Raw genomic sequence first — 56,834 nt, forward strand, 5'->3', positions numbered from 1 at the left:
CGTCAATTGCTAGACTGTTTCTTCGTGATTGTAACCAATGATTTCGAAGTCAGGGTAGGAGCGCGCACGCTTCTCGAAGCCCCAGGGCAGCACTTGCGTGTGCAACCCGGTGACCGCATCGGGCTTATCGGCCGCAACGGCGCGGGCAAGACGACGACTATGCGCATTTTGGCAGGGGAGACCGAGCCCTATGGCGGCTCAGTTACTCGTTCGGGCCCCATTGGTTATTTGCCCCAGGATTCCCGCGAAGGAAATATTGAACAGACGGCGCGAGAGCGCGTTCTCTCCGCCCGCGGTTTGGATGATCTCAAGCGCCGCATGGCCAAGCAACAAGAGCTTATGGAATCGGCCACTGACGATAAGTTCCGGGATAAGGCCATCCGGAAATACTCCCGCTTGGAGGAGCAATTCGAGTCGCTTGGCGGCTATGAAGCCGACTCCGAGTGCGCGCAAATATGCGATAATTTGGGTCTGCCGCAGCGCGTCCTAGACCAGCAACTCAAAACTCTCTCGGGTGGTCAGCGCCGCCGCGTGGAGCTAGCGCAAATTCTCTTTGCCGCTACCGAGGGGTCCGGAAAATCCCAGACCACCCTGCTCCTCGATGAGCCGACGAACCACTTGGACGCGGATTCTATTACGTGGCTCCGCCAATTCCTGTCCAAGCATGAGGGCGGGCTCATTATGATTTCTCACGACGTCGAGCTGCTTGAGGCCGTGTGTAATAAGGTGTGGTTCCTCGATGCGGTTCGCGGCGAGGCCGATGTATACAACATGGGGTATAAGAAATACCTCGATGCTCGTGCTACCGATGAAGCGCGCCGTCGCCGAGAGCGGGCCAATGCGGAAAAGAAAGCATCCGCACTGCAAAAGCAAGCCGCTAAGTTGGGCGCCAAGGCAACGAAGGCCGCCGCGGCCAAGCAGATGCTCCACCGCGCTGAACGCATGATGAGCCAGCTCGACGAGGTACGGGTGGCCGATAAGGTGGCCAATATCAAGTTCCCCGAGCCGGCTCCGTGCGGTAAGACACCCATGAATGCTAAGGGGCTGACCAAAATGTACGGCTCCCTAGAGGTCTTCGCCGGGGTGGATTTGGCCATCGATAAAGGGTCAAGAGTAGTGGTGCTGGGCTATAACGGCGCGGGTAAGACCACGCTGTTGAAATTGCTGGCCGGAGTGGAGCGCACCGACGGTGAAGGTGGCATCGTCAGCGGCCACGGCTTGCGGATCGGCTATTTTGCGCAGGAACACGACACCATCGATCCGGATAAGTCTGTATGGCAAAACACCATTGACGCCTGCCCAGACGCGGATCAGCAGGAACTGCGTAGTCTGCTTGGTGCCTTCATGTTCTCCGGCGAGAAGTTGGAACAACCCGCGGGCACTCTATCCGGCGGTGAGAAGACGCGCCTAGCCTTGGCCGCGCTGGTCTCTAGCCGCGCGAATGTGCTGCTGCTGGATGAGCCGACGAATAACCTGGATCCGATTTCGCGCGAGCAGGTGCTTGATGCGCTCAAGACCTACACCGGTGCTGTGGTGCTGGTAACACACGACCCGGGTGCGGTTAAGGCCTTGGACCCAGAACGCGTCATCATCATGCCCGATGGTGACGAAGATTTGTGGTCCGATGACTATATGGAAATTGTGGAGCTAGCGTAGGAGCATATGAAGACGCTGCTGGAGAGGATGCCCGCCTGGCGGGAGAAATTTTGGCTTATCCCAGCTGTGGCGGTGGCGATCGCCGCAGTGGGTGCGGAGCTGCTTATTGCGATTGGTAGCAAGTTCGATGTGGCAGCCACGCCTTTTTATGATGGCAGCGCTGATAGCGCGCAGGGCATTTTGAGCGCCGTAGCTACGTCCTCGCTGTCATTGGCCGGCACAGTCTTCTTCATCACGCTGACCGCACTATCTGGTGTGGTCACGGTGATGGGCCCACGCCTTTTACATGAGTTTTTAAAAGACCGCTCCATCCAATCTACTTTGGCGATCTATCTTGCCACTTTCACCTTTGCGCTGCTGTCCCTCCGCGCGGTGCGCACTGGCGGCGATGGGGAAGAAGAGCACGTTCCTTCATTGAACGTGGCGGTGACGGTTCTGCTGGCCCTCGCGTGCGTGGTGTTCCTTATCTACTTCATTGTGCATATTGCGCAATCGATCAGCATGTCCCACGTGGTTCACGTAGTTGCACAAGACGTAGAGGACCACATGCGCCGACTTATCCAGCGCGGCGAGCAGGAAAAGGAGGCTAAGGCGCCGGGGCCGGAATTTTACGAAGCTGCGGAGAAGCGGCGCAGCAGCGAGACTGGTTACCTTAAATTCGTGGATTATGACGCCATCGCGCAGGCGGCGGCGCAGGAGAACTGCGCGGTGCACCTGGGCGTGGCACCGGGAGACTTGGTGCTGGAAGGAGAGGTCATCGCACACGGCGTGCCGCATTTGCCGGAAGATATTGAGCGTCACATCGTGCTCACGCAGCACCGCGAAAATGCCTCGGCCCACGACCCACGATTTACCGCCCGGCACCTCGCGGAAATCGCCGCCCGCGCTTTGAGCACCGGCGTCAATGACCCCTATACGGTCATAGACATCATTGACCGCTTTACCCAGATTCTTACCGTGATTGGGGATAAGCGGTTGCCGCAGGGCATTGTGCACGTGGCTGGGCAATTCCGGCTCGATTATCAAACCTTTAGCTACGAGGAAATTGTTGAGGCGATGTTCGCGCAGATTCGGCGCGATGCGGCAGATAATGCAGAAATCTACCTTAGCCTGCTGGATAACTTGGCCAAGGTCGTTGCCCTGTTGCGTACTGCTGAGCGCCGGGGCGTGCTTGCCGACGCCGCCCGGGCCATCTTCTCCGATGCCCGCCGCCAAGTCGGTGGCGAGGTGGAGCGACACCAGCTGGAGTCTTCTTACCAGCACTTCCAGGCCAACTTAGCCGAATGGGCGGAGTCGGAAAAACCTGGCGAAGAGCACGCCGCGGCCTAGTCCGCGGCGCGGTTGCCGCTCTCCTTAGTTGCGGAATCCATGCACTGGGGCGGGGATGAAGCCGCCGCGGTTAATGAACTGCGCATTACCCACTTTATTGACCGGGATTACCGGTGCGTAGCCCAGGAGGCCGCCGAAGCTCACCTCGTCGCCCACCTGGGCGCCAGGAACCGGGATCACGCGTACCGCCGTGGTCTTATGATTCATCACGCCGATGGCGGCCTCGTCAGCAATCATGCCCGAAATGGTCGCGGCCGAGGTATCGCCCGGCAGCGCAATCATGTCAAAACCCACCGAGCAAATGGCGGTCATGGCCTCCAGCTTGTCCATGGAGATAGAGCCGGACTTAACCGCATCGATCATGCCCTTATCCTCGGAGACTGGGATGAAGGATCCAGACAGACCGCCGACGCGGGAGCAGGCCATCATGCCGCCCTTCTTTACGGCGTCGTTAAGCAGAGCCAAAGCAGCGGTTGTACCGTGCGTGCCTACCTGGTCTAGGCCCATGTGCTCAAGGATGTGGGCCACCGAATCTCCCAATTCGGCAGTAGGGGCAAGCGAAAGGTCGATGATTCCGAAGGGCACGCCAAGGCGCTCGGAAGCCATGGTGCCCACCAGTTGCCCGGCGCGGGTGATCTTGAAAGCGGCCTTCTTCACTTCTTCCGCTACCTGGTCCAGGCTCGCCCCTTCAAGTGATCCCAAGGCGCGGTCGACAACACCTGGGCCAGAAACGCCGACGGAGACTACGCAATCGGGTTCTTCGATGCCGTGGAACGCGCCGGCCATAAATGGGTTGTCACCCACAGAGTTAGCAAAGACCACCAGCTTGGCGCAGGCAATGGCGGAATTGTCCTTGGTCAGCTCGGCGGCTTCCTTGATAACCTCGCCCATCTTCCTTGCCGCATCCATGTTGATACCGGCGCGGGAGCTGGCGATATTGACGGAGGAACACACGACGTCAGTCGTAGCTAGCGCTTCTGGAATGGAACTGATGAGCTTTTGTTCCGCGGTGGTCGCGCCCTTTTCTACCAGAGCGGAATAGCCGCCTACGAAGTTGACTCCTACCTCCTTGGCTGCCTTGTCCAGTGCCTTTGCGGCGTCGACGGGGTTTCCTGCTACACCGGCTACTACCAAGGATATTGGGGTGACGGAGATGCGCTTATTCACGATGGGGATACCCAGCTCGCCCTCGATGCCTTCGCATACCTCCACTAGGCGCCCGGCCTGCTGCGTGACGCGGTCATAGATGGCCTGGCAGGTAGCTTCCATGGTGGATCGGGTACATCCAAGGAGCGAGATGCCCATGGTTACGGTGCGGATATCGAGACGATAGTTCTCAATCATCTCGATGGTGTCCAAGATATTAGTGGTATTAAAACGCGTGTTCATTTAAATCTCATTCATGGCGGTGAAGAGGTCTTCGGACTGAATGCGGATGGACTGGTGCTTTTCTTCCGCCACGGGGCGCATATGCTCCTTGATGGTCTGGATGGAGACCTTCTCCGCATCAAATTCGACGCGCAGAATCATGGTGAAGTAGCCGCCCATGAGCGTTTGGGAGACGTCAATGACGTTGATATCGAGTTGGGCAAGGGTAGTGGTCACCGCGGCGATAATGCCGGTGCTATCGGCTCCGGTGACAGTCATAATGGCATACATGCGTGCAATTCTATCTGCTCGCTGCAGCTACCGCCGCCATTTTGCCACCAGCGATGGCCGAGGCGCTGCGGAAAAGAGGCTGCGTTGTTACGGTGGGGAAGTATGACTGATAAGAAGAAGATTCTGTACATCGGTGGACATGGCAAGGTCGGCCTGTTGGCCGCCCCAAAGCTGGTGGAGGCCGGCCACGAGGTCCACTCCCTTATCCGCAACCCTGAGCAGAAGTCTGAGATTGAAAAGCTCGGCGCGACCCCAGTATTGGCCGATATTACTGAGCAGACCGTTGCGCAGTGGGCGGAGCTTTTCGCCGCTTATGACGCCGTAGTGTGGGGCGCTGGCAACGGCGGCCGCGGTGGGGCAGACCTTACGTGGGCCGTGGATCGCGATGGTGCTCTCGCTACCGTTGACGCGATGGAGAAGTTGCAGCAAGAAGGCGAGAATCTGCCTACCTACCTCATGATTTCCTATGTCGGTTCTCAGGAGGCCACCACGGATCCCGCCGACGAGAAGTGGTATGCCTACGTTGAGTCCAAGAAGGAAGTGGACAATCGCCTTGCTCAGGCAGAGTTTCCACACCTTATCCTCAAGCCAGCGATGCTGACCGAGGAGCCAGCACAGGGGCTGGAGCAGATCGAGGATAAGGCGCTAAAGGAGTCCATGACTTCTTCGCGCGAGCTGGTCGCCGATGTCATTGTCGAGGCCCTCGGCCGCGAAACCCTGCCGGAATCCCCGCTCGCCTTTGTTGATGGCGACAATCCGGTGAGCTCCATCAAGTAAGGCGTTAGACTGGCTGGCACTATGATTGCCACGCCTCCAGCTGTTTTAATTGATTGTGACCCCGGCATAGATGATTGCCTCGCCCTGATGTACTTGGCGGGTCTTCATCATGCCGGGGATATTGAGCTGGTGGGAGTTACCACCACAGCCGGCAACGCCGAGGCCTATGAGACTGCGGCCAATGCCCGCTGGATCCTGGATTTGTGCTCGCTTGCCGATGTCCCCGTAGCCCCCGGCTTGCCCCGTCCCTTGAAGGTAGATCTCACCACAACCCCTGAGACCCATGGTCCGACGGGATTGGGCTATGCCACTGCACCTACTACCACGCTGCACCACCGCGATTGGCAGCGACTATGGAAAGAAGCACTAGCCGCTCATCACGATCTGCAGTTGATTGTTACCGGGCCGGTCACCAATCTTGCAGCATTTGAAAAAGCCCATAGTGAAGCCGTCGCGCAGTTTGGCGCCATTACCATCATGGGCGGCGCGGTTAACTACCGGGGAAATACCACCCCGACCGCGGAATGGAACTTTTGGGTTGATCCGCACGCCGCCGCCCAGCACTTTCATTCATCTGCCCCGCGCGTTCCCACCACACTATGTTCGCTTGAGCTAACAGAGCAGTTTCTCATTACCCCACAGCGCCTAGAAGCGGTCATGGAATTGTTGCACGGACACCCTATGGCACAAATCCTGCCGGATGTGTTGCGCTACTATTTTGAATTCCACCAAGCGCAGGGGGAAGGCTATCAGGCCCAAATCCACGACCTTTTGACGTGCATGATCGCCTTGGGGCAGATCGACTTTGACGTTGTAGAGACTACCGTTGATGTCGAAGCGGAATCGCCGCTATTGCGGGGGACGAGCGTTGCGGACTTGCGAAACCACTGGGGCCGGGCCCACAACGCACGACTGGTTACGAGCGCAGATATGGAAGCCGCGCATCAAGAATGTCTGCGGGGGTTTACACTATTGGCTTCACGCTAGTGGCTTTTAATGAGCAGAACCTCTACTATTATCCGCGGCGCACGTGCCGTGCGGGATCGCTTTCCGAGGTGACATAGGAAAGCAGCACCATCCGCGGTCGGCGTTTTTCTATGCCCTTTTTTCTATTTATGGATTTGGACTTTTATTGTGTCACAGCTTTCTCTCGCCCCCGCCCGCAAGGCCATGGTCATCGCGGGTGCATTAATCGTAGCCGCGACTTGGATTTACCTGGTGCTTTTGCGCCCCACGGACTGGCATTCTGTTGCTGGTTCGACTGAAGCGCTCGTTACCCTGAGCGGCTATCTTATCGGCGCCGCGCTCCTGCTTGCCGGCACCGTGCCGACTTTACCAGCGCGTACCATTGCCATCATCCCGGTGGCGCTGGTCCTTAATATTGTCGTTGGTGAAATCATTGGTTCAATCGGCATCCCTCTCTATATCGATTCCGTGGGAACTATCCTGGTAGCCGCGCTTGCCGGTCCCATTGCTGGCTTGGCTACCGGCACGCTGTCTTCTGTCGTCTGGGGCTTGCTCAACCCCGCGGCTTTGCCTTTCGCTGCAGTGTCCGCCGCCACGGGATTCCTCTCCGGATTCGTCATCAAGAAGGGCGCATTTACCAAGGTATGGTGGGTCATTCTCAGTGGCGCCGTCATTGGCATTGTCTCCGGCATGCTCGCCGCCCCTGTCGCTGCCTTTGTTTATGGCGGTACTGCGGGTCTTGGTACGGGCGCGGTTGTTTCGCTCTTCCGTGAGCTGGGCAATTCCCTTATCGCCTCGGTTACCCTGCAGTCCTTCATCTCAGATCCCCTGGATAAAGCGCTGGTTTTCCTCATCGTCTGGGCAGCGGTAAAAGCTTTGCCGCAACGCACCCGTGAATCGCTGCAGCCACGCTGATGAGTCGCCTTCATCCTGCCACCGTAGTCACCATTGCGGCCTGCGGCTGGATCCTTACCTTGGCGCTGAACACCCCAGTGGCGTCGGCAAGCGTCATGCTCGTTGCCCTTGCCAGCGGCACTGTATCTACCCGCAACGCCTCCGTGATTTTGACTACGGTTGCACTGAGCGTGCCAGCGGCCCTTTCCATGCTGGTCATTCATGCTCCCTACGGGGACACCCCAGTTGCGCCTTTGCTTACTGCCGACGGCCTGATGCTCGCCGGTAGCCTCAGCCTCCGCTTCTGTGCGCTCATGGCCTGCTTCATCGCAGCAATGGCGGCGCTGCGCATCGCGGATATCGCCAAATGGCTGCAAATCTCCCGCGCCGGACACAAGGTGGCGTATGTGGTTGGTTCCTCCCTACAGACCTTGCCCCAAGGTGCGCATGCCTGGCGATGCGTCCGTGAAGCCAACCAATTGGCCGGAATCACCATAACCTGGCGCAATACTATCTCTCGCGTCATTATTCCTGTCATCGCTCGCCTCCTCATCCAAGGAACTCAACGCGGCCAAGCCCTGGCCGCCATCGGGTTCGACCAGGAAGGGCAACGCAGCTTATTGCGGCCCGTTGCCGATTCCAGGTTGTCCCGAGTCTTACGCTTCCTCATCCCGCTAGTGTGCCTTGCGGTGGTGATTGCTAGATGGATCTAGCCCACCTTCGCCCTACCCCTGGGGCCATCATCCAGGTACTCGTCGATCCTGATAAAGCAGTAGAAGATGTTGCGGCGCAGCTAGCGGAATCTTTATCCACCGCAGCAATCATCGGCACGGATGCTTCCGCACAAATTAGTTTCCTGCGCGAGACCTGTATTGAAGAAGTAGTACTAGGCCTGGAAAACGCGGGTGTGCCTGCGGAGGAGATGCAAGTCCGCGGGGAGCATATGCTTAGCGCAGTGGGCCTTTCTGCCTACTGTGAACATGACCCCGCGCAGCTGTCTGGTGGCCAAACTCGCAGATTAGCCGCAGCCTGTGTGGCCATCCGCGAGCCCGCGATCATGATCATTTGTGAACCCGCAGCTGGCCTCGATTCAGAGTCGCGCGCACAAGTGATTAACCTTCTGCAGGCAATGCCGCATACCTGCGTTATTGCCGTATCGAGTACTACCTGGCCAGAGCTAGGCGGAGAAATCATAGGAACAGAACCACTCGTAGCACCCCTCAACCTGCCGCGGGTATATGCGCGCGGGCGGCAGGGGAGCATAGGCCCGCTAATTGCCCAGCGAGGACCAAAGAAGAAAAGGTGGTGGCAATTTTCCCAGCCCACCGGAACAACTTTTAGCGTCGGCCCCGTAGAAATCCCCACCGTGGAAGCCGGGGTGACATGGTTGCGCGGCAATAATGGTAGCGGTAAAACGTCGCTCTTGCGCGCCGCCGCCGGGCTTGATGGCGGGGGAGTTGTACGAAATCTTCCCGCCCTTGCTATGCAGTCGCCGTTTGACCAGGCGGCATTTTCCACGGTGGAGGAATTTGTACCCAATGAAGCTTTGCGCAACCTGCTGGGATTAAATCCTGCTGATCATCCCTTAGATTTGTCATCATCACGCCTGCGGCTTGCGCAAGTGGCCCACGTTATTGGGCAGCACCGCCAGAAGGTGCTGCTCGACGAGCCAGATACCTTGCTTTCCGCCGCGGACCGATGGCTCATGCACCAACTAATCCACTACGGCCTACAGTCCGGCAGTGCCTTAGTGGTTACTTGCCATGATCCGCAGTTTGTGGCGGAAATATCGACCTATGCCCAAGTCACGGAAGAGAAATTACCGTCACCGCGCCGCTGAGCCCATGCAAAAAGCTCCCGGCTATTGCGCGTTTCAAGTAACAAGCAGCCGGGAGCAGGACTGTTCAGACGGGATTAAGACAGATCCGCCTGACCGCCACGGATAGATTGCTCTACTAAGTCAAGGACTTTTTCCAGCTCTGCGGTTTCGCCCAAGGCGAGCCGGTTGATGAACCCATCCATAAACACCTCTAGATAGATAGCCAAGGTGTCGATTTCAACATCATCGCGCAGGCGGCCCTTGTCCGCATTTGACGCCAAGCGTGCGCGCACGGCCTCGCCACGAACCGACTGGTTTTCCTTCCACCTAGCGGCGAAGGAAGGATCAGTGCGGAGGAGGGATGTGATTTCCAAGCGAGTGGCTAGCCAATCGTGACGCTCAGGATGTTGGAGCATCTCACGCATTACTTCAACCAAGCCATTGTGGGCTACGACCTCGGCCTGACGAGCGGCATCTTCTTGCGCCAAGGCAAGAAAGAGAGACTCTTTGTCACCGAAGTGGTGAAAGATTGCGCCGCGGGACTTGCCCGTTGCCTGTTCTAGTAGACGAACTGTAGCTCCCTCGTACCCGTGCTCTGCAAAACACCGGCGAGCGCCTACGAGAATGTCGTGCCGACGGCGGCTGAGTTCAGATTCGCTGACGATTGGCATAGTAGGCAACTCTCCTTCATGGGGAACGTCTAAAGAATAATAAATCAGTAATTTTGAATAAGAATAAAATCTATGCGACGAAACGCGGGGCCGCAGCGCCCTCTACTGGGGAGGGCGGTGCAACCCCGCGTTATCGACCGAACCTAAGCCCTTAGCCCCTTCAGGGGCCTAAGGAGTGTGCGGAAAGCGCCTAGCTCTTGACCATCTGGCGCAGGACGTACTGCAGGATGCCGCCGTGGCGGAAGTAGTCAGCCTCACCCGGGGTGTCAATGCGGACGTCAGCGTCAAACTCGACGGTTTCGCCGGACTCCTTGGTGGCGGTGACGTGGACGGTCTTCGGGATGGAGCCTTCATTGAAGGCGGTGATGCCCTCAATATCGAAGGTTTCAGTGCCATCCAGTCCCAAGGACTCGTGGGACTCGCCCTGTGGGAACTGCAGTGGGATAACGCCCATGCCGATCAGGTTGGAGCGGTGGATGCGCTCGAAGGACTCAGTGATTACAGCCTTTACGCCAAGCAGGTTGGTGCCCTTTGCAGCCCAGTCACGGGAGGAACCAGTGCCGTACTCCTTACCAGCGATGACTACCAGCGGAATGCCGGCTTCCTTATAGTTCTGGCAAGCATCGAAGATGAAGGCCTGTGGGCCGCCTTCCTGGGTAAAGTCACGGGTGTAGCCACCAGTGACATCGACCAGCTGGTTAGCCAGGCGAATATTCGCAAAGGTACCGCGCATCATGACCTCGTGGTTACCACGGCGAGAGCCCAGGGAGTTGTAGTCCTTGCGTGCAACGCCGTTTTCATCAAGGTACTGCGCAGCCGGGGTGCCCGGCTTAATAGCGGAAGCGGGGGAGATGTGGTCGGTAGTGACGGAATCGCCGAGCTTCGCCAGAACGCGCGCCCCCTTGATGTCTTCAAGCGGGTTTGGCTCGGTAGGCATGCCATCGAAGTAAGGAGCCTTGCGGATGTAGGTGGAATCCTCATCCCACTTGAAGGTCTCGCCTTCCGGCACATCCAAGTTGCGCCAGGCATCGTCGCCCTTGAAGACGTCGGCGTAGTCAGCCTCGTACATCTCACGAGAGATGGCAGACTGAATGGTGTCCTCGATCTCCTGCGGGGATGGCCAGATGTCCTTCAGGTAGACATCGTTGCCTTCCTTATCCTGACCCAGGGGCTGTGCATCAAAGTCAAAGTCCATGGTGCCGGCAATGGCGTAGGCAATGACCATGATTGGGGATGCCAAGTAGTTCATCTTGACGTCCGGAGAGATGCGGCCCTCGAAGTTGCGGTTACCGGAAAGTACCGCGGTGGCGGCAAGGTCATTTTCATTGATGGCTGCGGATACCTCATCCGGCAATGGGCCGGAGTTACCGATACAGGTGGTGCAACCGAAACCGGAGAGGTAGAAGCCCATTGCCTCGAGGTCCTTCCAGAGATCTGCACGCTGGAAGTAACCATCAACAACCTGGGAACCAGGGGCACAGATGGTCTTAACCCACGGCTTGGACTGGAGGCCCTTTTCTGCTGCCTTGCGAGCAATAAGACCTGCGCCCACCATCACGGATGGGTTAGAGGTGTTGGTACAGGAAGTGATGGAGGCGATAGCAACCATGCCGTGGTCCAAGGTGAACTCGCCACCATTCTGGGACTCAACGGTAATCGGGTTGGAGTGACGGCCCTTTGCACCAAGAGCGGAGGACTCGCCGTGGCCTTCGCGGGCCTTGTTCAAACCGCCGGTGACGTCTTCCATGGCCGGAGCGCCGCCTTCTGCGGACATGCGCTTTGCCTCAACAGAGGTTTCGTCGACGCAAACCTCGTCGGTGGTGTAGTTAGCCAAATCCTTGCGGAACTGCTCCTTGGCCTCGGTCAGCAGGATACGGTCCTGCGGGCGCTTTGGACCAGCAATGGAAGGAACGACGGTGGACAGGTCCAGCTCGAGGTACTCGGAGTACTTTGACTCCGGGGCATCCTCTTCCAGCCACATTCCCTGCGCCTTGGCGTATGCTTCAACGCGGTCAATCTGCTCCTGTGGGCGTCCGGTGAGCTCGAGGTACTTGGTGGTCTCCTCATCAATTGGGAAGATTGCCGCGGTGGAACCGAACTCAGGGGACATGTTGCCGATGGTGGCGCGGTTAGCCAGCGGAACGGACTTGACGCCGTTGCCGTAGAATTCTACGAACTTCTGGACAACGCCGTGCTCGCGCAGCATCTCAGTGATGGTAAGTACGACGTCGGTTGCGGTAACGCCGGTGGGAATCTCACCGGTCAGCTTGAAGCCGACGACCTTCGGGATGAGCATGGATACCGGCTGTCCAAGCATCGCAGCCTCTGCCTCGATGCCGCCAACGCCCCAGCCAAGAATGCCCAGGCCGTTTTCCATGGTGGTGTGGGAGTCGGTACCGATACAGGTATCAGGGTAAGCAAGGCCCTCGTTGTCGAATACAACGCGGGACAGGTACTCGATATTTACCTGGTGGACGATGCCGGTTCCTGGAGGTACAACGCGGAAGTTGGAGAAGTTCTCAGCACCCCAGCGAAGGAACTGGTAGCGCTCTTCGTTGCGCTGGTACTCAATTTCAACGTTCTTTTCCAGTGCATCGGTGGAGCCGAAGGCCTCAACGATGACGGAGTGGTCAATAACCATCTCAGCTGGGTTGAGCGGGTTGACCTGATCCGGAGTACCACCCAAGGCAGAGACAGCCTCACGCATGGTAGCAAGGTCAACAACGCAAGGAACGCCGGTGAAGTCCTGCATGAGGACGCGTGCTGGGGTGAACTGGATTTCGGTGTCTGGCTCTGCTTCCGGGTCCCAGTTTGCCAGGGCGTTGATGTGGTCCTTGGTTACGTTCTTGCCGTCCTCATGGCGCAGCAGATTCTCTGCTAACACCTTGAGGGAGTAAGGCAACTTCTCCAAGCCGGAGACGGAGTTGATGTCAAAGTAGTCATAAGACTTGCCGTTGACGTCAAGGGTCTTCTTGGCCTCGAAGGAGTTCAAGCTTTCAGTCACAGGGAGCTCCATTCCTTGTTGATAAACAGTGTGTTCTGTTTGGTACTCGTCGTCTGTCGTTACCGCGGGGCGGTGCTCTGCGTCTTCGGTCACTAAAGTGACAGGACGCGACCATGGGGCCCGCAGTGCTGAAGGCGACAAAGAACGCGATGGTTCACCTAGATATTGTAGAGGCTAAAACCTTCGGTCGCTGCCATTGTAACAGTACAAGCGTTCTGTTTCACCTTTTCGGGAAAACCGGCGAGTTGAGGAGTTGGGTCGCTTCTAGCTGCCCGTATCTTGGGGGAGAAGTAGTTTAGGGGCCCTATATATAAGGAAGGGATTCGCATGGTTCCCGCAGGGGTAGATATATCTGACTTGGCGAATCAGCTCAAAGACGATGGCGTGGCCTATACGGCCACGGCGCTTAGCCACGATGCCACACTCAATGCGGATGTGAGCAAGGGGTTGCGGGACGGCGACGGTGTTGCCGTAGTTGATGTGATGAATGTTCGGGCCCCCGACGTCCGCGACATCGCCCAAGAGCTTCAAGATGCCACGGGATTGAACACAGTCATTGTCCAGACCCCACAGCATGTCTCTTCGGTCAGTGATACTTATAGTCGAGCCGATATTGAGTCAGTACAGGCGCAACTGGCGCCCGGGCTTGACCAGGTGGACCTACTGGCTAAGTACTACGGGGGACTAGACCAAATCAGCTTCCCGGTGGCAACAATTGTGGGTGCGGTTGCTGTGATTGCTGTGTTTGTCTTGGTTAGCTCTTTCATGGTGGCAAACCGACGCAAGTCTGAAGGGCTGTAAGCGGACCCCAGGGGCATGAAAGGCAGGGCGCCTCGACATTGAGCGCTGGATCCGAGATTCCAAGTAACGCCTCTTGAACAAGGTGGAGACTGTAGGAAAATAGGTTTGTTCGAAAAAGTTTCAGATAAGTAGCTGAAACTTTTGCGAACCGTTTTAGGAGAAAAGTAATTTACGTAAAGACCGCCAGGGGATGGGCTAGAGGTGCCGGGCGGCGATAAACAAGTTGCTGTCTCGTTTATCCGTAAGGGTGATGAAGGCGTCTAAAAGTTGGGCGCCGAAGCAGGGGCCCGTATCCGATGACAAAACGATTAGGGGTGTCGGTGAAAGGTGCGGGAAGGGCAGGGGAGGGGACAGAGTCAACTCTTAGGGGTTGACTCGGGGTGGGGGAGTGGTCAATTTGCTTCCATACCGTCCACAGGGGGGCGGTTTGACGCGCGTGCCCATCCAGTTCGTGCGTGACTAAAATCACAATAACGGGATGGTAACAAAATCATTGCAGGTTAGGTGCTCATGTTGAGTCATGCGAATTAACTTGACTCACGTGAATTGCGGGAAAATTGTGCGAAGCGGGCGTGTCGTGACGTAAGGTTCGGGTGTCGACTCAGGGGACATTTCTTGCTTCCTGGGTTCATGGGCTTAGCCTTGACTGTCACGAGAGAACTCGCACGGGTATGTGGGGAAGCACGCCTCGAGCGAATGATGGAACATCGAGTGGCCGTCCTTGGAAGTCAATGAACCGGGCTCCATCGAAAGAGATTGGGGATGCAAGTTAAAAACTTGAGCGATTGCAATGTTCGAAAAAATTAAACATCAACCCACCTTCCGTTTATGAGGTGAGACGGGTTCATTAGAACTCCACCGTGTGGAACTTTTGGTGCGAATCTTTCGATAGGGCAGAGCGCGAAGCTCAGAGCCACGAAAGGGGCGCACGGATAGGTCCATAGGGTTTTGGGGCTAGGAACTCCTGTTCACTCCGCCAGGGCCAGCTTCGTGTGGCCTGTTCATGGTTTGTGGCTGCTTGCCCTCGACGGCTCAGGATTGTTTTAAAGGGCTAGACCTTTTAACAAAATCAGCCGGCGCCGCGGCGAGTCATGCCAGAACCCGTAGAGCAGTTCTCACGGCGCTCAGTGCAATAGCACGTGATCGGGGCATGCGGAATCTTGGGTTGTAAAACGCATCCTGGAACGTATGTCGCAAATATCGCGAACGAGTAAGTGGACTTCGCAGTCATGGGAACTTCTGCTGTGAACAAAGGATATGTGTAGACCTTTTGCGCCAGCCTGTTGATTTTGGGCGAGTAGGCTTTTAACAAATTCAGCCGGATCCAAAGGTGTCTGATTTTCGCTGTTGTGGGGAAACAGTAGCGATTTAAGACAGTCGGCTGGAATGCGATAAAGGTCAGGTTTTCCAGTTACAGCACGAAAAGTCCCTGGACTGTTGGGTGGTCCATAGAAACAACACGCCCGGAGTGAAGTCTTAGCCAATTGAGGCAGTCCATAACCATTTACCCCTCTAGTGTCTACGGGCGCTTGAGAATAGCTTCGCGTACCTATCTTTATTATCTCGAGGCGATTTTCCAGTTACCCCGGTTAGGCATGCGATAACGCCTGCGTTTGTGCGAAAGAGGCAGGCGGGGAGCCCGGGCATTCCTATGCCCGTAAGCGGTCATGGGCACTTCTTAAAGGAACTGTGTGGGTCCAATCTAGGAGTATTTCAGTGGCCACCATTCGCCTTCCGCGCATTCGACATGTTCGCGCTTTCTTTGCTGCAGTAGTAGGTACCGCAGCCGTATCAACTCTTTCTACCGTAGCGCCAGCAGGCGCTGATGATTCACCGGCGGACAATGCTGGTGTAATCCAAGCACACGACTCAGAGCGTGCGGCAATTGACCGCGCGGTTAACAACGCAGACTCTTTGCAGGGGGCTGTTGAGGCTTCGCGTGCAGAGCTAAGTCGAGCGGAAGCTGATGTCGCTGAAGCCGAGGATCGTATCGCTCGGATCCAGAACCAAATGGAACAAGTTAGCGACGATCCAGGTGCGAATGAAGAGTACCTTGCTAGCCTGCAGGGCGAGTTGGATCAGGCAGACAAAGACAAGCGAGACGCCGAGAATCGTGTGGTCCAAGAGCGCCGAGGGTTAGCACAAAATGAGGCTCGACTGAACGCTACCCAACGGTTTGCGGAGGCAACTTTTGCTCGCCAGCAGGGAGCGGAATCCCAGGAGGTAAACAGCGGTCTTCAGCTCTCTCAGCAGGACGCGCTTGATACCGGCCTAAATCCAGTTAATGAGCTTGACAATCAAAAGACTTCCGACGCCGTCACAGTCAAACCTGAAAACTTGACCGGGGAAATCAAGTCAGAGACCTTTACTGATGAGGTTGTTGGGGAGGGTGCCCCGCAGGTTTCTGCTGACCCGAACGTGTCCAATAATTCGGCAGAGCTAGGTGCTATCAACCAGGGCGGTACCGCTCCGGAAGCTGAATTTGGAAACGCCCTCAATCAGGCTGCTACACCAACGTTCCAGAACGTTGACTTCGCAACTGGGTCCTCTGTAAATGATGCGCTCGGACTTGCGAATGATATCGCTGCTGCAGTTGATGAGGACGATGTGCGCACCCTCATGCAAGGCTCATCTGACTTGCTTGGATTGGGAAGCCCGAACACTGCACCCGCTGCTAGCGCTGATGCGGCTGAGGTGGACGAGGTGCCGGAGTCTGACGATGCTATTGCGGGCGCAGATGCTGGGCGTGATGCTCAGATTGAGGCCGTCATTTCCCGTGCTGAATCTCAGGTTGGTGTGCCTTATGTTTGGGGCGGCGGCGATAACAATGGTCCTACCGGTGGGCTCCGAGATGGCGGAGTGGCTGACTCTTTCGGTGATTTCAACCAGTCGGGCTTCGATTGCTCTGGCCTCGTAAAGTACGCCTACGCGGCAGCTGGCCTGGACCTGCCTCACTACACTGGCGCACAGTACCAGCAGGGCAAGAAGGTTCCTCGCGACAACGCGAAGCGCGGTGACCTTATCTTCTACGGTCCTGGTGGCAACCAGCACGTAGCTATCTACCTAGGTGATGGGCAAATGATTGAGGCGCCACAGTCTGGTCAGACTGTTTCAGTAGTTCCAGTTCGCTGGGGTGGTGCTACTCCCGACGTCGTGCGCCTTCTCTAATCCCCAACTTTTGGTTGGTATTGTTTAGGGCATGACTGACGCACAACAGAATGCCCAAAACTTCGACGCCCTCCTCGTCCTTTCTTTCGGTGGCCCGGAAGGAAACGAGGAGGTCGTTCCGTTTTTGGAGAACGTTACCCGTGGTCGAGGCATTCCCCGCGAACGGCTTGAAGTGGTGGGTGAGCACTATTATCACTTTGGAGGCGTAAGTCCGCTCAATGCGCTCAACCGTGAAATTATCGACCATGTCCACGGTGAGCTGAAAAAACGCGGACATAATCTACCGGTTTATTTCGGCAACCGGAATTGGCATCCCTTTGCCGACGAGACCGCAGAACAGATGTCTCGGGACGGTATCCGTAAAGTAGCTGTATTTGCCACCTCCGCATGGGGTGGGTACTCCGCGTGCCGGCAATATGACGAAGATATTCAGCGCATGCGCGAGCATCTGGCGCAGCAAGGCCTGCCGGAGATTGAATTCACGAAGATTCGTCAATTCTTTGATCATCCGAAATTTGTGGCCGAAATGGCCACTGCCGTAACGGAGGTCTGGGAACAAGTTTCAGCTGATAAGAAGGGGACTACCCGGCTTTTGTTCACCGCGCATTCTGTCCCCGTTGCGCACGATAACGTTGGCGGCGCGGAAGGCGATAAAAACCTCTACTCCCGCCAGGTGGCTGAGGCGGCGCGGTTGGTGGCGTTGCAGGCTGGCATTTCCGATTATGACCTTGTATGGCAGTCACGCTCAGGCAATCCACGCACTCCGTGGCTAGAGCCCGACATTGTTGATCACACCACTGAGATTCACCAGAACGAAGGTGTCGACACGGTTGTGGTTTGCCCAATTGGTTTCATCTCCGACCATATGGAGGTTATTTGGGATCTCGATTCCGAGCTGCAGAAGGCGGCCGAGGATATGGGGGTCAGGGTCGTGCGTACCCGTACTGTAGGCCCGACCCCTCGGTTTGCAGAAATGGTGGTTGACCTTATAGAAGAGCTGGAGCATGGCCGCGAGCAGGAAACCAGTGGGCAGGTGACCGTGCAAGGGTGCACGATCAATGGTGCGCCGTGTGCGGCGGGATGTTGCGATATTTGGTCTCTTTAACGCGCGAACTCTCCGAGTGCATAGGCAACGCCCGTCATGCGGGCCTGCCGGATGTGGCGCCACAAGCGAAGTAATTGCGGGTCAAGGCTGTGATCGTTGATGCGGTCGGTAACCGTTTCGATGATCGCGGCCACTCGGTCGGCGCGGGCGAAGAGTTTGGCTGCTCGGGCCGGCGTTGATTGGGGAAGGCCGGGGGTGTCATAAAAGTCGCTTAAAGTTCCCACGGTGAGGCGGGGGTTGGGCAGTGCTTCAGTGCTATACCCAGTTGCGGCGATAAGGTCAGCGGATTCACTGGTTGCTTGAGCAAGCAGTGCGTCGGCTTCCCCAGGGCTCAGCCAGGCGGGGGCAGGGAGCTGCTGCTTTTCGACGATCACCTGCCACGCGGTGTGGCTGCTATGGATATGAGGTATGAGGACTAAGTTGCGCGTGGGATTATTGGTGCGAACTATGATTGCTCCGGCTGAACTTTGGATAGCTGCGTGATAGGACTCCGATCCTGCGGGTAGGGCAGGGGGCTCTCCCGGCCCGGAAAGCGCGAGGCGTACAACGGGTTCCGCGCGCTCACCGCGCTTCGCGGTAAGTTCAGCGGTCTCTGCGCGCAGCATCGCCAGCACATCGACGAACGGTGCTTCATCCACACTCTCCGGACGCCCGCCTAGTTCCGTAAGAGCATCTAGCAAATCATCGGTGGTTTCGTGTCCCCACAGCCACGAGCCCAGCCAGACAGCGGTGTTTTGTAAAGGTGACCATACTTCGGCGCGCATATCCATGACGAGCCAGTCTAATAGATAGACTAACGGGCCATGAGTTTTGATCCTTATGGCGGAGACATATTTGCTGGCCACTCGCGGTCGAAGCCGCGTCAATATCCTGAGGTGCCAGCTGAGCCCGGAATGGTAGTGGAAGTACGTGGTGACGACTTTGTGGGTGCTGTCATGGGGGTGGATAAGACCGTTTTCGGTGAGGTAGTTCGCCTTGAGGATCGCCACGGTGTGGAACGCGTTTTTAATTTGGTCAAAGGGGGGTTCCTAGTGGAGGGTAAGCCGGTTACGCTTACCCGGTACGTCGAAAAGCAGGCCCCCCGCAAGTCCAACTCCGGTTCCCGCCGCGTAGAAAACGTGGAGGCTAAGGTCGCCGCGCCCTCGCGCATTTGGGTGGAAGGTGTCCACGACGCCGCTATTGTGGAAAAGGTGTGGGGCCACGACCTACGCGTGGAAGGCGTAGTGGTGGAATACCTTGAAGGCCTGGACAATTTGGAAGACCGCTTGGCGGAATTTCAGCCCGGACCCGGCCGCAGGGTAGGTGTGTTGGCTGACCATCTCGTCCAAGGTTCCAAGGAAACCCGGTTAACGGAAACCGTGGGAGAGCATGTCCTAGTCACTGGTCATCCATTCATCGATATTTGGGCAGCGGTGAAGCCGCAGCGCGTGGGATTGCGTGCATGGCCAGAAGTACCTTATGGCGAGGACTGGAAGACCGGAATTTGCAGGCGCGTGGGTTGGAGCGACCCTAAGGACGGCTGGCGTCATGTGTATAACGCCGTGCATTCTTTCCGTGACTTAGATTCCAGTCTGATTGGCGCGGTAGAGCGGCTCGTGGACTTCGTTACGACGCCCGAACTGAGCAAGTCTGATTTGCTCTAAGGCTGGGTAAGATTGGCGCGCTCAATCAGGTTGACGGCCAACTGCCATCCAGCCAATTCCGCGCTCCAGCCGGCCGCCTGGAGGCGCTGCGACATGGCTTGTTTAGAAATCCCTAGCTCTTCGGCGGCCTCATTTTGGTTCAGCCCAGCACGCACGAGTGAGGTAGCCTCGCGCCCCTCGATGGTGCGCTTGTGCAAAACATATCCCAGCAGGGCAAAGGTGGCCGCGATATCGCTTGCCTCGGAAGCGCGGCCACGCTTGTTGATCTTGGCGTAGACCTGGCCCATACGGGCGGACTTCCGCAACGCGGCGGTAGCTATTTGGCGTGCCCCCTCCTCATCTTCTTGGTTGCCGGGGCTTATACCGATGCCGATGGCCCAGTCGCCGTCGGCAAGCAAGGCCATGACGACGTCGCAGACGGCCGTTGCTGAATCAACTACGGCGCAAATATCTTCCACGCCAAGCACATGGAACTCTCCAACGCCAGAAAGAGTTGATAGGGCCGACGCAGAACGCTGGACCAACTCTGCGCGACGCACGGAACGGCCACGGTAGCGGGCGTGGACAGCAAGCATGGAAAACCTCCCTTTAAGAACCTAATGCGAAATAGTCTACCGCTCGAACTTGACTTAAGGGCGAGTGGGAAGTCGCGAATCCATATACAGCCCGCTCGCTCCAATCGCAGCGAAAACCACCATAGCGAGGACGATGCCGGGAGAGGTATGTCCGGTGAGGGTATCGCCGAAGAACACGCCCAAAGCCGTAGTAGGAATAGATCCGACAAGGGTGGCCAAGGTGAAGTGGCTGAGCTTTACCGGAGTAAGGGCAGCAACGTAATTCAGGAGGCTAAACGGGACGCCGGCTACCATCCGGAGGGAAGCTATGGCCAGCCACCCGCGCCGCTCGAGATGCGCGTTGATTGTGAACACTGCGGGATGGGTCAGGTGCGGGCGGATCCAGGCTCCGAGGAGCTTGCGGACGATAAGAAAGGACAACGCCGCTGATACCGTCAAGGCGCACAGGGAAAGCGCGAGTCCCTTCCACGGGCCAAATAATAGTCCTGCGGCTACCGTCCAGAAGGTTCGAGGAAAGGGAAACTGGGTAAATATGACATAACCTAGGGTGAAGATGAAGGGGAACCATGCGCCAAATCGGGTGGAGGCATTACGCAGACGAGCCACATCCGGCAGATCGTAGAAATAAAGCACGGCGAGGAGGGCGATTACTGCAGCGAGAACGGCTATCCACCGCTGCACGGTCCACCGCTGGATTGAGCGCCAAGCGGACCGAGCGAGCGAAAGCAGGAAGTGGCCGAAATTGCGCACCCAACCCAGAAATGTGGTCATGGGGAAATCGTAGTCCTTGAGGGAGTGCAGGATAGAAAAATCCGGCGGCTACCTCGTGGTAACCGCCGGAAGTCTGTGCCCGAGGGGGGACTTGAACCCCCACGTCCGTTAATAGGACACTAGCACCTCAAGCTAGCGCGTCTGCCATTCCGCCACCCGGGCAGGGTGTTTGTCAGCCTCTCGGCTGGGCACTCCGATACTGTATCTTGCGTGGGGTGTGCTTTACAAATCGCCAGCGTAGGGCGCCGAAAAGTCCATGCGTGAAGGGCGGTGAAATACATGGGTGTAATCCGGCCTAAGCGTCGTACTGGGGTACGACTGTAGTGTGACCATGGCGTGCGGTTACACCACATCGACATCGCCTTGTGAGGTGGGGTACAAATGGGTCTATGACTTCTTATGCAGATGACTCCCGCTTCCTTGGACCAGATCCCTACGCACCGCTGCGTGATGTTCCTTCCTTTGTTCTTTCTTCCACCGACGTGGTCGAAGGCGATGAGCTGCAAGAAAAGCTTCGCGCTCCGGAAAGCGTTTCCCCTCAGCTTGCGTGGTCCGGTTTGCCTGAAGGCACTAAGTCCCTGGCTGTGACCTGTTTCGACCCGGATGCACCCACCGCTTCTGGTTTCTGGCACTGGGCGGCCTTCAATATCCCCGTTGAGGTATGCGAGTTGCCTACCAATGCTGGTGCTGCAGAAGACCTGGGCATTGACGGTGTTATTAGCTTGCGCAACGATTCGGGCGAGCGCACCTACTATGGCGCCAACCCGCCTGCCGGTCACGCACCTCACCGCTATCTGTACGCAGTCCATGCAGTAGACGTGGAAAAGCTCGATATCAACCCAGACGCAACCCCGACTGTGCTCGGTTTCAACCTGCATTTCCACGCGCTCGGCCGTGCCATTTTGTGGGGCTGGTACGAGGCAAAGTAATGGCAAGTAGCTCTAGTGCATCGCAGGCTAGCCGTCCGGCGACCCTGCGTGTCGGCGGCGCCTTCATGGTGGTCGCATTCGTGCTGGCTCTCTTCGCGCTAATCTCTGTCTTTTCGGATGGCTGGGGAGCCGACTTCGCATGGACGTATTCGAAGGTGGCTATTGTTGCCGCCGCGTTCCTCGTCGGGACCTTTAGTACCATGAGTAGAAGCCAGGCGGGAAGCCGCGCCCAGGTTGTGGCATTAGTGGTTGCGATCGTAGTCATTGCGGCGAGCCGCTTCTTACCCGGCGGGATTTTATTCACCCAAGCGCAGTTTTGGGTGGTGTTCTACGCCGGCTTCGCAGTCCTGTGCGCACTTATTCTCAGGCGCAGCGCTATGGCGCAAGCCTAGCCAGTACCGTGTTTAATCAATGAAAGTCCGCCCCCAGCTGCTTAGGGTAGAGCAGGTGGGGGCGGACTTTCTTGTTCAACCAAGAGTCTCTATAGGGATTAATCCACGGGTTTCCATGGCAGGCCAGAGCCAACCGCTTGGGAAATATTGCGCAAGCCGTGGGCGCGGATTTGGGCGGCAATGCCACGGTGGATATCGCGGATCCAATCCGGACCGCCATAGATGAGGCCGGTGTAGCCCTGCAACAAGGAAGCGCCGGAAGTGATGCGTTCCCACGCCTGCTCCGGCGTGGAGATGCCCCCGACGGAGATGAGGGTGAGCTGGCCTCCGACACGCTCATTGAGACGGCGCAGCACCTCCAGAGAGCGCTCGGCTACCGGGGGACCAGATAGGCCACCGGCCCCCATTTCCGCTACCTCGGCAGGAGGGGTCTTGAGCCCCTCGCGGGAAATGGTGGTATTGGTCGCTACGATACCGTCGAGACCGAGTTCAAGGGCTAGGTCTGCCACTGCATCTACGTCGGCATCAGAAAGATCGGGAGCGATTTTCACCAACACTGGAACGGCGGTGCACTCTTGCACGGCAGAAAGAATGGGGCGCAGCGACTCCACTGCTTGTAGGTCGCGCAGGCCCGGGGTATTCGGCGAGGAAACGTTGACTACAAGGAAGTCAGCCAAGTCGCCCAATACGGAAGCAGAGCGGCGGTAATCTTCCACAGCGTGCTCGGCAGGGGTGACTTTAGTCTTGCCAATATTAATGCCAATAACATCGCTGTAGCGGCGCTTGCGGAGGTTTTCTGCAGCGGCCGCTGCACCCTCATTGTTAAACCCCATGCGGTTCAAGATGGCCTCATCGGCCTTTAGGCGAAAAAGTCGCGGCGCAGGATTTCCCGGCTGTGCTTGGGCGGTGACGGTGCCCAACTCCGCGAAGCCGAAGCCAATCGGGGACCAGGTATCAGCAGCGGCGGCATTTTTATCAAACCCTGCAGCTAGTCCCAGTGGGCGGGGAAACTCTACGCCAAAGACCTCTTGGCGGAGCACCGGATCGTTGACCGGCAGCACCTTTGCCAAGGCCCGGTTGGCCGGACCAGCCGCCTGGAGTCCACTCAGTGCGGTGTTGATAATTCCGTGGATTCGCTCCGGGCTAAGCTGAAACATGCCACGCAATGCCACTTGGTAGGCCTGCGCGCGCAGTCGATCGATAGTGCTGGTCATGGTGTTAAGACTCCTTCTTCAGGTGCGGGGTGTCCACGAACTGGAGGCCGTGGCCGGTGGCAGAGGCGGCGACGAAGGTGCCATTGTTAAGTACGGCAATGTTTTGTGCATCTGGCACGGTAGAGATATCTCCGCGCAGTTCCGGAACACCTTTATTTATCTCATAGGCATGAGCCTTGTTCGTATCCGTGGCGCTGACCCACGCCAGGTTGTGCTCCTTGTCCCAAGCTACGCCCCATGGGATGCCATTGACGTTGCCGTATTGGTGCAGGCGAACGACATCATCGGAAGTGTAGATAGCCAAGCGCCCGCCCTCAGTATCGGAGGCAAGAACAACGCCATTGTCGCCCACCGCGATGCTTCCTACACCCTGGCCAACGCGCAGTCGACCGCCCGCGCGATCATTAGTCCAATCCACGTTTTGAATGGTGGAATCCTCGCGGTGAATGCGTACCACTCCATCATCACCCGCGGAATTGGGCGCGGCTAATAGCTGGTCCGAGCCGGCTTCGACCTCGATGTCACCTTCGCGTTTGCCGTCTTTATAAATGCCAACGGTGCTGGAATCGGCTGAGGTAGCAAAGATCTCGCCGCTGGAAAGCTGGGTGGCAGCAGTAACAGGAGTCTCCTCCTCCATACGGACCTCCTCGGGAGAATCCGGGGAAGAGGGATCGATGAGCAGGACCTTTTCCGGGCAGGCCAGTACGAAGCCCGACGACGATGAACTTAGATCGCCGCACTCCGCAGAAATGTCTAAAGCAGTTGCCTTATGGCCCGCAAACTCATTCTGGCTGCCGATAAGGAGCTGGTCCTTAGTGCGCACCGCAAGCGAGTTATCGACAGCAGCAAGGTCTGTGATGTCTTCCTTAAGGTCTACGACGGTGCCTTCCGGGTCTGCCTTGGCGGGCGAGGCCGCCGGGGTGGCATTGCCCTTGACCACGGTTTCCGGATCGGCGCCCACGCCCACATCGGGCTGGCAGGCGGCCAGTGCGGTGGCGCTAAGCGCCAGCAAACTAGAAAAGATCAGTGCGGAGCCGGATTGAGATTTCACGACTCCTAATCCTAACAGCGCGCGTTATAAAAACCCGAAGCCGAGTTCCGCTGTAGTGTGAAGCGGGTGATTTCAAATACCGCAACAGACGCCGTCTCTTGGGCACAGGTCATTGTTTTGTCCATCGTGCAAGGTCTGACCGAGTTCCTTCCGGTTAGTTCCTCAGGTCACCTGCGCATTGTTTCCGAACTTTTTTGGGGCAAGGACGCCGGCGCATCTTTTACCGCAGTCATTCAGCTTGGCACTGAGCTAGCGGTGCTGGTTTATTTTGCTCCCATGATTTGGCAGATACTTACCGGTTGGTTCCGCGGCTGGACCGATAAGTCCTCTCGTGGCCAGGACTGGCGCATGGGTTGGATGGTTATCGTTGGCTCTATTCCCATTGGAATCATCGGCTACGCCTTCGAAGATGCAATCCGCGGAGCCCTGCGCAACCTGTGGATCACCGCCGCCATGCTGATTGTTTTCTCTTTTGTATTTATCGCCGCAGAAAAGTTGGGGAAAAAAGAGCGTGGCTTTGAGCAGTTGACTATGAAAGACGCCATCGTGATGGGCCTGTGCCAGTGCCTGGCGCTCATACCAGGTGTTTCTCGCTCTGGCGGCACCATCTCTGGTGGTTTGTTCTTGGGGTTGGACCGCGAGGTGGCCACGCGCTTTAGCTTTTTGCTTGCCATTCCAGCAGTCCTAGCTTCGGGGCTTTTCTCGCTTCCCGACGCCTTTTCCCCCGCAGCCGGCCAATCCGCTACCGGTCTGCAGCTCTTGGTTGGCACTGGCATCGCCTTTGCCTTGGGCTACGCCTCCATTGCATGGTTGCTGAAGTTCGTGGGTAACCACTCCTTCTCGTGGTTTGCCGCATACCGCATACCCGTTGGTGTACTAGTAATGCTTCTCTTGGCATTGGGAGTCCTACAGCCGCTTTAACAAGCACCGCGTTAGTATGGTGGCTATGCAATCTTGGCCAATACCTTCCTTCCGCCCTGTGCCCGGTGAAGCGGCGCAGCTGCGCTTGTACGATTCCGCGAATCAAACCATCGCTCCCGTAGAGGTCGCAGGGGATACGGCCACCATGTACGTGTGTGGCATTACGCCCTATGACTCCACCCACCTGGGCCATGCCGCGACATACTTGACGTTTGACCTTATCTACCGCGCCTTTTTGGACGCCGGAAAGAAGGTCCACTACGTCCAAAACATCACCGATGTCGATGATCCACTGTTTGAGCGCGCAGAACGCGATGGGGTGGACTGGCGCGAGCTCGGTACGTCTCAGATTGAGCTTTTCCGCTCCGATATGGAGTTGCTTTCCGTCTTTCCGCCGCAAGACTATGTCGGTGCCATGGAGGCCGTCGATGAAATCGTGGAGATGGTCCAGAAACTTCTAGACGCCGGTGCGGCCTACGTCGTAGATGATCCCGAACACCCAGATATCTACGCCTCCATCGAGGCCACTGAGCAATTTGGATACGAGTCCAATTATTCTGCGGCAGAGATGCAGACCTTCTTTGCAGAACGCGGCGGTGATCCAGACCGCCCAGGAAAGAAGAACCCGCTTGATGCACTCATCTGGCGCGCTCACCGCGAGGGAGAGCCCGCTTGGGAGTCGCCCTTTGGTCCTGGCCGTCCGGGCTGGCATATTGAATGCTCCGCTATCGCCACCAATCGTTTAGGGTCCACCTTTGATATCCAAGGTGGCGGCAGTGACTTGAAGTTCCCGCACCACGAATTTTCCGCCGCCCACGCCGAGGCGGCCCTGGGCGTGGACCGCATGGCAAAGTTTTATGTACACACAGGCATGATCGGCCTCGACGGGGTCAAGATGTCTAAGTCCTTGGGCAACCTTGTCTTCGTCCACAAGCTAGTAGGAGCAGGCGAGGAGCCCTCCGCTATCCGCCTGGGCGTCTTCGCTGGGCATTACCGCGATGAGCGGGATTGGTCGGATGAAGTGCTCAAAGAGGCAAAGCACCGGTTGTCCGCGTGGCGAGAAGCAGTGGCTACGCCAGGAAGCATGGCGGGGGCGCAAGGGGTCGTCGCCAAGCTGCGCGCGGCGATTGCCAATGACCTCGATACCCCTGCGGCGCTGGCTGCTGTGGATGAGTGGTCGCAGGCTGACCGTGGCACAGACGAAGAAGGAGCGGCAGATTTGGTTCGCACTGCCCTAAATTCACTCCTCGGCGTGCAGGTTTAGCCAAGATAGGGCAGTATCTACAGCATGAGCATTCGCGCCGATTTCCAGCCCACCGTAGATGAGTTCATAAGTGATCTGAAGTCCTTCGCCACCGGCGATTACCTCAAAGAGGAGGAAAAGGAGTTCTGGGAGGCTCCGTTTGATGCCAGCGTGCTTCCGGAGCTACGCGGTCACCTTGAGAATATGCTCGATGGGCTGGATGCCCTTCCGGATGATCCAGATGGCCCGCAGCTGGTAACCGTGTTGTCCAAGACCGTTCGTGCGTTGGCCGATTTTAATCGTGCCCAGCACGACGCTGTTCTCGAGCCGGAAGAGAAGGAAGAGCTATCTGAGCTTATCTACAATGCCTGCGCGGCAACTGGAGCAGATGACGAAGCTCTATCGCACATTCCAGAACTAGACTTTTAGTTCTTGTCCTCCCGCTTTTTGAGCGCCGGCCCGCGGCATATTCGCAGCCTGGCGCTTACTTCTGTGCCCTTAGCGCATGGTCGGTTTCACCCCACAGCCTTTTTAAAGAGAAAGTTAGTTTTATTCTCGTGCAGCACCCCGATGCCGTTTCTGGTCTGACAAAGCCCGCCGCCATTTTCTGGGACATGGATGGCACGCTCACCAATTCGGAGCCGCTTTGGGCGGAGGCAACGTTCTATCTCTCGGAGCTCCTAGGGAAGCGTTTAACTCCCACCCAGCGCCTTGCCACTGTAGGGGCGACTTTTGAGACGACCTTGGGGATTTGCGCAGATAATGCGGGGGTGACACTGCGGCCCGGTGACAGCGATCGATACCGCGCTCGGATGTTTGACTATGTCAAAGGTCTTTTCGCTCGCAAGCTGGAGATTTTTCCCGGCATTCCTGCGTTGCTGCATGAGCTGAAGGCGGATGGCGTGCCAATGATGGTGACGACTAATACCGAGCGCAACGTCGCCGATGCCGCCATTAGCGCGTTGGGGCGGCAGTACTTTGTCGATACCATTTGCGGGGATGAAGTACCTTCCGGGAAACCTGCACCGGATATGTACCGCGAAGCGGCCCGCCGCATCGGAGCAAAACCTGCGGATTGCTTGGTATTTGAAGATTCCGCGACGGGAATGCGCGCCGCAGTTGATGCTGGCTGTGTAGTCATCGGCTTGCCCGAAGATGACGAGGTGGAGGTTCCGCCGGAGGTCACCGAGGTCTCCCAGCTCCGCAACTCGCGGCACCTCGCCGGTGCTCGGGCCTCCGAGGTCTATGAGTGGTTTAGCCAGATTTCGAAATAGCAGTAGAACTTTAAGGTTTTACTACATTCTCTAACTACCTGTGGAACAATAGGTAGGCGTGAAGAACTTTGATTCCCTTTTTGCTGAATTATCCGAGAAGGCTGCCCAGCGCCCCGCTGGTTCTGGCACCGTTACCGCTTTGGATAAAGGCGAGCATCACATAGGCAAAAAGATCATCGAAGAAGCCGGGGAAGTGTGGATCGCCGCAGAGTATCAGTCTGATGCTGAGCTAGCAGAAGAAGTGTCTCAGTTGCTCTATTGGACTCAGGTCATGATGCTCAAGCGGGGGCTTACCCCAGAAGACATCTACAACTACCTTTAAACAGCGCCCCACGGGACGGAAGGATCCGCATGATAAAAATTGCTGTACCGAACAAAGGCTCACTGTCAGAATCCGCCGTGGACATTCTTGCAGAGGCCGGCTACAAGGGGCGTGGACATTCCAAAACACTCAACGTGGTTGATGCGGATAACGGGGTTGAGTTTTTCTTCTTAAGGCCCAAAGATATCGCCATCTATGTTGCCCGCGGTGTTTTGGATCTGGGTATTACCGGTCGCGATTTAGCTCTCGACTCAAAGGCGAGCTTTGATGAGGTTCTGCCATTAGGGTTTGGAGGATCTACTTTTCGCTATGCAGCCCCGCAGGGGGAGGAGTGGGATATCTCTCAACTGGATGGTCGCCGGATCGCGACCTCTTACCCCAATCTTGTCCGTGCGAACCTTGCCGAGCATGGAATTGAGGCCGATGTTATTCGGCTAGACGGCGCGGTAGAGATCTCCATCCGGTTAGGCGTTGCCGATGTCATTGCTGATGTCGTGTCAACTGGTACTACCTTGCGCCAACAAGGGTTGGCGCCGTTCGGCGAGCCGATCATTGAGTCCGAGGCCGTAGTAATCAAGCGCACAGGGGTAGAAGTTAGCGAAGAAGAGCAGGTGGTGCTCGACCGCATGCAGGGAATTTTGCACGCTCGCACCTATTTGATGATCGATTACAACATCGCGCAATCCAATCTCGATGCGGCTGCTGGTACTACTCCCGGGTTAACCGGTCCTACGGTCTCACCTTTGGCGCGTGAGGGCTGGGTGGCGGTGCGCGCGATGGTTCCCAAGAAAAACGCCAACCAAGTCATGGACCGGCTTTCCCAACTCGGCGCAGAGGCGATCTTGGCTTCTGATTTACGCATCGCCCGCTTTTAGGGGGAGCGAATTTTCTGGGTCGGCACAAATAGATTCAGTCGTGGCTAACATTAGCGCTTGAGGTTACTCATCCGAATATAAGTCTCGACAGGCAAAGGAGCCGAGCCATCATGGCAAAGTCCTCTAAGAAAGAAGAAAAGGACACCAAGTCTGCAGCAAAGGACGTGAAGAAGAAGGAAGCTGATACTTCCACTCACGCTGCACAGCAGAAGGTGGCCGAACAGAAGGCACCTAAGAACTCCAGCAAGAAGACTCGTACCGAGACCGACCTTCTTGGCTCTTTGGAAGTTCCAGCGGACGCTTACTACGGTGTGCACACCGTTCGCGCTATGGAAAACTTCCAGATTTCTTACGTAACCATCAACACTATCCCGCACTTCATTCGCGGCATGGTCCAGGTCAAGAAGGCGGCTGCCATGGCAAACCGTCGCCTTCACGTGTTGCCTAAGAAGAAGGCCGAAGCCATCATCTGGGCTTGTGACCAGATCCTGGAAGAGGGCCGCTGCATGGACCAGTTCCCACTGGACGTTTTCCAGGGTGGTGCTGGTACCTCGCTGAACATGAATACCAACGAGGTCGTTGCCAACCTCGCTCTGGAATACCTTGGTGAGGAGAAGGGCTCTTATGACATCATCAACCCCAATGATGATGTGAACATGTCCCAGTCCACCAACGATGCTTACCCGACCGGTTTCCGCCTGGGTCTGCATGCAGCGGTTGACCACCTCATTGAGCGCATGGATGGCCTGCGCGCCGCGTTCCAGGACAAGGGCAATGACTTCCAGGACATCCTGAAGATGGGCCGTACCCAGCTCCAGGACGCTGTTCCGATGACCTTGGGCGATGAGTTCAAGGGCTTTGCCAATAACCTGAACGAGGAACAAGCATTGCTGCGCGATGCTCAGCGCCGCCTGCTGGAGATCAACCTGGGTGCAACCGCAATCGGCACCGGCGTAAACACTCCTGCCGGCTACCGCCACCAGGTCACAGCAGCCTTGTCTGAGGTTACGGGCTTGGAAATGAAGACCGCACGCGATCTCATTGAAGCAACCTCTGACTGTGGTGCTTACGTGCTGCTGCACGCAACCATTAAGCGCGCAGCGATGAAGCTCGCCAAGATTTGTAATGACCTGCGCCTGCTGTCCTCCGGCCCTCGCGCTGGCCTGGCTGAGATTAATCTGCCAGCCCGCCAGGCTGGCTCCTCCATCATGCCGGGTAAGGTAAACCCGGTTATCCCGGAGGTTGTCAACCAGACCTGCTTCAAGATCTTCGGCAATGACCACGTAGTCACCATGGCCGCTGAGGCAGGCCAGCTGCAGCTAAACGTCATGGAGCCGGTCATCGGCGAAGCACTGTTCCAGTCCATTCGTATCATGGGCAACGCCGTCGATGCGCTGCACGAAAAGTGCGTCACGGGCATCACCGCCAACGCGGATGTGTGCCGCGCCTACGTAGAAAATTCCATTGGTATCGTCACCTACCTGAATCCGTTCATCGGCCACCACAATGGTGATTTGATCGCTAAGGAGTCCTTGGAGACCGGCAAGGGCGTCAAGGAACTCGTCCTGGAGAAGGGCCTGCTGGATGAAGCAACCTTGAACAAGGTTCTGTCCGTAGAAAACCTCATGCACCCAGAGTTCCGAGGCCAGCTCTTCATTGACGAAGACTAAGCCCACAGCGCTTTAGGAGCAGCAGGGTATAGTGCCCGCGGAGTAGGCCCCCGCAGTTGCCGCCACTTTTACTTCACATGGAAGTAAAGCAGGCGGAGGCTGCGGGGGTTTGTGCATGGTGAAGGGGCACTATTCACATTCACCTTTTATTCTCCTGTACAGGGACGATGCGTCTTAGAATACCGGTCATCTTATAGCGGAATCCTTATTTTATGTGGGAATCAACACAAACAGGCACTTTGAATGAATAAATCACCACAGCGGGTGCAAAATAGAAGATGTTGAGGACGGCATGCACTCTTTATGGAGATGCGTGCCCATAGTTTGCATAGAGAGCGTATGGAGTACGTCCATGGTTATTGTTCATATAGTCATCGTTCTCGCGGCCATCGTTTTGGGTGCGAGAATTGGATCAATTGGTATCGGTATGGCCGGCGGCCTCGGCGTGTTGGCGCTTGGTCTCACCGGTGTTCCCATTACTAGGGAAGATATCCCCTTCGATGTTATCGGCATCATCATGACCGTCATTGCTGCTATCGCAGCAATGCAGCGAGCTGGCGGTATGGACTATTTGGTGCACATTGCAGAGAAGTTCCTGCGCAAAAACCCAAAGCGGATCACGTTCTACGCGCCAATTGTTACGTGGCTAATGACGGTTCTCGCTGGCACCGGGCACACTGCGTTTTCTACTTTGCCGGTTATCGTCGAGGTAGCTAAAGAGGGTAAGGTTCGTCCTTCACGCCCGCTATCCATCGCGGTAGTTGCCTCTCAGATGGCAATCTGTGCTTCGCCCATTTCGGCAGCCGTGGTGTTGCTCGCTAGCCTGCTAGAGCCGACTGGGGTGGGCTATTTGCAGGTACTGGCGGTCGTTATTCCGGCGACATTCCTGTCTATCTTCCCAGCTGCCTGGGTAGCTAATAAGTTTGGCAAAGAGCTTGAAGATGATCCGGTTTACTTGGAGCGCAAGGCACAAGGCCTGGTCAAGGAACCACTCGGCGCAGGGAACTACTCTCCGCAGAAGGGTGCCAAGGCTTCTGTTCTCGTGTTCTTGGTAGCCATCATCATCGTGATGGCGTGGGCCACCCTGACCTCGGAGCAGGTGGGGCTTATCGCCGACCCGACCCTTCCACGTAATGAAGCCATTATGACGGTCATGCTCACCGCTGCCACCATCATCGTTATGATGACCAAGGTCCCGGCTGGAGATGTTTTGAATACCCCGGTCTTTAAATCCGGAATGTCCGCATGTATTTGTGTGCTGGGCGTGGCTTGGCTGGGCACCAGCCTTATCAACCACTACATGGACGATATTCAGTCTATGGCCGGCAGCATTATTGAGTCTTCGCCGTGGCTCCTCGCAGTGGTGCTATTCTTCGCTGCAGCGTTGCTGTATTCGCAGGCAGCCACGACCAAGGCCCTTATGCCAGCAGCCCTTGCTCTGGGAGTAAGCCCCATTACCGCAGTCGCTGCCTTCCCGGCGGTTTCTGCTCTGTTTATCCTGCCGACCTACCCAACCTTGTTGGCAGCAGTGGAGATGGACGATACCGGCTCGACTCGTATCGGCAAGGCCGTATTCAACCACCCGTTCCTGATCCCAGGTACGGTCAGCATCGTGCTCTCGGTTCTCTTGGGCTATGCATTCAGTTTCGTCCTCCTATAACTAGAGGAGGTTAAAACCATCCCCAAGGCGCCCTTCAGGGCGCCTTTTTGGTTGCCGCATCAGCGGGCAACTTAATCCATTTCACTTTCTTGTCTAAATGAGCCCTATTTAACTCAAGCGCTCGGTAGGCTTAGGTCATGACTACTCAGCCATCCGATGTTGAAATTGCCCAAGCCCACCAACTGCAGCCGATTGCAGAGATAGCAGCCAAGGCGGGCATCCCTGCTGCCGCCGTGATTCCCTACGGCACCACCAAAGCCAAGGTAGATATCACCAAGGTTGACTATTCCAAGGAAAACCGGGGCCAGCTGGTGCTTGTCACCGGCGTATCACCTACCCCTGCCGGGGAGGGAAAATCCACCGTTCTCATCGGCTTGACCGATGCCCTAGACCAATTGGGCAAGAAAGCGATAGTTGCCCTGCGAGAGCCCTCCCAAGGGCCAGTGATGGGCATTAAGGGCGGTGCGGCTGGCGGCGGCTATGCACAGATTGTGCCCATGGAAGACATCAATCTGCACTTCACCGGGGATTTTCACGCGATTACCTCCGCAACCAACACCTTGGCCGCCATCATTGATAACCACATACATCAAGGAAACGCGTTGGGTATCGACCCACGACGAGTAACGTGGCAGCGGTGCATGGACGTCAACGACCGTGCCTTGCGCAACGTGGTCACTGGACTGGGCGGCCCAGCCCACGGCGTGCCCGCTGAAACCGGTTTCACCATTACTGCCGCTTCTGAAATCATGGCCATTTTGTGCTTGTCCACGAATCTTGAAGACCTGAAGAAGCGTCTTGGCGATATCACCATCGGGTTCACCTACGATCAACGCCCTGTTACTGCGCGTGACTTGAACGCAGAAGGCGCGCTCACGGCACTGATGCGTGATGCCCTTAATCCGAACCTCGTACAGACCCTCGGCGGGGTGCCGGCCTTGGTACACGGTGGACCATTCGCCAATATTGCACACGGTTGCAACTCCCTATTAGCAACCCAAACCGCTCTGCAATTTGGCGATATTGTCTTGAGTGAAGCCGGCTTCGGCTCCGATTTGGGCGGAGAAAAGTTTGTCGACATCAAGGCACGCTTTGGTGATCTGGATGTTGCCGGTGCCGTTGTTGTTGCCACCATCCGTTCGCAAAAATACAACGGCGGCGTAGCCAAAGATAAGCTCACCGAAGAAAACGTAGATGCGCTCAAGGCAGGCATTGTCAATCTTGAGCGCCACGTAGAAAATCTGCGCAAATTCGGCATTAAGCCGGTGGTAGCGCTCAACCTCTTCTGGTCGGATACTGAGGCGGAACGCGAGTTCATGCGGCAATGGGCCGATGACTTTGGAGTGGCTTTGGAGGAAGCCAACGTCTGGTCCGAGGGCGGTGCAGGTGCGACTAAGCTGGCAGAGACCTTGCTGGAGAACCTGCAGGGCGGTGCCAAGCAGCTCTACGATCCGCAGCAGGGAATTGAAGCCTCCATCGAGACCATTGCTCGCGAGATTTATCGCGCCGATCGCGTGGAGTATGGAGCAAAGGCGCTTAAAGATCTGAAGTACATCCAGGACAACGGCTGGGACAAGCTACCCGTGGTCATTTCCAAGACGCAGTATTCCTTCAGCGATGATGCATCTGAATTGGGTGCGCCGGAAGGCCATACGCTGCATGTCCGCGAATTGCTGCCGCGCACCGGCTCAGGCTTTATCGTTGTGCTCACCGGCAATGTCATGACGATGCCGGGATTGCCAAAGAACCCGGCGGCCAACAACATAGACGTCGATAAGGACGGCCCTATCTCGGGCCTTTTCTAAGGCCGCGTGGAGTTAGGCCTTGTTATCCGCCGCGGAACCTGGCCACCCTGGGTACTGCGGCGGCGTGCCGCCGAATTCGGGGCAGAGATCCTGGTGGGCACACCAGCCACATAGCTTGGAGGGCTTGGGGCGGAAATCCCCGGCGCGCCCATCGGCTTCAATTTTGGCCCACAACTCGCCGAGATCGCGCTCGAAGTACTCCAGCTCCTCTCGGTTTGGGCTAAGAAACATCGAGTCCAAGACCTTGAGGTACATAAGCCGCAACTGGTGGGGGATAGTGCCTAGAATGCGCCAGTAGACTAGCGCGTAGAAACGCATTTGGAATTGGGCATCTTGTGAATAGCGGGGTAGTGGTTTCTTGCCGGTTTTATAGTCAACGACGCGGACCTCGCCGGTGGGAGCGCGGTCCACTCGGTCGATGAAGCCACGAACGGGAACTCCATTAGGAAGGATTGTATTCACGTACATCTCGGTTTCTTGGCAATCAAAGCCTTGCGGATTTTCCATCTGGAAATAGCCTTTGAGCAATTCCCTGGCGGAAACGAAGAAGTCATAGGTGTCTTCTTTTGGCACGAGCTCGAGCAGTTCCGCGTCCTTTGCGGTCATGTCTGCCCACGAGGGCTTAATCATCTTTACTGCGGCAGGATAGGTACGCTCTGCGCGCGGTAGCTTATGCATTTCTTCCAGTACGGCATGCACTAAGGTTCCTTTGACCTGCGCAATGGTTTTGGGTTCGGGCAGCTTGTCAATGGCTCGGAAGCGATAGAGCAGTGGGCACTGCTTGTAATCGGAAGCGCGCGAGGGTGACAGGGCAAGCGGGCGGGGTGTCGATGAAGTAGCCATGGTGTATCTAGCCTATCGTCGTGCGTTTCGTGGCAAGCTAGGAGGTATGAGTTATACCGAAGATTTCCTCGATTTCATCGCCGCTTCTCCTTCCTCTTATCACGCTGCGGAGGAGGTATCCCGCCAATTGCGCGAGGTGGGATTTGATCTACAGGATGAGAGCGAGGAATGGTCGGCCGCACCAGGTGGCCACGTGATGGTGCGCGGTGGCGCGGTAGCGGCCTGGTATGTACCACAGGGGGCGGATAAGAATTCTGGTTTCCGCATCGTGGGGTCACATACGGACTCGCCGGGCCTGGTGCTCAAACCCACGCCGGACTTTTCGGCGGCGGACTGGCAGCAAGTAGCAGTAGAGGTCTACGGCGGGGCTCTACTGCATACCTGGTTTGACCGAGAGTTGACCGTCGCTGGCCAGATTGTGACTAAGGACGGCACGCGGCATGTGGTAAATACTGGCCCTGTCCTGCGCCTGCCGTCTTTGGCCATCCACCTGTACCGCAAGGATGAGTTCAAACCAGACCGACAGCACAATATGCAGCCTGTCTTAAGCGTCGGTGACCCAGAGGCATCGATCTTGCAGGTAGTGGGGGAGAAGGCGGGCGTCGGCAAGCAGGATATTGCATCCTTCAACCTGATTACGGCCGATGCCGCCCGCGGTGAGGTCTTTGGGGCAGGAGAGCAGTTCATTGCAGCCGGGCGCATGGATAATCTTTCTTCTGTACATGCCTCCTTGGCGGCGATGAAGAATGCTGCCAAGGACTATCAGGGCAAGGATATTTTGGTCATGATGGCCTTTGACCACGAAGAGGTAGGTTCCAGCTCCCGCTACGGTGCGGGCGGGCCTATTCTGGCGGACGTCATTACTCGAACGGCCCGGGCACTGGGAGCTAACGAGGAGGAACGCTTCCAGATGTTTTCCCGCTCGAGTTGTGTCTCGGCCGATGCGGCACATTCGGTGCATCCCAATTACGTGGGCAAGCACGATCCCACGCACCACCCGATAATCGGCAAGGGACCAGTGACCAAGATCAACGGCAACCAGCGCTATGCCTCCGATGCCACCACAGTGGCGTTGTGGGAAGCAGCGTGCGACAAGGCTGGCGTGCCGGTGCAGCGCTTTGTGGGCAATAATGACGTGCCGTGCGGATCGACCATCGGTCCCATCACCGCAACCCGTTTGGGCATCGACACCGTGGATGTGGGCGTGCCCATGCTGTCGATGCACTCGGCGCGTGAAATGGTGGGCGAGCGGGACCAAGTATGGCTTGCACAAGCGCTTGAGGCATACTTGGTGGGATAGTAATCGCAACCTCGAGGAGTCTTGAGACATGGCTTATTCCGGCCCCTTTGCCTATGGCGACCGCGTGCAGCTTACCGACGCCAAGCGGCGCCACTACACGGTCATCCTTGAAGAGGGAGGCCAGTTCCACTCCCACAAGGGCATAATTAACCACGATGACATCGTGGGTATGGATGAGGGTTCGGTTATTGAGTCCACCCTTGGCTCCTCCTTCCTTCTATTCCGTCACCTGATGGTGGACCATGTGCTGTCCATGCCGCGCGGTGCCGCGGTGATTTACCCCAAGGATGCGGCACAGATCTTGGTAGAAGGCGATATTTTCATGGGCGCGCGCGTGCTCGAGGCCGGTGCCGGTTCCGGTGCGCTATCCATGTCTTTGCTGCGTGCCGTCGGCCCAGAAGGCCATGTGTATTCCTATGAGGTGCGCGATGATCACCTTGAGTATGCGGTGGATAACGTGAAGGAATACTTTGGCGAGCAGCCGGAGTGGTGGTCGCCGCGCCTTGGTGATCTGGCAGACGTTACCACTGCAGACCTGGGTGGGCCGGTAGACCGCGTTATCCTCGACATGCTCGAACCATGGGAACACTTGGAGACCGTGCGCGATCTCCTCATCCCAGGTGGCGTGTTTATGACCTACGTGGCAACGGTGCCACAGCTAATGAAGGTCATGGAAGGCATTCGTGAACTCAAGTGCTTCACTGAGCCCAAGGCATGGGAATCGCTGGTGCGTGAATGGAAGGTCGAAGGCCTAGCTACCCGCCCAGAGCACCGCATGAATGCGCACACCGCCTTCCTCATCTGGACTCGCCGCCTGGCCGATGGTGTCACCCCACCACGCCCGCAGCGCCGTGCCCGGAAGTAGGGCCGCTTTAACGCCCAGAATTTAAAGCGGAAGTGCCCTCTCTCGCTGCCCGCGCCGCGTTAGAGTAGTGGGCATGGATGAAGCCACGGACTATAAGCGGCAGGTCAGCCAGCTTGCCGCCCGCAATCAGAAGTTGGCGGGCTTATTAAAAGAATCGCGCGTGAAGCTGGAGCAGCTTTTTGCCGAGCTCAACGCGCTGGCTGAGCCGGCATCGACCTACGGTGTTTTTCTAGGTTATTCGCCGAACCACAGCGAGGTGGGAACCACCGCGGAGGTCTATACCAATGGCCGCATTATGCAGCTTAAGGTCTCGCCTAACGTGGAACCAGGCAGTCTCTCGGCCGGCCAGCAGGTTCGCTTGGGCGATGGCTTCGTGGTCGTGGAAGGGTGCCCGCCTGAGCGTACAGGCGAGCTAGCAACGGTGGTGGAGCGCCTCAGCCAAGACCGCCTGATAGTGGCAAATTCCTCTGGTGAGGAAAAGGTAGTGCTGCTAGCCCAAGCACTGCGCGAGGATACCCGGGTGTCTGCAGGCGAGGTAGTACTCGTGGATCCCAAAGCTGCAATCGCGCTGGAAAAGGTGGAGAAAACGGAGGTCTCCCAGCTTTCTTTGGAAGAGGTCCCGGATGTGCGCTATGAGGATATCGGCGGCCTAGACGAGCAGATTTCCCAGATCCGCGATTCCGTAGAGCTACCGTTTATCCATCCCGACCTCTATCACCAATTCGAGCTACAGCCGCCTAAGGGCGTGCTCCTGTATGGCCCGCCAGGGTGCGGTAAGACGCTTATTGCCAAGGCAGTAGCCCACTCTTTAGCCCAGCAATTAGGCAGCGAGGGCACGAGCTACTTCCTCAACATCAAGGGCCCAGAGCTGCTCAATAAGTATGTGGGGGAGACGGAACGCCGCATCCGCCTCATTTTTGAGCGGGCCCGCGAATTGGCCCAGCTCAGCGCTGACCGGCCAGTGGTCATCTTCTTCGATGAGATGGAATCGATCTTCCGCACTCGTGGCTCGGGTGTGTCCTCCGATATGGAAATCACGGTTGTTCCCCAGCTGCTCACGGAACTCGATGGAGTTGAGAGCCTGTCCAATGTGATCGTCATTGGCGCTACCAACCGCGAAGAACTCATCGATCCCGCCATCATGCGCCCCGGCCGGCTTGATATCAAGATCCGGGTCAACCGGCCGAATAAACAGGGGGCCCGAGAGATTTTCGCTCGGCACTTCACCGAATCCGTCCCGCACCAGGGCGCGTTGGACGAACTCATTAGCGCCGCGGTGGATGAGCTTTATGCCGATCGCCCCTTCGTACAGCTGCACTTTTCCAGCGGGGAACGCGAAATATTGCATTACCGCGACTTTGTCTCCGGCGCAATGATTGCCAATATCCTCTCGCGGGCCAAAAAGCTGGCTATCAAGGACGCTCTCCGGTTGCGCGCAGGCAGCGAGCAGGCGGCAGGCGGAGACCACGAGGGCATCGCCAAGCAGCACTTGCTCGATGCCATCGCTGCCGAGCGCGCCGAATCAGAATATGTTCCTACCTCCACCAACCCGGAGGAATGGACCAAGATCATTTCCCAAGACCATTCGGGTGCCCGCGTGGAACGGGTGGAGTTATTGACCACAAGGAGGAGCGCATGAGCCGCATTGTAGGTACCGAAACCGAGTACGGAATTGCAACCCCGGAGCTACCGGAGTACTCGCCTATTATTTCTTCCACTCACGCGGTAGTAGCCTATGCCGCGATGCACACAGGGGCGCGCTCACGCTGGGATTTTGCCGAGGAACACCCGCTGCGCGATTCCCGCGGTTTTGATCTCAAGCGCTACCAGACGGTGCCCGTAGTCGACCCCAACGCCATTGGAGTAGCCAATGTGGTCACGGCTAATGGCGCGCGCTTTTATGTCGACCATGCGCACCCAGAGTATTCCGCGCCGGAATGCACTAATGCCTGCGACGCCACGCTTTATGACGCCGCAGGGGATGCCACGCTCCTGCAAGCAGCCGCGGCCGTAGCGGAGCTCAGCGCGCAAGGAAAGTCCGTCCTTGCCAACCATGAGCCCTGTCCGGCCCTGCGTTTCTATAAAAATAACGTAGATGGAAAAGGCGCATCTTATGGCTCTCATGAGAACTATCAGTACTCCCGTGAAACGGACTTCGACACCATGGCGCAGGCCCTCATCCCTTTCTTCGTTGCTCGCCAGGTAGTCATCGGCGCCGGGCGCATGGGACGCGGCGAGTTTGGTGAAGAGCCAGGTTTCCAGATCTCCCAACGCGCTGACTACATTGAGCAAGAAATCTCGCTGGAGACCACCCTCAATCGCGGCATTGTCAATACCCGCGATGAGCCGCATGCAGTCCATGCTGACTTCGGCCGCCTCCACGTCATCATTGGGGACGCGAATATGTCGCAGACGTCTACATTGCTCAAACTGGGGATGACCTCTCTGGTGCTCGATGCCATCGAAGAGGGCGTGGACTTCAGCGACCTACGCCTGCAGGATGCTGTGGCGGAAGTCCCACGCGTAAGCCGCGATCTTAGGCTTCAGCATCGGCTCACGCTTGCCGACGCCCGCCAACTCACCGCCTTAGAGCTCCTTGCCGAATATCGCGCCCGCCTAACCCCACGCACACCCACCGATCACAAGGTCCTCGCGGCCTGGGACGAAGTAGTTTCGCTACTGGAGAAAGACCCGATGCAGGCCTCACACCTGCTGGACTGGGTGGCAAAGTATCGCCTGATTAAGGGCTATCTCGACCGCGGCATCAATCCAGACGACCCCAAGCTGCGGCTCATAGACCTGCAATACGCGGAGATTGACCCGGCCAAATCGCTTCACCACGCTCTAGTGCGCAAAGGCCAGATGCGGCAGCTTTTTAGCGCCGCCGAAATTGAGCGTGTTTCCAGCTGTCCGCCGGAGGACACCCGCGCTTATTTCCGCGGCCGAGTAACGCAGAAATTCGGCGAGGATATCATTGCCGCAAGCTGGCAAAGCCTCACCGTACAAGTAGGGGAGGGCACCGCCGCACCGTGGGCCACAGTCCCCATGGATATCGCCACTGGTCTCACTCAGGCTGAATGTGGAGAGATGATTGACGCCGCCGACACGGTCGAGGATCTTCTCCAAGGACTCACTGACAGCGGGATCCACCCCGAGTACCGTAATTAACAACCACGAATTAAAGCAGGATCCAGCAGGATCCACAGAAAGGATTTCCCACCTATGTCCACTCACCAGTCTCAGGTCACCGGCGGTAATGGCGGCGATGACTCCGCTGGCGACGAGGAGTTTACCTCCACGCAGCTCAGCATCAATACCACCGGCACCGATGAACTCCTCGATGAGATCGACGGGCTACTAGAAAATAACGCCGAGGAATTCGTGCGCTCCTATGTCCAAAAGGGCGGGCAGTAAGGGTGACTGACCAGCGCCCTATCTTTGCCCGACGCATCATGGGCATTGAAACAGAATATGGCCTAACTACCAGCGCGGGCTCGAAGGAACGGACTCTGAGCCCCGATGAGGTAGCGCGCGTGCTTTTCCGGCCCATCGTCCAGGAGCATTCCTCCTCCAATATTTTTTCAACCAATGCCAGCCGCCTCTACCTCGATGTCGGTTCCCACCCCGAGGTAGCCACCGCCGAGTGTGATAGCTTGAGCCAGCTTTTAGCCTATGAATGCGCGGGCGATGCCATTGTCAACCGGCTCGGCGAGCAAGCAGAGCAAGCCTTCGCCGCCACGGGCCACCCGCGTGCGGTGTACCTTTTTAAAAACAACGTGGACTCGGCTGGCAACTCCTTCGGCTGCCATGAAAACTATCTCATTGGCCGCCACATGGTGCTCAAGGATTTGGGGCTCGCGCTTTTGCCGTTTCTTATCACCCGCCAGCTCATTTGTGGCGCTGGCATGATCCAACCCGCTAAGGGCGATAAGCCCGCCCAGTTTCTGCTTTCGCAGCGTGCGGACCAGGTGTGGGAAGGCGTATCTTCTGCCACCACCCGTTCGCGTCCCATCATTAATACCCGCGATGAGCCGCATGGCGATTCCAAACGTTTCCGCCGCATGCACGTCATTGTAGGAGATTCCAATATGGCCGAGCCCACTATGGCGCTGAAAGTAGGCTCAACGCTGCTTATCTTGGAAATGCTGGAAGCGGGTTTTGAGCTGCCGGAATTTGATATCGAAAAGCCGATTCACCATATCCGCGCCATCGCGCGCGATATGACGGGTTTGACCGAACTGCCGCTTGCCGGAGGTGGCTCCGTTACCGCGCTGGAGGTGCAACAGCAGCTCTGTATGCGCGCAAGCCAATGGCTGGAAGAAAGGGAAGACGCTGGTACCCCTACCTCCGAAATGCGACGCGTGGTTGATCTCTGGCAGCGCACCTTGCGTGCCATTGAGACCCAAGATTTTTCCGAAGTGGACAGGGAAATCGACTGGGTCATTAAACTCGCCCTGCTTGAGCGCTACCGTGCGCGGCTCGGTGGGCAGTGGGACCACCCTAAGCTGGCCCAGATTGATATGACGTATCACGATATCCGTCCTGGACGCGGGCTCTACCATGTACTGCTGCGCAAAGGTCTTATCGATCGCTGGATTGAGGATTCTGATATTGAACGCGCGATGGACACAGCGCCGGCGACCACGCGCGCTGCGCTGCGCGGCCAGTTCTTGGCTACCGCGCGTAACTGTGGCGCCAATGTCACCGTTGATTGGACGCGGCTGAAAGTCAATCGGCCCGAACCGCGAACCGAGGAACTTTTGGATCCCTTCATTGCCCACGATGAACGAGTCGATGCATTGCTAGACTATATGCGTTCACACCACAGCTAGACCCACCATAGAGTCATATCAGGGAGACAACACAGCACGTGGCAGCACACAACCCCACGCCCAAACGACATGATGAGGCGGTAGAACGGCTCACCAACCTCTCCTTCGCGCTACAAGGCGCGGCAAACTCCGGCGGTAGCCCTGATCGCAGCGCTGCATGGATTCGTCGCCACGTTGCCGGGTACGGCGATAAGTCGGGCGAGGCTTTTGCCAAGTCCTTGGCGCGCGATATAGCGACCCTCCAACGTGCTGGGGTGCCCATTGTGCATTCCGGTGGTGAGGATGGCGCGCGCTACCGTCTTGACGCGAGTAGTTACCAGCTACCGTCGGTGGAATTTTCTCCGGAAGAGGCCATGGTTTTAGGCATAGCAGGGGGAATGGGTACCACGGGAGGCTTAAGCGATTTCTCTTTATCTGGGTGGACCAAGATTGCCGCCAGCGGCGCCTCGCGCAACCTTTCCGGCGCGCCGGTGTACACAGCGGTCAATGACATCACCCGCCTTGCCCCGGAAGTTATTACCTCTGTCCTCGCTGCGGTGCGCAACCGACTGCGCATTACTTTTTCCTACCGCGCAAACCCGGCCGCTAAGCCAGTACGCCGCGTGATGGATCCTTGGGGAGTGGTCAACCGTGATAGCCACATTTACATCGTGGGTTTCGATGTGGACCGCGGCGCCCCACGTGTCTTTCGTGCGCTTCGCGTCTCCGATATCAAACGCTCACATCATCCTGCAGAACACACCGTGCCAACAGAGACCTTGCAGGTCTTGGTAGAGCGCGCATTGCAGCGCGGAGAAAAGGTAGACGCGCGGCTTATTATTCCGGTGGGAAAGGCACAGGAGTTAATGGATGCGGGCGAGAAGCAGCCTGATGGCACGGTAATGCTGCGCAACGTGGATAAGGATTGGCTCGTGCGCACAGCGGCCGGGTACGCGCCAGAGGTACAGGTGGTCGAACCTGCCGGGGTGCGCCAGGAGGTCATTTCTCTTCTGCGCGCCGCCGCGCAACGGCAGGAAGGACGCTAGATATGGCCGATGCATCGCAAAAGCTCCAGGCGCTCGTGCGCTCTTTGAACCTGATTCCTTACTTTAAAAATCACCCCGACAAGACGCCGATGGAAGCGGCTACGGATTTGGGAATGGAGCCCGGTGAGCTGAAGGAGGCCCTCGATCGTCTATTTTGTTCCGGCACGGGCCGCAATACTGAAGATCTCATTGATCTCAGCTTCAGCTACCGCGACGGGGTAACCATTCACAATGATCAAGGCCTAAGCCAAGCGTTGCGTCTTACTCCCACCGAGGCCGGCGCCTTGCTCCTTACCTTGGAGTCACTGCAGGCAATGCCGGGGCTCATTGACGCCCAGGCTGTCGAATCCGCCGCTGCTAAACTACGCGGCATCATGGATGAAAAGACGGCAGCAATCTATGATTCGCTGTCTACTCCGGCCCCTGAAGAGACGGATATCCAAGCGCTTTTGACTCAAGCGGTCAATGAACGAAAGCGAGTGAGGCTGCGCTACTGGAGTGCTTCATCTAATGCAGAATCCGAGAGGCTGGTGGACCCAGCCCGCATCTTCATCGTTGATTCTGAGCCTTATCTAGCGGCATGGGAAGAAGCTAAGCAAGCCCATCGCACCTTCCGGATCGACCGTATAAGGACCGCTCACATGGAAGAAGAGCAGTCGCAGCCGCACTTAAAAGACCTCGATTTCGATGCCGTTTCACCCTTTAATTTGGGCAATGGGGACACCGTGAAACTAGCAATTAACCAAGAATTCATGTGGCTGGCTGAGTATTACGATATGCGGCTGGGCGAAGACCTAGGAAATGGGGAAGTAGCTGCGACGATGCCTGTGGGATCAGTGGACTGGCTGATTCGTTTTGCCTTGGGTCAAGCTGATAGGTTGCGAGTAGTTGCTCCTCAATCCGTGGTTAAGCTCATTGCGGAGCGAGGAAATGCCGCTTTGAGCGGCTATACTCAATAGCCAGTTACTTGCCCGTTAACTGCGCCCGCCCGCTGGAAGATTTTCCGGCAGTACCGCTGCTCGGCATGCTGGCGCACTAGTTGAAAGAGGTTTCTCCATGAGCCTAGGACCTATGGAAATCGGCCTAATCGTTCTCGTTATCGTCTTGCTATTCGGTGCAAAGAAGCTGCCGGATCTGGCACGTTCCATGGGCCGTTCCATGCGCATCTTCAAATCTGAGGTTAATGAGATGCAGTCCGAGGATACCCAGCGTTCCCAGGCGCAGGCACAGCTGAACCAGAAGCAGCAGTCCGACGAGGAATTCTGGAATCGACCGGACATGCAGCCGGGCCAGCAGAGCAACACCAACCCTCAGCAGTAAACGCCCCCAGCCCGTCGTTGCGCGAACACCTCTGCAGCGCGTGGATACACTCTCGTAATCCGCGCAGCAGGGAAGTGTTCGCTTCTTTGCGTTTGAAAGAGCCATACTGATGTCGCCACAGTCACAACCTGTTTCTGCCCCGAAGGCAAGCAAGAACGTGAAGGGGAAGCTGCGTTTTTCGCGCAAGCAGAAGAACCCTACCGGGGAGATGACCTTGGTGGAGCACCTGCAGGAGCTTCGCCGCCGCGTCATCATCGCCGTTTTAGCGGTGGTCGTCGGCGCCATCATTGGCTTTATCTGGTACCAACGCGCACCGTTCGGTATCTCCCCGCTGGGTGAGATCCTCCGCGAGCCCTATTGTGCGCTGCCAGCAGACAAGCGCGCCTCTTTCAGTGCGGATGGCGAATGCCGTCTTTTGGCCACCAGCCCTTTTGAAATGCTCCTGCTGCGCTTGAAGGTAGGCGCTCTGGCGGGCACCGTATTGTCCTCGCCGGTGTGGCTATATCAGATTTGGGCCTTCGTAGTCCCTGGCCTCCATAAAAATGAGCGTCGCTACACCTTGAGTTTCGTCTCTGCCGCAGTGGGACTATTCGTTGCTGGCGCCGTGCTCGCGTATTTCATCCTGTCCGTTGGGCTGGAATTCCTCATGGGCATCGGTGAAGAGTACCAAACAGCAGCGCTGACAGGTGAACGCTATTTCTACTTCCTTTTGGCATTGCTGCTGATATTCGGCATCAGCTTTGAAATTCCCCTGCTTATCGTCTCGCTCAATCTTATCGGCGTGCTCGAATATGAGCATGTCAAAGACAAACGGCGGATCATTATCGTCCTCGTGATGATTTTTGCCGCCTTTGTCACCCCGGGCCAGGATCCCTTCTCAATGGTGGTCTTAGCTGGATCCCTCATTCTTCTTATTGAGATTGCATTCCAGTTCTGTCGCCTCCACGATAAGCGCATGCAACGCCAGCGCCCCGAGTGGATGGACCTCGACGATGAGGCTGCCTCACCGCTCGACGCAGGACCAGGAGCGGTCGGCGGGCCTACACCCGTCGCGGCGCCAAGCCAGGTAAACCCTTCACCCATCCCCACGCAGCCAGTTCAACAGGCCCGGCAGCAGCCGGAGCAAACGTGGAACACTGAGTCCAAGGGCGCTCCGTCACACGGCGGCGGCTTTTTCGACGATGTCCTCTAGGCACGGGTAGCCTGGGGAGTCATGACTGAAACTCATCTGGATTCCTTTTCTGCAGCCCTGCCATACCCCTTGGATGAGTTCCAGGTTAAGGGCTGCCAGGCCGTAGAGGACGGGCACGGCGTGTTGGTGTGCGCGCCGACCGGCGCCGGCAAAACCATTGTGGGCGAGTTCGCAGTATCGCTGGCATTAAGCCGAGGTACCAAGTGCTTTTATACAACTCCCATTAAGGCGTTGAGCAACCAGAAGTATCACGACTTGGTGGAAGAGCACGGTGAGGAAGCCGTCGGCTTGCTCACCGGTGATGTATCGATCAACTCCGATGCAGAGATCGTCGTTATGACCACCGAGGTGCTGCGCAATATGATCTACGCAGAATCCGCAGCACTAGATCGCCTTACCCATGTGGTCATGGATGAGATCCACTTTTTGGCTGATGCTTCGCGCGGCGCAGTGTGGGAAGAGGTAATCCTCAACCTGGCAGACCATGTCTCCATCATTGGTCTATCTGCCACAGTGTCCAATTCGGAAGAATTCGGCGATTGGCTTTCCACTGTGCGTGGCGATACCACTGTCATCGTTTCCGAACACCGCCCAGTTCCGCTCGACCAGTGGATGATGCTGGGACGTAAGATTTATCCGCTTTTCGAACCCGAATCCGGCGGACAAGTCAACACCGAGCTGGCGCGTAGAATCCAGCGTCTTGAGGCCGGCGATACCGACGACGGTCGCGCAGACTATAAGTCCGGCAAGGGTTTTCGCGCACGCGCCCGCCACAAGGGCGGCGGTCGTAGTGAATTCCGTGGAAGGGGAAGGGGACGCTCCGGTGCTTCTCGCCAGCAGGATCGCTATCGCCCCTTGGGCCGTCCGGAGGTACTGAAAGTACTCCAGTCCCAAGACATGCTGCCGGCCATTACCTTCATTTTCTCCCGCGCTGGCTGCGATGGCGCGCTCTATCAGTGTCTGCGCAACCGCATGGTGCTTACCTCCCAAGAAGAAGCGCAGCAGATCAAAGAAATCGTCGATGCTGGTGTAGAAGGTATCCCCGAAGAAGATCTACAGGTCCTAGACTTCAAGCGCTGGCGCGAAGCCCTTTCCCGGGGCTTCGCGGCGCACCATGCAGGTATGCTGCCGGCCTTCCGGCACATCGTGGAAGACCTCTTCGTACGCGGCCTCGTCCGCGCCGTCTTCGCTACCGAAACCTTGGCTCTCGGCATCAATATGCCGGCGCGCACCGTGGTGCTAGAAAAACTCATCAAATTCAATGGTGAGGCCCACGTTGATCTCACCCCCGGCCAGTACACGCAGCTAACTGGCCGCGCGGGGCGTCGCGGCATCGATACCTTGGGCAATGCAGTCGTGCAATGGGCCCCCGCCATGGATCCGCGTCAAGTAGCCGGCCTTGCTTCCACCCGCACTTACCCTCTCATTTCTACCTTCGCTCCAGGCTACAATATGGCAATCAACTTGCTGGGCATGCTTGGGTTCGAAGACTCTCTTCGGTTGTTAGAGAAGTCTTTTGCCCAGTTCCAAGCGGATGGCTCGGTGGTGGAAGAAACCCGTGAAATTGAGCGCGCGGAACATCGAGTACGCGAGCTGCGCAGCCAGCTGGATGATGCCGTGGCATCGCTCGCACCTCCTGCCAAGGATGGGGAAGATCCCGCCGAGGTACTGATGGACTACGTCCGCCTGCGCCGCGAACTCAGCGCTAAAGAAAAGCAGTCCAAAATCGATAGCGCTAACCAACGCAACCAAGAAGTAATCGCGGTTCTGGGACGCCTGCAGCTAGGCGACGTTATTGCCATGCCTGGCAAGAAGCGCCCTATTCTCGCTGCGGTTGTCACGCCCGCTAACCAGACCGCGGATCCCCGCCCGTGGATTACCACGGAATCTGGGTGGTCTGGTCGGATCGACGCCGCTGGGATCAATAACCCTCCCATTCAGGTGGGGCGCATTAAAATCCCCAAGCCGGTACGCAAGAATCCGCGGCGCAATACCCGTTATGTGCAGGATGTCTTGCGCCGTGAGCACTTCGATCGCCCCAAGCGGATGAAGTCACAGCCCCGTACCCGGCCTAATAAGCGGGTGGGGCAGTTGCGCGATCAGCTACGCGCCCATCCCGCACACGAGTGGCCGGCCACCGACCGCGAGCAGCTGGCGGGCTTGGCACAAAAGCTCGCGCGGCGCGAGCGAGATCAAGATAAGCTCCAGTCCAAGGTAAATAAGGCTACAGATACTTTGGGCCGCACCTTCGAGCGCATCGTGGACCTTCTGGCAGAAATGGACTATGTCGAGTTCACCGGGGTAGGTTCCGAACGCACGCCCGTAATTACTGAGGAAGGCGAGCGTCTAGCCAAGATTCACAGCGAATCCGATCTGCTCGTGGCACAGTGCTTGAAGCGCGGGATTTGGGATGAGCTGGATCCTGCCGAGCTTGCCGGCGTTGCTTCTTTGTGCTGTTTCGAAAACCGCAAGGCTACCAGTGGGCAGCCAGAAGCAGCTACCGAGCGCATGGCCGATGCCATGAATGGCACGTGGCGCGTTTATACCGAACTCACCGCCGATGAGCAGCGCCACCGTCTGCCGCCTACCCGTGAGCCGGAGGCTGGTTTCGCCCTGGCCGTCCACCAATGGGCAGCCGGTGCCCCCTTGGGCTATTGCATGGCTGCCGCTAATGAAGCCGGCGCCGAACTTACCCCCGGTGATTTTGTCCGCTGGTGCCGGCAAGTCATTGACCTCCTGCAGCAGGTGGCGAAGACCGGCTATGACGGCGAGATTCAGCGCAATGCCCGTAGGGCTATCGATGCCGTTCAGCGCGGTGTGGTAGCCATCGGCGCCTAGAGGCCGCGGCTTGGGCGAGTAGACTCTGGGACATGACTGTTACTCAGACTTTTTCCGCTGATGTCTACGCCCAGCGCCTGCAGGCCGCCCAACAGGCCGCTAAGGACAAGGACATCGATCTGCTCCTCATCGGTACGGGTCCAGACTTTGCCTATCTCACTGGCTCCTGGGTTTCCTCGCACGAGCGCCTTACCGTTTTGGTCGTGCCGCAGCAAGGCAATGCCTGGATCGCTGCGCCTAATACCGATATCACCGATATCAAGGCGGCTCCAGTAGGAGAGCTGGATGTAGAGCTGCGGGGTTGGAACGACGGCGATAATCCCTATGAGCTAGCACTAGATGGTGCAGGCGCTGCTCTAAACAACGTGGCCCTGGGGCAGTCGCTGACTGCAGACCACGTCCTGCGTTTTCAGGATCTGATCCCACTCGCTAATTATCAGTTGGCTACCTACGCGCTGGCGGAGCTTTTTACCCGCAAGGATGAAGCTGAGATTGCTGAGCTGCGCAAGGCTGGCCAGGCCATCGATGCGGTCCACGCACAGGTGCCAAAACTCCTCCAGCCGGGCCGCACCGAGGCGGAGGTGGCTCAGGAATTGGAAGAGCTCATCTTGCAAGAGCACACCGTTATCGATTTCGTGATTGTCGGCTCGGGTCCGAACGGCGCCAACCCGCACCATAGTTTCTCGGACCGTGTGTTAGCGGAGGGCGAGCCAGTCGTCGTCGATATCGGCGGCACTCTGCCTTCTGGTTACCACTCCGATTGCACCCGCACCTACGTGGTCGGCGGGGACGTTTCCAAGGCACCGCAGGACTTTCAGGATGCTTATGCCGTGCTTGCCGACGCCCAAGCAGCCGCCCGCGCCGCAGCCCACCCCGGTAGCACCGCCGCAGAGATCGATGCCATTACCCGCAAGGCGATCGCTGCAGCCGGCTGGGGCGACAACTTTGTCCACCGCACCGGACATGGCATTGGACTATCTACGCACGAAGAGCCGTTCATTATGGAAGGCAATGACCTCACATTGGAAGAAGGCATGGCCTTTTCCATTGAGCCGGGCATCTACGTGGAAGGCAAGTGGGGCATGCGCTTGGAGGATATCGTGGTGCTTACTAGCGATGGCTACGAGTCCCTCAACCTAGCTCCGCGTGAAGTCCGTTAAATGGCTGGCGTATTAATACTTGGCGGTCGCAGTGATATCGGCGGCGAAATAGCTCGGCGGGTGGCTCCCGGTAAGGACATTGTGCTCGCTGCTCGTGGCACCCACGGAATGGACGGTAGAGAACAGCAGTTGCGGGCGGCGGGCGCGCGCAGCGTGCACTTGCTTGATTTCGACGCCGCAGATTTTCCGTCCCATGCTGGAGTTGTCGATCGCGCGATAGAGCTAGCAGGACCTCTGGAGATTGCGGTTGTAGCCTTTGGCATCCTGGGTGACCAGGAGCGAGCGGAACGCGATGCTTCCCACGCGGTCGACATCGCCACGATTGATTACGCGGCGCAGATTTCCCTGCTCACCTTGGTTTCTGAGCGCATGCAGCGCGGCCACATCATCGCGTTTTCCTCGATCGCAGGGTGGAGGGCCCGTCGAGCGAATTACGTCTACGGTTCTACCAAGGCTGGTCTTGACGCCTTCTGTCAAGGTTTGGCCGATAAGCTGCACGGCAGTCGGCTAGGACTCATTACCGCACGCCCCGGCTTCGTGATTGGCAGCATGACAGAAGGAATGAAACCGGCGCCGCTTTCGGTGCGTCCAGAGGATGTGGCCGAGGCCGTGGTCAGCTGCATAGACCACGATGCACGGCGCGGTAGACCGCGTTCGCGCACCATCTGGATCCCCAGAGCTCTACAGGGCCTAGCGTGGATCATGCGCCTCGTGCCGCGCCCAATCTGGCGTCACATGCCACGCTAGAGTCTGCGATCCTGCTGCTGTGCGCGAAGCAGTGGGGAGTTGATGTCGAAGATGAATCCACGCGGGGCGAGTACGCGCAGAACCACCTCGGCATCGCCCTCAGCGATATTGTGAAAGACTAATCCACCCCACGGGGTGACGGTGATGTCTACCTCCAGCTGCCCAATGAGCTGTGCAAACTCGGCTGGAATTGCGCCTTTATGAACGCCTGCGCCCAGATCAACGATGCCCGCAGGCAGATGCTCATCCAGCCAGCCAATGGGGCCGGGTTCTGCCAGGGCGGAGCTTGTGTGTTCCTCGGCCTCCGCGCGCTGGAGTGCTTCCTCATAATGACGGGCGGCGGCGTGTGGGGTAAGTGGGGCAGTAGGGGCGTCGACAAGCGGGGAGCGCCCAAGGTGCAAAGAACCATCCTTGTCGATGTTTAAACTCACACCAGCGGCACCCGCGGGCAAGCTATCCTCTTCCGCGATGACTGCAAGACCTGGCCCGCCTTCTATCGCACCCAATTCAGCCGCAATATCTTGGGCCGCCTGCTTGGCCGCTGCCGATAGGGGTGAGGCCAGCACCGGCACCGTGGCGGCATGTAGATGCAGGCCCTGGAGCCGCCGCTTAAGCGCCTCCGCATCCGTAATTCCGCGCAGCTCGATGGCAGAAAACCGGTCGATGTACACAAATCCATCCGCGCAATCACTGGCGCATTCTGCCAAAGTTACCCAATCTGGGGCGTGGGTGCTGCCGCCGGCAACGTGGATGCGGGTGCACGTGCCGTACTGAGGGTCGTCGAAAAGCGCAGGAGTAAACATGCGCACCAGTTTAACCTGCCGCAGCTGCAGCATAGTTCACGAGTGTTGCCAGCGCATTTTCAGTCTGCCTCGTTAAACTGAGGCCATGCCGTTTTTCTATTTTGCTCTCTACATGGTCGCAGAAACCCTGACTTTCTGGGCCGTATCCACATGGATCGGTGTAGGTTGGGCGCTAATCGCGCTCTTTGTCACCATGTTTTTCGGAATGTCCATCGCCGGCATTGAAGTCCGGCGCTTGATGGGAAAGCAGGTCGAACGCACAGGAGACGGCACTTACGTTGTCCGCGGCGGCAATATGGGCAAGACTGCCAGCAACGTAGGTCTTACCTTGGTAGGCGGCATGTTGCTCTCCTTGCCTGGCTTCCTAACCACGATTCTCGGCGCCCTACTTATTTTCTCGCCCACCCGTGCAATCATCCGCACAGTTATGGCAGCGTCTTTGTACCGCAAGATCGAGAATATGGGTGTCAAGATCTACGAGGCAACCCCGATGGCGCAGCAGCATGACACGTATGGCGATTTTGTCTCCTTCGGCCGCGGACAAGCCGCACACAGCGGGCACCCGAGTACTCAGGACGCTGGCCCACATGAGGTCTTGGATGAGGAAGAGATTCGCCGGTGGACTGAAAACCTAGATCCGGATGACTTTGGCCCTGCCGGTGGCGAGACCAAGGGCGGCAAGAGCTAGTGTTGCCTATCCTTGCCCGCCTTTTAGTGGCGGGCCTTTCTGGTCTGCTTACTTATGCCGCCATTGAGCCCCGCGGCTGGTGGTGGGCCGCAGTAGTAGGTATGGGCTTGCTCTATGTGAGTTTGATGCCTTGGGGAACTAGGCACGTCTCCGCCCGTCTGGGCGCACTACTCGCGGTAGCGCATTCACTCGTGCTCTATCTTCTCACCTTGCCCTGGATCGGTGAATTGGTGGGAAGCGGGCCGTATATTGCGTTGGCAGTATGGCTTGCGGTTTACGCCATCCTATTGGGCTTTGGCGGCGCTGCGGTGGCACGGTGGAAGTACGGTTTTATTGCTTTCCCGTTCGTCTACCTCGCGGTGGAGGTGCTGCGTTCTTCTCTACCTTTCGGTGGTTTTTCCTGGGTCAAACTGGCTTGGGGGCAAATCGACGGGCCGCTAGCCAAGCTAGCGCCGTGGGGTGGCACCTCGCTTATCACCGTCGCCACAGTACTGTGTGGCTGCGGAATCGCCGCCTTGGTGATTCAACGCGGGTGGAAGGCCAAGGCCGTCGCACTGGTGACAGTTATTCTTCCCCTTGCGACCGCGACGGTAGCGGGCTTGAGCATCAACCGCGACGACTCCATTGTCGGTGAAGCAAAGGTTGCTGCCATTCAAGGAAACGTGCCTCGCATGGGCCTAGATTTTGCTGGGCAGCGGCAAGCGGTTCTCAATAATCATGTGGCTGAAACGAAGAAGCTGGCCGCGCGCGACAAGGACATCGACCTCGTCATCTGGCCTGAAAACTCATCCGATATCAATCCTTTCCATGACGGTAGGGCAGCCGCGGCAATCAGTGGTGCCGTTGATGCGATTGATGCCCCCGTTCTGGTTGGCACCGCTACGCGCGATGACGTGGGCGCCCGCAATACAATGCAGGTCTTTGCCCCTGGCCACGCGGTAGGGGACCACCACTATAAGAAGTACCTGCAGCCTTTCGGTGAGACCATGCCGATGCGGGATTTCTTTGCCAAATTTTCTGACTACGTGGATTTTGCCGGGGACTTCAAACCCGGCGATGGTCCAGGTGTGGTTTCCATGGCGGGCGTGCCGGTAGGCGTGGCAACGTGTTACGAAGTCTCTTTCGACAACGCCTTTAGAGAATCGGTCAAAAATGGCGCACAATTACTGACTACGCCAACCAATAACGCCACCTTTGGCTACTCGGATATGACTTACCAGCAATTGGCCATGAGCCGGCTGCGTGCGATGGAAACAGACCGTGCCGTGGTGGTGGCGGCGACCTCTGGAGTATCTGCCATTGTTCACCCCGATGGCCGCGTCAGCCAGTCCACGGAAATTTTCACGCCGGCCGCTCTCGTGGAGCAATTGCCTTTGCGTAGCGGCGAGACCTTTTCCGTTAGGTTTGGTTCGCCCCTGCAATGGCTCATGGTTATTATTGGAACAGTCTGCGCACTGGTAGCTTTGCGCACAAACCGCCTGCGACGCACCCCGCGCCGCTCCGGCACAGATACATACGTAGGAGCATAAACACTGTGAGCACGCTTGAAGCCTCGACCTTGGTCATCATCCCGACCTATAACGAGATCGAAAACCTCCCTCTCATTACTGGACGCGTCCGCGCGGCGGTCCCAGAGGTGCATATCCTCATCGTGGACGATAACTCGCCCGATGGCACCGGCGACAAGGCCGATGAGTTCGCAGCGCAGGATGACCATATCCACGTTCTCCACCGCGAAGGCAAGGGTGGCCTGCTAGGCGCCTATATCGCTGGCTTTGAGTGGGGCTTGGAGCGTGATTACCAAGTACTGTGCGAGATGGATGCAGATGGCTCCCACGCGCCGGAACAGCTCCACTTGCTGCTAGAAGAGGTAGACAAGGGTGCGGACCTAGTGATCGGCTCCCGCTATATTCCGGGCGGTGAGACCGTCAACTGGCCGGCTTCTCGCGAGTACCTTTCCCGCTTGGGTAATATCTACATCTCCGTGGCGCTGGGCGCTGGCCTGTCCGATATGACCGCCGGTTATCGTGCCTTCCGCCGCGAACTCCTCGAATCCATTGATTTCGACGAGCTATCCAAGGCGGGCTATATCTTCCAGGTGGATCTGGCTTTCCGCGCGGTTAAGGCCGGCTTCGATGTCCGCGAGGTTCCTATTACCTTCACCGAGCGCGAATACGGCGAGTCCAAGCTTGATGGTTCCTTCGTGAAAGATTCCCTGCTAGAGGTAACCAAGTGGGGCGTTGCCCACCGCACGGAGCAGCTGCAGGATTTCGGCGACGCCGTATCCAAGCTGGTCAATCGTGAAGTCAAGGATGGCTCCATTCACGATCTAGGCGTGCAGGCCCGCAAGAGCGCCGGCTGGGCATCTGACTTCGCCGGGGAAATTGCTCACCTAGCAAAGCACCAGATTGCACAGTTGAAGAAGTAGCCCATGCTTCAACGCTAAAGGCCCGTACCGTTCCTTAGTAAAACTAAGGAGGTACGGGCCTTTAGCTGCCGCAGAACCTTATGAGTTCTTTTGCTGCTGTTCCTGCTGCTCCTTTAGCAGGCGGGCTGCGGAACGGCGGCGGGAGCGCAGGTGGTTAATGCGCTCTTCTAGGAGCTCGTCCAACTCCTCAATGGAGCGGCGCTCACGCAGCATATCCCAGTGGGTACGTGGCGGCTTAGCCGGCTTAGACTCAACGCCTTCACCTTCTACAAGGTGGCCTAGCTTGCCGTTTTTGCACATCCATTCCTCAGGGATTTCAGCATCATCCGCAAAAGGCACCTCATAAATCTCGCCGTCTTCGGTGCGGTACTTCACCATTTGGCGTGGTGCGAGGTCGTGGTCGCGGTCGGTTTCGTAGCTGACTGCGCCCATACGGCTGCCACGGAGTACGCGATCTGCCATGCAACATCATCCTTTTCAAAGAGATCCCTGATTGAGTGCGAAGCAAAACTTCGCCTAAGAGCTACTAATTATAACGAACACCCTCGCGTCTTTGTTCCCAGCCCGCCTAAAATGCACTAAAATGTATCGGGTGATCCGTACAGCTAGTCGTGAACGCAACGTCGGTTCCTGCCAATGGTGTGGGAAGGACATTGATCAAGGCGGTAGAGGGCGGCCACGTAAGTTCTGCAGCGCCTCGTGCAAACAGCGCGCGTATGAGCAAAGAAATAATGTTAGTGGCACGGGAATTCCCGCTAACGCTGTGATCCTTACTCCGGAAAAGGCAGAAAGTTTGCGCGACGGACTTTTTGAACTACGTTGTTCCGCAGAAGATATCAATACCGCCGCGGAGGAAGGCGCTAGTGCGCAGGAGCTTGCCGGTTTGTGCGAAGAGCTTGTTGCCCTAGCCCGACGCCTAGAAGGACTTCGATAGAAGATGAAAAAGCTTTTTTATAACCGCAAGCTCGTCATCACCATCTTTGTGGTGCTCATTGTATTGCTCACCGCCGTGGCCATTGGCCCTATGGTGTATTCGCTTCTCAAGGGCGCCGGTGTAAAAACAGAGCCTATTTCCGCCGATGGAGCTAAGGCTGCGTCTACGGAACTAGATGGATCCTGGCAGGTTGCCAAGGGGCGTGCTGATAGTCATACCTCGGTTGGTTTTACCTTCAATGAGATTCTACCTGCAGAAAAGACCACCACATCTGGTTCGACCACCGAGGTGACCGGTCAGGCAGAAATTTCTGATTCCACCCTCAAAACCGCGACGGTCACCGTGGATATGGATGAGTTGTCTACGGATAAAAAGGTCCGCGACCAAAACATGAAGTCCAAACTCTTTGAGACGCAACTTTTCCCGGAGTCTTCCTTTAAGCTCACCAAACCCGCTTCGCTTGCCGACGTCCCAGATGACGGCACCATTGGCGCGGTAAAGCTCACCGGTGACTTGACCATCAAGGATGAGACACACGAGGTTTCCCAAGACTTTGACGTTCTCCGCGACGGGGATAACATCGTCATCGGCGGCACCGTTCCAATTAACCGCCTTGATTATGGCGTAGAAACCCCGGAAATGTTGGCAGCAAAGGTCGAGGAAAAGGGCGAGGTCAATCTTCGCATTTCCTTCAAGAAGGACTAATAAGGACGAGCCATGAACACCCGCCAAATGATCCCGTTTATGTGGCTGCGCCTTCTTATAGTCATCGGCTTTACCATTTTCGTAGCCGTTCAACACATGTGGGTCATCGTAGCGATTTCTGCCTGCTTGGCGCTTTTGACTATATGGCAGCTGTGGAGTGCTTACCGTAATCGTTAAATAAGACATCCAAAGCGAGCGGTAGTTGCCCCGAATATCGTCAATGTGACGTTATATAGTGGTGTGATTACATGCTCCAGTAGGGCGTATTTTTGCCGAAATCCACCCGTCCGACCACCCATCGGGAGCCACACGCCATAGATGGCTGGCGCCCGTGGCACGGCGGGGCTCAATAGTGCTTAATAGTTAAGGCGCCTGGCGTCGCAGAGGCAGACTGCATACCGGCGGCCCTCAATAGGATTAGCCAGCCAGCTTGGCGGACCAGTGGCCACTGGAGTGTGTCGCGGCAACTGCGCGACATCGCAAAGCAGAGCTTCACAGCAGAAGGCGGAGCGAAGATTATCGCCGCAATAAAAGGAGCAGGCGGGGATTCTGATAAGACCGACCAGAAGGCTCGAGGTATGCCAAGGTATAAATGAGGAACTGCCCAACAATGGATAAATGTCCGATAATGTACATTATGTCATTTTATCTGGGTGCCATTTCCCCTAGTGCGCAATCGCGCGCAATGAATTCTTCGCCGCATCTCCATTGCCCGCGATTTGTCCCCCGCTAGCATTCTGTGCCCCTTAAGGGTGCGTAAAATCGGCATTATGACGATTCAGCATGTAGTAGATAAGCCTTCCCGCGCAGCGCTCTTCTTGGTCCTTGAGATCAAGGATGGCGGCGAGCAAGCCACCCGCGATATGCTTTCGGGGTTCGCTGGACTGTTTAAGTCCGTAAACTTCCGTTATAACGACGGCGAGCTTTATACCGTAGTCGGCATTGGCGCCTCCATGTGGC

The 56,834-nt window shown here is 57.2% G+C and carries 54 protein-coding genes and 1 tRNA gene (1 of these 55 running past the window's edge); 42 read left to right on the forward strand and 13 right to left on the reverse strand.

The genetic code is table 11. The annotated features are described in order from the left end of the window. Positions 1–24: 24 nt before the first annotated feature. Together WMP96_RS08670 and WMP96_RS08675 are read left to right on the forward strand one after the other, a co-directional pair. Complete coding sequence (locus WMP96_RS08670; protein WP_023021517.1) at positions 25–1,656, forward strand: ABC-F family ATP-binding cassette domain-containing protein; 1,632 nt, start codon at positions 25–27, stop codon at positions 1,654–1,656. 6 nt (positions 1,657–1,662) lie between these two features. Next, entirely contained in the window at positions 1,663–2,985 is a 1,323-nt protein-coding gene (locus tag WMP96_RS08675) for a DUF2254 domain-containing protein (protein ID WP_301715732.1), read from the forward strand. Positions 2,986–3,009: 24 nt separating this feature from the next. Here WMP96_RS08675 and WMP96_RS08680 read toward each other — a convergent pair whose 3' ends face one another. Beyond that, positions 3,010–4,374 carry a PFL family protein gene (locus tag WMP96_RS08680; RefSeq protein ID WP_301715733.1) on the reverse strand — a complete coding sequence of 455 codons (1,365 nt, stop codon included), beginning with the start codon at positions 4,372–4,374 and terminating at the stop codon, positions 3,010–3,012. Next, entirely contained in the window at positions 4,375–4,644 is a 270-nt protein-coding gene (locus WMP96_RS08685; protein WP_049360814.1) for an ACT domain-containing protein, read from the reverse strand. It abuts the gene before it with no gap. A 102-nt stretch (positions 4,645–4,746) separates the two neighbouring features. On the opposite strand from WMP96_RS08685, the gene WMP96_RS08690 reads away from it, so the two are divergent. The 5 genes from WMP96_RS08690 to WMP96_RS08710 all read left to right on the forward strand — a co-directional run bounded on the left by WMP96_RS08690 (position 4,747) and on the right by WMP96_RS08710 (position 9,121). Beyond that, positions 4,747–5,421: an NAD(P)H-binding protein gene (locus WMP96_RS08690; protein WP_239206862.1), complete on the forward strand. Its 675-nt coding sequence runs from the start codon at positions 4,747–4,749 to the stop codon at positions 5,419–5,421. A 21-nt stretch (positions 5,422–5,442) separates the two neighbouring features. After that, positions 5,443–6,408, forward strand: a complete 966-nt coding sequence (locus WMP96_RS08695; protein ID WP_301715734.1) for a nucleoside hydrolase — start codon at positions 5,443–5,445, stop codon at positions 6,406–6,408. 183 nt (positions 6,409–6,591) lie between these two features. Continuing rightward, positions 6,592–7,302 carry an ECF transporter S component gene (locus WMP96_RS08700; protein ID WP_301715786.1) on the forward strand — a complete coding sequence of 237 codons (711 nt, stop codon included), beginning with the start codon at positions 6,592–6,594 and terminating at the stop codon, positions 7,300–7,302. After that, entirely contained in the window at positions 7,302–7,994 is a 693-nt protein-coding gene (locus tag WMP96_RS08705) for an energy-coupling factor transporter transmembrane component T family protein (RefSeq protein ID WP_301715735.1), read from the forward strand. Before WMP96_RS08700 ends, WMP96_RS08705 begins: the two co-directional genes overlap by 1 nt. Continuing rightward, a complete protein-coding gene (locus tag WMP96_RS08710; RefSeq protein WP_301715736.1) occupies positions 7,985–9,121 on the forward strand; it encodes an ABC transporter in 1,137 nt (378 codons plus the stop codon). The genes WMP96_RS08705 and WMP96_RS08710 overlap by 10 nt, the downstream gene beginning before the upstream one ends. Before the next feature lie 74 nt (positions 9,122–9,195). Here the strand turns inward: WMP96_RS08710 and WMP96_RS08715 are convergent, their stop codons facing one another. Beyond that, positions 9,196–9,771, reverse strand: a complete 576-nt coding sequence (locus WMP96_RS08715; protein WP_049378160.1) for a TetR/AcrR family transcriptional regulator — start codon at positions 9,769–9,771, stop codon at positions 9,196–9,198. Between the two features lie 190 nt (positions 9,772–9,961). Continuing rightward, the gene (can, locus tag WMP96_RS08720; protein ID WP_239206858.1) at positions 9,962–12,775 is read right to left on the reverse strand and encodes an aconitate hydratase; all 2,814 of its coding nucleotides are present in this window, start codon (positions 12,773–12,775) and stop codon (positions 9,962–9,964) included. Positions 12,776–13,102: 327 nt separating this feature from the next. Here can and WMP96_RS08725 point away from each other — a divergent pair, with 327 nt between their 5' ends. The 3 genes from WMP96_RS08725 to WMP96_RS08735 all read left to right on the forward strand — a co-directional run bounded on the left by WMP96_RS08725 (position 13,103) and on the right by WMP96_RS08735 (position 17,849). Continuing rightward, complete coding sequence (locus WMP96_RS08725) at positions 13,103–13,576, forward strand: Rv1476 family membrane protein (protein WP_301715738.1); 474 nt, start codon at positions 13,103–13,105, stop codon at positions 13,574–13,576. Positions 13,577–15,292: 1,716 nt separating this feature from the next. Further along, positions 15,293–16,744, forward strand: a complete 1,452-nt coding sequence (locus WMP96_RS08730; RefSeq protein ID WP_340432934.1) for an NlpC/P60 family protein — start codon at positions 15,293–15,295, stop codon at positions 16,742–16,744. Positions 16,745–16,775: 31 nt separating this feature from the next. Continuing rightward, positions 16,776–17,849 (forward strand): ferrochelatase, encoded by a 1,074-nt coding sequence (locus WMP96_RS08735; protein ID WP_340432937.1) that lies wholly within the window; start codon positions 16,776–16,778, stop codon positions 17,847–17,849. Here WMP96_RS08735 and WMP96_RS08740 read toward each other — a convergent pair. Continuing rightward, a complete protein-coding gene (locus WMP96_RS08740; protein WP_301715741.1) occupies positions 17,846–18,619 on the reverse strand; it encodes a hypothetical protein in 774 nt (257 codons plus the stop codon). The genes WMP96_RS08735 and WMP96_RS08740 overlap by 4 nt on opposite strands. 33 nt (positions 18,620–18,652) lie before the next feature. Here WMP96_RS08740 and WMP96_RS08745 point away from each other — a divergent pair, with 33 nt between their 5' ends. Then, a complete protein-coding gene (locus WMP96_RS08745) occupies positions 18,653–19,492 on the forward strand; it encodes a DUF3097 domain-containing protein (RefSeq protein WP_086587664.1) in 840 nt (279 codons plus the stop codon). Here the strand turns inward: WMP96_RS08745 and WMP96_RS08750 are convergent. The 3 genes from WMP96_RS08750 to WMP96_RS08760 form a co-directional block, all read right to left on the reverse strand. Further along, positions 19,489–20,067: a hypothetical protein gene (locus WMP96_RS08750; protein WP_023021534.1), complete on the reverse strand. Its 579-nt coding sequence runs from the start codon at positions 20,065–20,067 to the stop codon at positions 19,489–19,491. The genes WMP96_RS08745 and WMP96_RS08750 overlap by 4 nt on opposite strands. Positions 20,068–20,121: 54 nt before the next feature. Further along, complete coding sequence (locus WMP96_RS08755) at positions 20,122–20,838, reverse strand: TVP38/TMEM64 family protein (RefSeq protein ID WP_340432941.1); 717 nt, start codon at positions 20,836–20,838, stop codon at positions 20,122–20,124. A 76-nt stretch (positions 20,839–20,914) separates the two neighbouring features. Next, positions 20,915–21,000: transfer RNA gene (locus WMP96_RS08760), tRNA-Leu, on the reverse strand. 227 nt (positions 21,001–21,227) lie between these two features. Between WMP96_RS08760 and WMP96_RS08765 the strand changes: the two genes are divergently transcribed. Together WMP96_RS08765 and WMP96_RS08770 are read left to right on the forward strand one after the other, a co-directional pair. Then, on the forward strand, positions 21,228–21,767 hold the full coding sequence (locus tag WMP96_RS08765; protein WP_301715743.1) for a YbhB/YbcL family Raf kinase inhibitor-like protein: 540 nt from the start codon (positions 21,228–21,230) through the stop codon (positions 21,765–21,767). Further along, positions 21,767–22,159, forward strand: coding sequence for a hypothetical protein (locus WMP96_RS08770; RefSeq protein ID WP_301715744.1), 393 nt, complete (start codon positions 21,767–21,769; stop codon positions 22,157–22,159). Before WMP96_RS08765 ends, WMP96_RS08770 begins: the two co-directional genes overlap by 1 nt. A 98-nt stretch (positions 22,160–22,257) precedes the next feature. On the opposite strand, the gene WMP96_RS08775 is transcribed toward WMP96_RS08770, so the two are convergent. Both WMP96_RS08775 and WMP96_RS08780 read right to left on the reverse strand, forming a co-directional pair. Continuing rightward, the gene (locus WMP96_RS08775; RefSeq protein ID WP_340432945.1) at positions 22,258–23,373 is read right to left on the reverse strand and encodes a quinone-dependent dihydroorotate dehydrogenase; all 1,116 of its coding nucleotides are present in this window, start codon (positions 23,371–23,373) and stop codon (positions 22,258–22,260) included. 4 nt (positions 23,374–23,377) lie between these two features. Next, positions 23,378–24,424: a hypothetical protein gene (locus WMP96_RS08780; protein WP_301715746.1), complete on the reverse strand. Its 1,047-nt coding sequence runs from the start codon at positions 24,422–24,424 to the stop codon at positions 23,378–23,380. Positions 24,425–24,490: 66 nt separating this feature from the next. On the opposite strand from WMP96_RS08780, the gene WMP96_RS08785 reads away from it, so the two are divergent. The 9 genes from WMP96_RS08785 to WMP96_RS08825 all read left to right on the forward strand — a co-directional run bounded on the left by WMP96_RS08785 (position 24,491) and on the right by WMP96_RS08825 (position 34,194). Then, positions 24,491–25,345: an undecaprenyl-diphosphate phosphatase gene (locus tag WMP96_RS08785; protein WP_034655355.1), complete on the forward strand. Its 855-nt coding sequence runs from the start codon at positions 24,491–24,493 to the stop codon at positions 25,343–25,345. A gap of 25 nt (positions 25,346–25,370) precedes the next feature. Continuing rightward, the gene (gene mshC / locus WMP96_RS08790) at positions 25,371–26,609 is read left to right on the forward strand and encodes a cysteine--1-D-myo-inosityl 2-amino-2-deoxy-alpha-D-glucopyranoside ligase (RefSeq protein ID WP_340432948.1); all 1,239 of its coding nucleotides are present in this window, start codon (positions 25,371–25,373) and stop codon (positions 26,607–26,609) included. A 24-nt stretch (positions 26,610–26,633) separates the two neighbouring features. Further along, the gene (locus tag WMP96_RS08795; RefSeq protein ID WP_023021542.1) at positions 26,634–27,017 is read left to right on the forward strand and encodes a hypothetical protein; all 384 of its coding nucleotides are present in this window, start codon (positions 26,634–26,636) and stop codon (positions 27,015–27,017) included. Between the two features lie 128 nt (positions 27,018–27,145). Beyond that, a complete protein-coding gene (locus WMP96_RS08800; RefSeq protein ID WP_301715748.1) occupies positions 27,146–27,862 on the forward strand; it encodes an HAD family hydrolase in 717 nt (238 codons plus the stop codon). Positions 27,863–27,920: 58 nt separating this feature from the next. Continuing rightward, entirely contained in the window at positions 27,921–28,184 is a 264-nt protein-coding gene (locus WMP96_RS08805; protein ID WP_239205997.1) for a phosphoribosyl-ATP diphosphatase, read from the forward strand. Positions 28,185–28,213: 29 nt separating this feature from the next. Further along, entirely contained in the window at positions 28,214–29,059 is an 846-nt protein-coding gene (gene hisG / locus WMP96_RS08810) for an ATP phosphoribosyltransferase (RefSeq protein WP_284798515.1), read from the forward strand. A 110-nt stretch (positions 29,060–29,169) separates the two neighbouring features. Beyond that, positions 29,170–30,729 (forward strand): aspartate ammonia-lyase, encoded by a 1,560-nt coding sequence (aspA, locus tag WMP96_RS08815; RefSeq protein ID WP_301715749.1) that lies wholly within the window; start codon positions 29,170–29,172, stop codon positions 30,727–30,729. Between the two features lie 352 nt (positions 30,730–31,081). Further along, positions 31,082–32,389 carry an anaerobic C4-dicarboxylate transporter gene (locus WMP96_RS08820; RefSeq protein WP_340432954.1) on the forward strand — a complete coding sequence of 436 codons (1,308 nt, stop codon included), beginning with the start codon at positions 31,082–31,084 and terminating at the stop codon, positions 32,387–32,389. Positions 32,390–32,526: 137 nt separating this feature from the next. Beyond that, a complete protein-coding gene (locus tag WMP96_RS08825) occupies positions 32,527–34,194 on the forward strand; it encodes a formate--tetrahydrofolate ligase (RefSeq protein WP_301715751.1) in 1,668 nt (555 codons plus the stop codon). Between the two features lie 12 nt (positions 34,195–34,206). On the opposite strand, the gene WMP96_RS08830 is transcribed toward WMP96_RS08825, so the two are convergent. Beyond that, positions 34,207–35,037 (reverse strand): RecB family exonuclease, encoded by an 831-nt coding sequence (locus tag WMP96_RS08830; protein WP_301715752.1) that lies wholly within the window; start codon positions 35,035–35,037, stop codon positions 34,207–34,209. A 46-nt stretch (positions 35,038–35,083) separates the two neighbouring features. On the opposite strand from WMP96_RS08830, the gene WMP96_RS08835 reads away from it, so the two are divergent. The 13 genes from WMP96_RS08835 to WMP96_RS08895 all read left to right on the forward strand — a co-directional run bounded on the left by WMP96_RS08835 (position 35,084) and on the right by WMP96_RS08895 (position 50,316). After that, a complete protein-coding gene (locus tag WMP96_RS08835) occupies positions 35,084–36,337 on the forward strand; it encodes a M18 family aminopeptidase (protein WP_340432958.1) in 1,254 nt (417 codons plus the stop codon). 28 nt (positions 36,338–36,365) lie between these two features. Further along, the gene (locus WMP96_RS08840) at positions 36,366–37,202 is read left to right on the forward strand and encodes a tRNA (adenine-N1)-methyltransferase (protein ID WP_301715754.1); all 837 of its coding nucleotides are present in this window, start codon (positions 36,366–36,368) and stop codon (positions 37,200–37,202) included. Between the two features lie 73 nt (positions 37,203–37,275). Next, complete coding sequence (gene arc / locus WMP96_RS08845) at positions 37,276–38,841, forward strand: proteasome ATPase (protein WP_301715755.1); 1,566 nt, start codon at positions 37,276–37,278, stop codon at positions 38,839–38,841. Continuing rightward, a complete protein-coding gene (dop, locus tag WMP96_RS08850; RefSeq protein WP_301715756.1) occupies positions 38,838–40,370 on the forward strand; it encodes a depupylase/deamidase Dop in 1,533 nt (510 codons plus the stop codon). Before arc ends, dop begins: the two co-directional genes overlap by 4 nt. Positions 40,371–40,424: 54 nt before the next feature. After that, positions 40,425–40,616: a ubiquitin-like protein Pup gene (locus WMP96_RS08855; protein WP_005324778.1), complete on the forward strand. Its 192-nt coding sequence runs from the start codon at positions 40,425–40,427 to the stop codon at positions 40,614–40,616. A 38-nt stretch (positions 40,617–40,654) separates the two neighbouring features. Then, positions 40,655–42,034: a Pup--protein ligase gene (gene pafA / locus WMP96_RS08860; RefSeq protein WP_301715787.1), complete on the forward strand. Its 1,380-nt coding sequence runs from the start codon at positions 40,655–40,657 to the stop codon at positions 42,032–42,034. A 38-nt stretch (positions 42,035–42,072) separates the two neighbouring features. After that, complete coding sequence (locus tag WMP96_RS08865; RefSeq protein ID WP_239206017.1) at positions 42,073–43,059, forward strand: helix-turn-helix transcriptional regulator; 987 nt, start codon at positions 42,073–42,075, stop codon at positions 43,057–43,059. 2 nt (positions 43,060–43,061) lie between these two features. Then, positions 43,062–44,018 carry a helix-turn-helix transcriptional regulator gene (locus WMP96_RS08870; RefSeq protein ID WP_340432965.1) on the forward strand — a complete coding sequence of 319 codons (957 nt, stop codon included), beginning with the start codon at positions 43,062–43,064 and terminating at the stop codon, positions 44,016–44,018. Between the two features lie 97 nt (positions 44,019–44,115). Then, positions 44,116–44,379 (forward strand): Sec-independent protein translocase subunit TatA, encoded by a 264-nt coding sequence (tatA, locus tag WMP96_RS08875; protein ID WP_239206021.1) that lies wholly within the window; start codon positions 44,116–44,118, stop codon positions 44,377–44,379. Between the two features lie 109 nt (positions 44,380–44,488). Beyond that, complete coding sequence (tatC, locus tag WMP96_RS08880) at positions 44,489–45,571, forward strand: twin-arginine translocase subunit TatC (protein WP_301715759.1); 1,083 nt, start codon at positions 44,489–44,491, stop codon at positions 45,569–45,571. Positions 45,572–45,592: 21 nt separating this feature from the next. Then, positions 45,593–48,409: a DEAD/DEAH box helicase gene (locus tag WMP96_RS08885; protein ID WP_340432968.1), complete on the forward strand. Its 2,817-nt coding sequence runs from the start codon at positions 45,593–45,595 to the stop codon at positions 48,407–48,409. 32 nt (positions 48,410–48,441) lie between these two features. Beyond that, entirely contained in the window at positions 48,442–49,569 is a 1,128-nt protein-coding gene (locus tag WMP96_RS08890) for a M24 family metallopeptidase (protein ID WP_248098262.1), read from the forward strand. Further along, positions 49,570–50,316, forward strand: a complete 747-nt coding sequence (locus WMP96_RS08895) for an SDR family oxidoreductase (protein WP_284835342.1) — start codon at positions 49,570–49,572, stop codon at positions 50,314–50,316. It abuts the gene before it with no gap. Here the strand turns inward: WMP96_RS08895 and WMP96_RS08900 are convergent. Continuing rightward, the gene (locus WMP96_RS08900) at positions 50,313–51,119 is read right to left on the reverse strand and encodes a precorrin-3B synthase (RefSeq protein WP_239206031.1); all 807 of its coding nucleotides are present in this window, start codon (positions 51,117–51,119) and stop codon (positions 50,313–50,315) included. The two genes, WMP96_RS08895 and WMP96_RS08900, sit on opposite strands and share 4 nt — an antisense overlap. Before the next feature lie 85 nt (positions 51,120–51,204). On the opposite strand from WMP96_RS08900, the gene WMP96_RS08905 reads away from it, so the two are divergent. From WMP96_RS08905 to WMP96_RS08915, 3 genes are read left to right on the forward strand one after another with little or no spacing between them, the layout of a single operon-like run. Then, positions 51,205–51,807, forward strand: a complete 603-nt coding sequence (locus tag WMP96_RS08905; RefSeq protein ID WP_248098257.1) for an FxsA family protein — start codon at positions 51,205–51,207, stop codon at positions 51,805–51,807. Beyond that, positions 51,807–53,336 carry an apolipoprotein N-acyltransferase gene (lnt, locus tag WMP96_RS08910; RefSeq protein WP_239206035.1) on the forward strand — a complete coding sequence of 510 codons (1,530 nt, stop codon included), beginning with the start codon at positions 51,807–51,809 and terminating at the stop codon, positions 53,334–53,336. Before WMP96_RS08905 ends, lnt begins: the two co-directional genes overlap by 1 nt. A 5-nt stretch (positions 53,337–53,341) precedes the next feature. Beyond that, positions 53,342–54,235 carry a polyprenol monophosphomannose synthase gene (locus tag WMP96_RS08915; RefSeq protein ID WP_239206037.1) on the forward strand — a complete coding sequence of 298 codons (894 nt, stop codon included), beginning with the start codon at positions 53,342–53,344 and terminating at the stop codon, positions 54,233–54,235. 78 nt (positions 54,236–54,313) lie between these two features. Here WMP96_RS08915 and WMP96_RS08920 read toward each other — a convergent pair whose 3' ends face one another. After that, entirely contained in the window at positions 54,314–54,697 is a 384-nt protein-coding gene (locus WMP96_RS08920; protein WP_023021567.1) for an RNA polymerase-binding protein RbpA, read from the reverse strand. Between the two features lie 121 nt (positions 54,698–54,818). On the opposite strand from WMP96_RS08920, the gene WMP96_RS08925 reads away from it, so the two are divergent. The 4 genes from WMP96_RS08925 to WMP96_RS08940 all read left to right on the forward strand — a co-directional run. Further along, a complete protein-coding gene (locus WMP96_RS08925; RefSeq protein ID WP_239206039.1) occupies positions 54,819–55,169 on the forward strand; it encodes a hypothetical protein in 351 nt (116 codons plus the stop codon). A 3-nt stretch (positions 55,170–55,172) separates the two neighbouring features. Continuing rightward, positions 55,173–55,874 (forward strand): YceI family protein, encoded by a 702-nt coding sequence (locus tag WMP96_RS08930; protein WP_301715763.1) that lies wholly within the window; start codon positions 55,173–55,175, stop codon positions 55,872–55,874. A gap of 12 nt (positions 55,875–55,886) precedes the next feature. Further along, on the forward strand, positions 55,887–56,051 hold the full coding sequence (locus WMP96_RS08935; protein WP_023021569.1) for a hypothetical protein: 165 nt from the start codon (positions 55,887–55,889) through the stop codon (positions 56,049–56,051). Positions 56,052–56,644: 593 nt separating this feature from the next. Continuing rightward, positions 56,645–56,834 carry the start of a Dyp-type peroxidase gene (locus WMP96_RS08940; RefSeq protein ID WP_239206043.1) on the forward strand. The gene runs 719 nt beyond the window's last position, so 190 of the gene's 909 nt are visible here — the first part of the coding sequence; the start codon lies at positions 56,645–56,647; its stop codon lies off the right edge, out of view.

This window comes from Corynebacterium sp. KPL4035 (assembly GCF_037908325.1).
Lineage (GTDB): Bacteria > Actinomycetota > Actinomycetes > Mycobacteriales > Mycobacteriaceae > Corynebacterium > Corynebacterium kefirresidentii.

What these genes read in the sequence shown, in the direction of transcription:
- WMP96_RS08675 (WP_301715732.1), top strand. Translation starts at nt 1,663, where the DNA reads ATGAAGACGCTGCTGGAGAGGATGCCCGCCTGGCGGGAGAAATTTTGG.
- WMP96_RS08680 (WP_301715733.1), bottom strand. Translation starts at nt 4,374, where the DNA reads ATGAACACGCGTTTTAATACCACTAATATCTTGGACACCATCGAGATG.
- WMP96_RS08685 (WP_049360814.1), bottom strand. Translation starts at nt 4,644, where the DNA reads ATGTATGCCATTATGACTGTCACCGGAGCCGATAGCACCGGCATTATC.
- WMP96_RS08690 (WP_239206862.1), top strand. Translation starts at nt 4,747, where the DNA reads ATGACTGATAAGAAGAAGATTCTGTACATCGGTGGACATGGCAAGGTC.
- WMP96_RS08695 (WP_301715734.1), top strand. Translation starts at nt 5,443, where the DNA reads ATGATTGCCACGCCTCCAGCTGTTTTAATTGATTGTGACCCCGGCATA.
- WMP96_RS08700 (WP_301715786.1), top strand. Translation starts at nt 6,592, where the DNA reads ATGGTCATCGCGGGTGCATTAATCGTAGCCGCGACTTGGATTTACCTG.
- WMP96_RS08705 (WP_301715735.1), top strand. Translation starts at nt 7,302, where the DNA reads ATGAGTCGCCTTCATCCTGCCACCGTAGTCACCATTGCGGCCTGCGGC.
- WMP96_RS08710 (WP_301715736.1), top strand. Translation starts at nt 7,985, where the DNA reads ATGGATCTAGCCCACCTTCGCCCTACCCCTGGGGCCATCATCCAGGTA.
- WMP96_RS08715 (WP_049378160.1), bottom strand. Translation starts at nt 9,771, where the DNA reads ATGCCAATCGTCAGCGAATCTGAACTCAGCCGCCGTCGGCACGACATT.
- WMP96_RS08725 (WP_301715738.1), top strand. Translation starts at nt 13,103, where the DNA reads ATGGTTCCCGCAGGGGTAGATATATCTGACTTGGCGAATCAGCTCAAA.
- WMP96_RS08735 (WP_340432937.1), top strand. Translation starts at nt 16,776, where the DNA reads ATGACTGACGCACAACAGAATGCCCAAAACTTCGACGCCCTCCTCGTC.
- WMP96_RS08740 (WP_301715741.1), bottom strand. Translation starts at nt 18,619, where the DNA reads ATGGATATGCGCGCCGAAGTATGGTCACCTTTACAAAACACCGCTGTC.
- WMP96_RS08745 (WP_086587664.1), top strand. Translation starts at nt 18,653, where the DNA reads ATGAGTTTTGATCCTTATGGCGGAGACATATTTGCTGGCCACTCGCGG.
- WMP96_RS08750 (WP_023021534.1), bottom strand. Translation starts at nt 20,067, where the DNA reads ATGCTTGCTGTCCACGCCCGCTACCGTGGCCGTTCCGTGCGTCGCGCA.
- WMP96_RS08755 (WP_340432941.1), bottom strand. Translation starts at nt 20,838, where the DNA reads ATGACCACATTTCTGGGTTGGGTGCGCAATTTCGGCCACTTCCTGCTT.
- WMP96_RS08765 (WP_301715743.1), top strand. Translation starts at nt 21,228, where the DNA reads ATGACTTCTTATGCAGATGACTCCCGCTTCCTTGGACCAGATCCCTAC.
- WMP96_RS08770 (WP_301715744.1), top strand. Translation starts at nt 21,767, where the DNA reads ATGGCAAGTAGCTCTAGTGCATCGCAGGCTAGCCGTCCGGCGACCCTG.
- WMP96_RS08775 (WP_340432945.1), bottom strand. Translation starts at nt 23,373, where the DNA reads ATGACCAGCACTATCGATCGACTGCGCGCGCAGGCCTACCAAGTGGCA.
- mshC (WP_340432948.1), top strand. Translation starts at nt 25,371, where the DNA reads ATGCAATCTTGGCCAATACCTTCCTTCCGCCCTGTGCCCGGTGAAGCG.
- WMP96_RS08795 (WP_023021542.1), top strand. Translation starts at nt 26,634, where the DNA reads ATGAGCATTCGCGCCGATTTCCAGCCCACCGTAGATGAGTTCATAAGT.
- hisG (WP_284798515.1), top strand. Translation starts at nt 28,214, where the DNA reads ATGATAAAAATTGCTGTACCGAACAAAGGCTCACTGTCAGAATCCGCC.
- aspA (WP_301715749.1), top strand. Translation starts at nt 29,170, where the DNA reads ATGGCAAAGTCCTCTAAGAAAGAAGAAAAGGACACCAAGTCTGCAGCA.
- WMP96_RS08820 (WP_340432954.1), top strand. Translation starts at nt 31,082, where the DNA reads ATGGTTATTGTTCATATAGTCATCGTTCTCGCGGCCATCGTTTTGGGT.
- WMP96_RS08825 (WP_301715751.1), top strand. Translation starts at nt 32,527, where the DNA reads ATGACTACTCAGCCATCCGATGTTGAAATTGCCCAAGCCCACCAACTG.
- WMP96_RS08830 (WP_301715752.1), bottom strand. Translation starts at nt 35,037, where the DNA reads ATGGCTACTTCATCGACACCCCGCCCGCTTGCCCTGTCACCCTCGCGC.
- WMP96_RS08835 (WP_340432958.1), top strand. Translation starts at nt 35,084, where the DNA reads ATGAGTTATACCGAAGATTTCCTCGATTTCATCGCCGCTTCTCCTTCC.
- WMP96_RS08840 (WP_301715754.1), top strand. Translation starts at nt 36,366, where the DNA reads ATGGCTTATTCCGGCCCCTTTGCCTATGGCGACCGCGTGCAGCTTACC.
- arc (WP_301715755.1), top strand. Translation starts at nt 37,276, where the DNA reads ATGGATGAAGCCACGGACTATAAGCGGCAGGTCAGCCAGCTTGCCGCC.
- dop (WP_301715756.1), top strand. Translation starts at nt 38,838, where the DNA reads ATGAGCCGCATTGTAGGTACCGAAACCGAGTACGGAATTGCAACCCCG.
- WMP96_RS08855 (WP_005324778.1), top strand. Translation starts at nt 40,425, where the DNA reads ATGTCCACTCACCAGTCTCAGGTCACCGGCGGTAATGGCGGCGATGAC.
- pafA (WP_301715787.1), top strand. Translation starts at nt 40,655, where the DNA reads ATGGGCATTGAAACAGAATATGGCCTAACTACCAGCGCGGGCTCGAAG.
- WMP96_RS08870 (WP_340432965.1), top strand. Translation starts at nt 43,062, where the DNA reads ATGGCCGATGCATCGCAAAAGCTCCAGGCGCTCGTGCGCTCTTTGAAC.
- tatA (WP_239206021.1), top strand. Translation starts at nt 44,116, where the DNA reads ATGAGCCTAGGACCTATGGAAATCGGCCTAATCGTTCTCGTTATCGTC.
- tatC (WP_301715759.1), top strand. Translation starts at nt 44,489, where the DNA reads ATGTCGCCACAGTCACAACCTGTTTCTGCCCCGAAGGCAAGCAAGAAC.
- WMP96_RS08885 (WP_340432968.1), top strand. Translation starts at nt 45,593, where the DNA reads ATGACTGAAACTCATCTGGATTCCTTTTCTGCAGCCCTGCCATACCCC.
- WMP96_RS08890 (WP_248098262.1), top strand. Translation starts at nt 48,442, where the DNA reads ATGACTGTTACTCAGACTTTTTCCGCTGATGTCTACGCCCAGCGCCTG.
- WMP96_RS08895 (WP_284835342.1), top strand. Translation starts at nt 49,570, where the DNA reads ATGGCTGGCGTATTAATACTTGGCGGTCGCAGTGATATCGGCGGCGAA.
- WMP96_RS08900 (WP_239206031.1), bottom strand. Translation starts at nt 51,119, where the DNA reads ATGTTTACTCCTGCGCTTTTCGACGACCCTCAGTACGGCACGTGCACC.
- WMP96_RS08905 (WP_248098257.1), top strand. Translation starts at nt 51,205, where the DNA reads ATGCCGTTTTTCTATTTTGCTCTCTACATGGTCGCAGAAACCCTGACT.
- WMP96_RS08920 (WP_023021567.1), bottom strand. Translation starts at nt 54,697, where the DNA reads ATGGCAGATCGCGTACTCCGTGGCAGCCGTATGGGCGCAGTCAGCTAC.
- WMP96_RS08925 (WP_239206039.1), top strand. Translation starts at nt 54,819, where the DNA reads ATGTATCGGGTGATCCGTACAGCTAGTCGTGAACGCAACGTCGGTTCC.
- WMP96_RS08930 (WP_301715763.1), top strand. Translation starts at nt 55,173, where the DNA reads ATGAAAAAGCTTTTTTATAACCGCAAGCTCGTCATCACCATCTTTGTG.
- WMP96_RS08935 (WP_023021569.1), top strand. Translation starts at nt 55,887, where the DNA reads ATGAACACCCGCCAAATGATCCCGTTTATGTGGCTGCGCCTTCTTATA.